A 41,147-nucleotide genomic window follows, 5' to 3' on the forward strand; every position below is an offset into this window, starting at 1 on the left:
AATCTGTTTTTCAGCGAAGCGGTGTTTTTTGGTTTTGCGAGCAAGCAATCCCGCAGGGTGATGATTGTTGCGGGATTGGGCGTTGAGAACTTGTTCTCATAAGGCCAAGGCCGCAACAAGCATCAGTGGCTCGTAGAGACACATTGCTCGCAAAACGGTTTTTCTTGTTTTTTTTAGCTCCTTTCCTATAAAAAACACAGAGAGGAAAAAAATAATTTCTTTTAATTCTGGATAATTTCTTTCAGTAAAAGGAACAATCTCTGTGTCCTGTGGGAGATGTGGGGAAATGGCGGGAGATGAGGTAGATGGAAACAAAGTGGTGAGAAATGTTTCGTTTTTCGTCAAATTATTACTAACTTTGCAGTCAAGTATGGACGTAAAGCAAAAGATGAAAGAAATACTGGAGGCCGAGAGCAAGGCTATCCTCAATATTCCTGTGACCGACGACTATGAGCGTGCGGTGGAACTCATTGTGGAACAGGTGCATCGCCGCGGTGGCAAGCTTGTGACTTCGGGCATGGGCAAGTGTGGCCAGATTGCCGACAACATCGCCACCACGTTCTCATCGACGGGCATCCCCGCGATTTTCCTTCACCCCAGCGAGGCGCAGCATGGCGACTTGGGCGTGTTGCAGGGTAATGACGTGATGCTGCTGCTCTCCAACTCGGGCCGCACGCGTGAGATCATCTCGCTGCTGGCGCTGGCACGCGACCTCTACAAGCAGGTCAAGTTTATCGTGATCACGGGCAACAAAGATAGCGAGCTGGCAAGTCAGGCCGACGTGTGCCTGTGGACCGGCGGAGCTCCCGAGGTGTGCCCGCTGGGGCTCACTCCCACCACATCGACCACGATGATGACCGTGATGGGCGACGTGCTCGTGGTGAACACGATGCTTGCCACCAGGTTTACCAGGGAGCAGTATGCGCTGCGCCACCACGGCGGCTATCTGGGCGTGAAAGCCAAGGAGGTGTAAGGCTGCCGGGCAGATTGACAGAAGATTAGATATAAAAACATCAAACTATACATGCGCAAGATTATTACAATAGCCGAGAGCGTTCTCGACACCGAATACACACACGGACAGCCGCAGCGCACCTTTGTGGGCGGCCGCATACCGTGTGCAGCAGCCTCGCTGGCACAGGCCGGAGCGGCAACGTTCATGGTGAGCGAGTGCACGGCCGACTGCGTGGGCGACATCATCATCGATTACCTGTCGAGGCACAACGTGGACACCACCAGCATTGACCGTTATCCCGACGGGGCAACGGCTTTCTCGGCCATCTTCAGGCAAGACGACGGCACAAGCCGCATCGTCAACTACGGCCAGTATCCCGAGGACCGCTTCAACGTGATATGGCCCCGCATCGACAAGGACGACATCGTGATCATCGGCTCGCTCTACTCGGTGGATTTGCCGCAGCGCGAGCGCCTGTTCGAACTGGTGTCTTATGCCGCCGAGCGCAAGGCGATAATCATCTATCTGCCAGGCTTCCAGCATGGCATCAACTTCAGGATTACCCGTGTGATGCCCAATATCCTCGAGAACCTTGAGGTTGCCGACATCGTGATTGCCCAGCAGCAAGACATCGATGCCATCTTCCCCGACGAGAACGACGGCGAGGCCTATCGCAACCACATCGAGTTCTATTGCGACAACTACCTGCACATCACCCCCGGCCTTGACGTGAAGCGCTACGGTGCCCGCCAGTGCCGCCAGCACAGCGGCCCGGGCGCCCGCGACAACATGCTGGGTTGGCAGGCAGGATTCACCGCCGGCATTGTCTATGGGCTGATTGCCCGGGGCGTGACACACGAGACGCTGCCCGCGCTGGACGGCGGCACCTGGGACGCAATGATAGCCGAAGCCATGCAATGGGCCGAGGCTTCTACGGGACCCGACAACTGCGTGGATGCAGAATTTGCCAGCAGTCGCACCGCTGCATTGCTTGCCGCGCTTGAAAACTACGACAAAACGCAAGAAAACAAACTGTAAAACACTATATTTTAGCACTTAAAGTCGATGAAACAGCTGCAACTCAACTACGTGTTCCCCCACTTGGCCAACGATATGACCATCGCTCAGGCACAGATATCGCGCACAGGCGCCATGCCCCCCGTGGGCGGTCTGTCGAGCGACGTCGTTCTCGACATGCGCATGACCTATGCCCTGCATCTCATCACCGACCACCGCACGGCTCAGGCAGCCCAACTCATCGACGACCTTATCTACGGCGACGAGGCACTGCCCACCACGCCCGCCATCTACAACACCTGGCTGTGGGTGGCACGCATGACGCTGCTCATTGCCGACAGCTCGTGGGCACTGGCACTGGGCAGCGCCGAGAATGCGTTGCAGCAGCTGTCGTCCATCAAGGGCAAGAAAAGCGAGGACTACATGGCCCTGCTGGCGGCTATTCTCTACAACCTGGCCGTGGTGCACAACGGCACCGGCGACAACAGCCGCGCCGCAAAGGAACTCACCAAGGCACAGCAGTTGCTCGAACGCCTGGTCAAGAAAAACGAAATGCGGTTCTCGGTGCTGCTGCTGAATGCGGTGGAAGCATCGACCGACATCATCACCTCGCGCACCAAGCAGATGAACGTGCTGGCGCATTACCAGACCATCATCGATGCCAACACCCTCATGCTGGGCACCGGCAACGAGGGCGACACACGCAAGGCCCTCAACGAGCTGGTGGACACGCTGCGCAAGGAAGGCGAGATAATGCTCGAGATGGGCAACGGGCGTAATGCCGTGAAGTATTACACCAAGGCGTTGCGTTACCAGAAGAAACTCAACGAGCCGCTGGGTTATCGCGACCTCGTGCTCAGCATAGGTCTGGCACGTGCGCTCATGCGCCTGATCAACCGCCGTGCCGCAGCCGAGCAGCTGCTCACGTCGCTCTTGCCCCTGGCACGCAAACTAGGCGCTACCAACGAAGCCGCCGAGATCGAAAACCTCCTCAACAGCAAGACCAAGAATTTCAACATAATGACACTCCTCAAGGGGATCTTCTGACACACTCTCCCACGGAGACGATTGTTTTAAGACACAAGGACATAAGAACACAAGGGAAACTACCGATTACGCTGATTTATGGAGGTGAAAATCTGCGTAATCGGTAGTTTTTTGTTTAACCCGGGGGGGCGGTTACTGGCCCCAGTGGAGTTTTTGTTGCAGGGTTGAGGCGAAGTTGTGGCCGCGGCGCTGCACCACTATCACGTTTACCGGCGACTTGGTGATGGTGAGTGTGCTGCCTGTGGGGCACGGGTGGCTCTCGCCGTCGAGGCTCACAAGATAGTGGTCTGACCGAGAGTGAGTTGTGATGGACACCTCGGCATCATCGGGCACCACGATGGGTCGCATGGTGAGCGAGTGGGCACTCACCGGAGTGAGCACTAGGCATGGAGCCGAGGGCGCCATGATGGGTCCGCCAGCGCTCAAATTATAGGCAGTAGAGCCAGTAGGGGTGCTAATCACCAGTCCGTCACCCTTGTAGGTGGTGAGAGGCAAGCCCCGCAGCGAGGTTTCCATCTCTATCATCGACGACGTGTCGTGACGCAGCACCGCCACTTCGTTGAGAGCATAGGGGTGGGCAATGCGGAGCGCGTCGCACTGCACCTGCACCATGGTGCGGCGCTCGGTGGTGTAGTTGCCGTCGATGAAGTCGTCAACCATGTCGCAGGCGTTAGCCAGGTTGCAGGCGGTGAGGTATCCCAGGTGGCCGGTGTTCACGCCCAGTATGGGTATGTGGTGTGGCGACACCCACATCACCGTGGTGAGAAACGTGCCGTCGCCACCCAGGCTGATGGCAAGGTGGGCATCGGGGATGCTGTCGCTGTCGAGAACATGGACTCCGTCGCACGAACCTAGCGACTGCACCAGGTAGTCATGGAACTCCCGTTCCACGCAGCATTCAATGCCGCGGCTCACGATGTGGCCGATGAGAGACTTGATGCCGTCGAGCGACTGGCGCTGGTAACTGTTGCCGAATAGTAGTATTTTCATCTTCATTTTATGCTTTAACTGCCGCAATACGGGCCTGCAAATGCAAAAAAAACCTATTATAGCATTTTTAAGTGCAAAATTGTTTTCATTTCTCGCTAATAACGAGTATTTTTGCATTAACTTTGGTGTATTGTTTCAATACCGAGGTGCAAATATACAAATTATTTTGTCTACCACTATACCGTACACTGTAAAAAATGACAAATTTAAGTGTAAACATTAACAAGATAGCGACACTGCGCAATGCCCGCGGCGGCAACACTCCGTGCGTGGAGCAGGTGGCCGTGGATTGCGAGGCATTCGGTGCCGACGGCATCACGATCCACCCCCGTCCCGACGAGCGCCACATACGCCGCAGCGACGTGATGACCCTGCGTCCGCTCGTGAAGACGGAGTTCAACATCGAGGGTTATCCCAGCGAGGATTTCATCAACATGGTTCTGCTGGTTAAGCCCACGCAGGTGACGCTCGTGCCCGACGGCCCGGGTCAGCTCACCTCCAACCACGGATGGGACGTGGAGCCCAACATGGAGTTCCTCACCCAGGTCGTTGACCGCTTCAAGGAGGCAGGCATACGCACCAGCATCTTCGTGGGCACCGATGTGGAAAACGTGAAGCGGGCAGCTCTCACGGGCACCGACCGCATCGAGCTCTACACCGGCCCCTATGCCGAGGGCTACAAGCATGACCCCGAGGCCAGCATCGCCCCCTACGTGGCAGCGGCCCAGGCGGCACGCAACGCTGGCATGGGAGTGAACGCCGGGCACGACCTGAGCCTCGAGAACCTCAAGTTCTTCAAGGAGCGCATCCCGTTCCTCATGGAGGTGTCGATAGGGCACCAGCTGGTGTGCGACGCACTCTACATGGGACTTGAGGCCACTATCAAGGCCTACAAGGATTGTATCAAATAACGAAAATTAAACAAAAACAATAACATTTCTAGAAATCAACAACATGAATGTATTAAACTTAATACTTGCCCAGGCTGCCAATGCAGGCGCAGCGCAAGTAGCCGAAAACAGCGCAGCAGCAACCGATGCACAGAACGCAATCAACTGGTTTGACCTCACCATGGCCGGCGGATGGCTCATGGTGCCACTGGCACTGCTGGCCGTTGTGAGCATCTACATCTTCTTTGAACGCACATTTGCCATCAACGCTGCTTCACGCGACAATGGCGACTTCATGGAAAAAGTGAAAAACCTCATCAAGCGCGGCGACATGGAAAGCGCGCTCAAAGTGTGCAAGGAGACCAACACCCCCGCTGCCCGCATGATCGAGAAAGGTGTGAGCCGCATAGGCCGCCCCATGAACGACGTGCTCGTGGCTATCGAGAACGTGGGCAACATGGAAATCGCTAAACTCGAGAAGGGATTCTCATGGCTCGCAACCACCGCTGCCGGAGCTCCCATGATAGGCTTCCTGGGCACTGTGACTGGTATGGTGCAGGCATTCTTCCAGCTCGCAAGCGCAGGCGCGCAGAGCAATGTCACCATCCTCGCCGGTGGCATCTACCAGGCCCTCATGACCACCGTGGGCGGTCTCATCGTGGGCATCCTTGCCCTCTTTGCCTACAACTTCCTCACCTCTCGCGTGAACAAGGTGATGAACAAGCTCGAAGGCAAGACAATGGAATTCATGGACATCCTCAACGAACCCGCAAAATAACAACTCGTCATGGCATTAAAGAGACAGCACAACACCCAAGCGATGTTCAGCATGGCATCGATGACCGATGTCATCTTCCTGCTGCTCATCTTCTTCATGGTGACATCTACGTTTGTGTTCCCCTCGGCAATGGAGGTCAACCTGCCGCAGTCTAGCCAGCAGACCGCCATCAAGCCCACCAGCCGCATCTATGTGGACAAGGACATGAACATGTTTGCCACCGTGGGCGACAGCATCCAGGAGGGTAAGCTCACCCCCCTCGCTCCCGAGCAGCTCGACGGATTCATGAAGAGCCTCGTGGCTGGCAATCCCCAGGACTTTGTGGCCCTGTATGCCGACGAGGAAGTGCCTTACGGCAAAATCGTTGATATCCTCGACAAGGGCTCGAAGAACGGACTCAAAGTGGTTCTCGCCACCCAGCCCGCGTCCAAGAACTATGGCGTGCAGGACGAAGAGCCCGCACAGCAGCCCCAAGAGCAGCAGGAGCAAGCACAGCCCCAGGCTCAAGGAGAACAATAAACGTCAACAAGTAACACTACACACCACGACTTGCAGCAACAATGAACGATAATCGCAAGAATGAATTACTGGCACTGCTTCTCACCTTGATCGTTTGCTTGATCACGGGAGTCATTCTTGTCTGCAGCTACATGCGCTATGAGCCCATGAGCAACACCGAGCTCAAGCAAGACACCATCATGTTCGGCGGCGAGTATGTCATGCTCGGCGACATGATAGAGGAATCGGCAAGCGACGAGATGGCAAGCGAAGCGTCGGAGGCCGACGAGCAGGACAACTCCCAGCCCGACGTGGAAGGCGACGACGTCAAGGACAACGGCGAGCCCACCAAGCAACCCGCGCCCGTGGTCACCGCACCCAAGGAGTCGCCCATGAAGGTCAAGGAAAAGCCCAAGGAAGAACCCAAGAAACCTGGGCCTGCAGTAAGCAATGCTAAGGAAGAAAAGAAAGAACAAGTGAAACAGACGCCCAACAAGGCCACCGACAGCCGCGTGAAGAACGCATTTGGCTCGGGTGGAGGCACGGGAGCCGGCAAGCAAGGGTCGCCCGACGGCAACTCGACCACTGGCCTCACCATGGGCAAGCCCGGACTGGGCGGACTCGTGGGCTACACTCTCGACCACTGGGCTAAACCCAACCCCAACAGCAAGTGGAGCGGCACAGTGCAGGTGAGAGTGCGCGTCAACACACGCGGCAAGGTCATCGAGGCACGTTGCGTGGGCGGCACTGGCGAGGTTTACTCGCACCGCGAGATACGCACCGCTTGTGAACAAGCGGCTCTCAAGAGCCAGTTCTCTGTACCCAACAACACGACCACCGAGGGCGTGGGTACAATCACTTATAAATGGAACTAAAACAATTGTGACTGAACTAGAACGAATTAGGGAATTGCTCAGGGGCGACATCGATCGCCTCAACAGCATCATCAAGGAGTCGCTGGTGAGCAACAGCGACCTCCTTAATGCTGCCATCACCGCACATCTCAAGACCAAGGGCAAGCAGCTGCGCCCGTTGCTGGTGATGCTCAGCGGAAGACTATTTGGCGGCATCAACGACTGTGTGCTCAATGCCGGCGCTGCCGTTGAGCTGCTGCACAATGCGTCGCTCATTCACGACGACGTCATCGACCAGTCGGCCGAGCGACGTGGCATCGCCACCATCAACAGCATCTTCCAGAACCATGTGGCAGTGCTCACCGGTGACTTCTTCATCACCACCGCGCTGCGCAGGGCCGTGCTCACCCGCCAGTCGCGCATCCTCGACGAACTCGCTCTTCTGGGCGGTGCTCTGTCGATGGGCGAGATAGACCAGATATGCAACGCGCAGGAGCGCAACATCACCGAGGAAATCTATATGGACATCATCGGCAAGAAGACTGCCACGCTCTTCGAAAGCTGCGCTGCCATGGGCGGATATGCCAACAACCAGGAGGAGGGCTACATGAAGCCCCTGCGCAAGTATGCCTATCTGCTGGGCCTGTGCTTCCAGATGAAGGACGACACGTTTGACTACTATCACGACCCCGCAGTGGGAAAGCCCACGGGCAACGACCTGCGCGAGGGCAAGATCACGCTGCCGCTCATCTACGCATTGTCGCTCACCGAGCACCCCAGGCACAACGAGATGGTGCAGCTCGTGCACAAACCCGAGCTCACCACCGAGGAGATTGATACTCTGGTAGAGTTTGCCAAGGAAGCCGGCGGCATCGACTACACCTACTGCAAGATGGAGCAACTGCGCGAGCAGGCATGCGCGCAACTCGATGCCTACCCGCCCAGCGACACCGTAGAGGCGCTGAAACAACTGTTCCAGTACATAATCGAGCGCAAGCACTAACATGCCGTTACCCTAATGCTACAACAATATCTCATAGAAGGCCGCATTGAAGCTGGGTGCGACGAGGCTGGGCGAGGCTGCCTGGCAGGTCCTGTGACCGCGGCTGCAGTGATTCTGCCCGCTGGATGGAGCCATGAGCTCATCAACGACAGCAAGCAACTCACCGAGCGACAGCGCGAGGCGCTCAGACCCATCATCGAACGCGAGGCGCTGGCATGGGCCGTGGCAATGGTGTCACCGCAAGAGATAGACCGCATCAACATCCTCAAGGCGTCTATCACAGCCATGCACCGGGCCATCGACCAGCTCACAGTGCGTCCCGAGGCGCTGCTCATCGACGGCAATCGCTTCTATAAGTACCAAGACATCCCCCACACCACCATCGTCAAGGGCGACGGCAAGATGCTCAGCATCGCCGCCGCAAGCATCCTGGCCAAGACCCACCGCGACGAGTACATGCGGCGCATAGCACAGGACTACCCGCAGTATGGATGGGACGGCAACAAGGGATATCCCACGCCTGCGCACAGGGCCGCCATCGCTGCACACGGCACCACGCCGCACCACCGCATGACATTCCAACTGCTGCCACAACCCACGCTGTTTGATGGGATTGATTAGAGATTAAAGATTAGAGATTAGAGATTAAAGATTAGAGATAAGAGGGGAGGATTCTCCGAGCAATTTAAACTTTTAAACTTTTAAACTTTTAAACTTTTAAACTTTTACAAAGAACAATGAACCTACGCAACATTTACGACTCCCGGCGCATCTGGAAGATGGGACTCATCGCAGTCTCGCTTGTGATGGTTGCGTGCTTCATCTACATCTCTAACAACCTCGTCAAGGACCTCGCCCAGCAGGAACGCGACCGCATGGAGATATGGGCCAACGCCACCAAGGAGCTGGCGTCAATGGCCGACTCGCCCGTCGATAGCCTGGGCAATCCGCTGCCCGTGATGCAACCCGACGTGGACTTCCTGTTGAGCATCATCGAGGGCAACCACACCATCCCGGTCATGCTTGTCGATAACGACGACAACATCTTGCAACACCGCAACTTCCATCTGCCCGAGCCCGAAGATAATCCGCTGGAGATCTCTCCCGCCAACATGGCCTACTTGCAAGACAAGCTCAACTCGCTCAAGGGGTCTAAAAACATCATCGATATCAGTATCGACGACCACACCACGCAGCACCTCTACTATGAGGACTCCACGCTGCTGCGACGCCTTGCCTACTACCCCTACATCCAGCTCGCCGTGATGCTGCTGTTCATCGCTGTGGCCTATTTTGCCCTGATCAGCGTCAAAAAAGCCGAGCAGAACAAGGTGTGGGTGGGTCTCAGCAAGGAAACCGCCCACCAGCTGGGCACTCCCATCTCGTCGCTCATGGCGTGGACACAGATACTGCCCAGCATGGGACTCGACCAGGACGTCGTGGGCGAGATGGACAAGGACGTGCACCGTCTCTCGGTCATCGCCGACCGTTTCTCTAAAATCGGCTCAATGCCCGACAAGGAACTCGCCTTCATCAACGAGGCCGTGGAAATGAGCCTCGAGTACATGAGCAAGCGCATACCCAAGCGCGTGGACCTCAATATCCACACCAGCGACAGCGACAACTGCGGCATCATGCTGTGCCAGTCGCTCTTTGAGTGGGTGATGGAAAACCTCACCAAGAACGCCGTCGATGCCATGAGCGGTGAGGGAAGGCTCGACATCACCGTCACCAGCGACGACGACCATGCGCTCATCTACGTCAAGGACACAGGCAAGGGCATCGCACGCAAGAACTTCAAGAATGTGTTCACCCCAGGTTTCACTACCAAGAAACGCGGCTGGGGTCTGGGACTCACTCTCGTGAAGCGCATCATCGAGGAATATCACGGCGGACGCATCTACGTCAAGGAGAGCGAGCCTGGCAAGGGAACAACCTTTGCCATAGAACTGCCCAAAGTCAAATCATAATCACCTATTGAGAAAAAAACAGAACGACGATATGACAAAGATTACAATGCTCGGCACAGGCAACGCAATGTGCACACGCTGCTACAACACCTGCTTTTATCTCCACACTCCCGGCGGAGGGCTCATGGTTGACGCGGGCGGCGGCAACGGCATTTTCAGGCAGCTTTTCCGCGCCGACATTCCCTTTGAGCAGATACACAACATCTTTGTCACCCACGTGCACACCGACCACATCATGGGCATCATCTGGATGATACGCAAGATCTCTCCCATGATGTACCGCGGCAAGTACTCGGGCTCTCTCACCATCTACTGCCACGACGAGGTGAAGCACGCCATCGAGCAGATGTGCTATCTCATGATTCCTGCCAAGATATGCCGCGCCATAGGCGACACCATCATCTTGCAGGAGGTGAAAGACGGCGAGACTGTCAAGATCGACGACATGGACGTCACGTTCTTCGACGTGGGCAGCGACAAGACCAAGCAATATGGGTTCCGTGCCGTCATGCCCGACGGCAAGAGCATCGTGTGCCACGGCGACGAACCCTATAACGAGCGCAACGACAAGTATGTGCGCGGCTGCGACCTCTTCATGTGCGAGGCTTTCTGCCTCTACAAGGACCGCGAGCAGTTCCGCCCCTACGAGAAGCACCACAGCACCGCCATCGACGCCGGACGCACAGCGCAAGACCTAGGCGCCAAGAGCCTGCTCTTGTACCACACCGAGGACACCCACCTCACCACACGACGCCTTACCTATACCGCCGAAGCCGCACAACACTACACTGGAAACATCTATGTCCCCGACGATATCGAGTCGGTAATAATCTGACCCATATAAACAAGCAATTCACCTATAAACAAACATGAAACGAAATAATACTAATCCGCAACGCCTCGCCATCGCAGTATGCATGATTGTGCTGTGCTTGCTCATGGTGTCGTGCGCCCCTGCCGAGGCCGGCGAGCATGAATTTGGTTTCCTCGGAGGCTTGTGGCACGGCATGATACTTCCCTTCTCATTCTCTGCCAAGCTTCTCGGCGCAATCCTGCATCTCGTAAGCGAAGACTGGGGCAACTGGGACATCTCTATCTGGGCCGACAACACCACAGGATTCACCTACTGGTTGGGTTTCGTCCTAGGCTTCTTCGGCTTGAGCAAACTCATCTCACTCCACGACGACTAAATTAAGACTAAATTAAGGTCGGTTGCTACGCAACCTTTAAGAACAGGCTTGCTTGCAAAACGGTTTTTGACGTTTTTTTGTTGGTATTGCTATGTAATTACATTTCAGTATATTACAAAATACCACACAAAATACCACACGTCAAAATCTCGTTATTTCCAGTAATTTTATTTTCTTTGTAAATTAGACATTTTATATCGCAAAAAATACAATTAAAAAAATATCATTTATGAAGAAATTATTAACCCTTTTCTGCTCTGTTGCATTAGCAACAACTGCCTGGGCCGACGGAACCATCACCATGCCCAACGGCCTGAGAATTTATGTCGATGACACTTTCAGGACAGGCTATATCCTGTCGTCAGACGTTTCGGGCGACCTCGTGATTCCCGCAACTGTTACCGACGGCGGCAAAGAGTACAAGATTACCGACATCGACAACAACGCATTCCGCTACAAGACTGCACTCACCTCGGTAAAGATTGAAGGCAACAACATGGTCAACATTAAGGGCGAGGCATTCAATGGTTGTTCGAGCCTCACAAGCGTGACCCTGCCCTCGTCGCTCGAGGAACTGGGCACACGAGCATTCATGGCTTGCACCAAGTTGCAGTCGATTTCAATCCCCCGGTCGATAAAAAAACTAGGCGAGAATGTATTTGCTGGTTGCACAAGCCTCGCATCGGCTTCTCTGCCCGAAGGCATTACCGAACTTCCCGTGGGACTCTTCTACAAGTGCTCGGCTCTCTCCCAGGTCAATGTCCCCTCGACCGTCGAGACTATCGGCGCATCGGTGTTCTACCAGTGTGCAGCACTGCCCAGCCTCACATTGCCTGCTGGCGTGACACAGATAGGCAACAATGCATTCAACAGCTGTACAAGTCTAGCAAGTATCAATATCCCTAATGGGGTGTCTGCAATCGAGGATTACACATTCACCAACTCCGGTCTTGTCAACATCACTCTCCCCAACAGCGTCACCACCGTAGGCCGTGACGTCTTCAAGGGCTGTGTTAACCTCACCGAAATCACCCTATCAAGCAGCATGACCGAGATACCCGAAAACCTGTGCAACGGCGACAAGGTGCTCGCTAAGGTTGTTATCCCCAGCGGCATCGCTGCCATTGGCCGACAGGCTTTCTACAACTGCGCTGCGCTGCCCTCTATCGAGATCCCCAATTCAGTAACTACCATGGACGTGCAAGTGTTCCAGGGTTGTGCTGCTCTTGAAACTATAAAACTGTCAACCGCCCTTACCACAATTCCCGAAAACACATTCAACGGCTGCAAGGCATTGAAGAGCGTAGAGATTCCCGCATCTGTTACCGCTCTTGCTAAGCAGGCATTCTACAACTGCTCGGCACTGGCTGCCATTAAGCTCAACAAGGGTCTCACCTCCCTGGGCGAGAACGCGCTGCGCGGCACTGTTATCACCGAGCTTGACATACCCGAGGGCGTGACAACCGTGGGCAAGGCTTTGCTTTACGGCGACAAGGTTCTCACCAAGGTGACTCTTCCCAGCACTGTCACTACTCTCGATGCCCAAGCCTTCTACAACTGCACAACGCTTGCCGAGGTGCACAACCGCATGGCGGCGCCTCTCACTATCGTGGCCAACACATTCTACAAGGCGCAGACAGGCACGCTCTACGTTCCCAAGGGCACCCTTGCAGCCTATCAGGCAGCCGACGTGTGGAAGTCGTTCAAGGACATCGTTGAGGAAGAAAACGAGGAACCTGGCATTCCTGGCGACGTGAACGGCGACGGCAACGTCGATATCACCGATGCCAACATCCTCATCAATCTCATCCTGGGCAAGGATAACGCCAGCAGCTATGGCAACCGTGCCGACGCCGACGGCAACGGCACAGTTGACGTGAGCGACGCCAACGCCGTGATCAACAAGATCCTGGGCAAGTAAGGTTAAGTGGATTTATAGACATCGTTAATAACGTGGTTTTCGTGATTTGCGTTAATCACGTTATTATCGTTATTGTCGTAACGATAATCTCTGTGCCCTTCTGTGGTACTCCCCGCGCGGATCTCACTGAACTCACTGATTTTTTCATTGAAAATATATTAACAATTAGAGGCTGAAAGCCGACATGAGGGTGTGTCAAAATCCGAAATTAGGTTGAGGTAGGGACGACACTCCCGTGTCGTCCGCACGCTCGGAACGAGCGTAATACATTACACAATTATTTGAATATAAGCGTTCTAAGAATGCTTCGGACGATACAGGAGTATCGTCCCTACCTGCTCTTGTTTTTGCATTGTACTCTACCAAAGCGCATTTTGACACACCCTCCATTGCATCGTAACCGATGGCCGCAGTTGCGGTGCAATTTTGATGCGTTTGCCATGTAATCTGTCGTTAATGTCGCCCGGATAGCGTCTTGACGACAGAGTCGTCACATTGCATCGTAACCGATGGCCGCAGGCCGTCGGAAAGGAATACGCCCCCCAAAAACCGACCTCGAAGGGGTCGCACTGTGCGAATCTTGCACGTATCGAGGTAGCGGTCTTCAACCGCAGTATAGTGTATCGCGTTTACCCTGCCCTCTGCGTCCTTCTATAGAATAAAATTTTAAGTGGCTAAAAATCAGAATTCAATGTGAGAAATAGACTAAAAAAACCGCTTCGCTGAAAACAGATTTTTATATTTTCAGTTAATTTTCAGTGTATTTCAAGCGCAGCGCCACCACCTAAATACAGTCACATAGAAAAAGGCGCTTCGCTTGAAATACACTGAAAATTAACATAAAATTTATTCTTTCTCAACATTCTCTTGTTACACAAAAGTATTGGCAGTTATATTCCTAATGATGTTCTACCTTTCATTTTAGGCATAAAACCCTAATCCAATGCTCTGTGGGAGACCGAGTGAGATAGGTGCAAAATATGGACTATTTCACGATCATCTCGTTGTGGTTCATGCGGTACATGTATTGCTGGATGATGCTTTTCATGCGTTTTTCGGCTTGTGCCGGGTGCTTGCCGCACAGGTCGTGCTGTTGCAGGGTGTCTTCCTTGAACCTGTAGGCATGCACGACTTTCTCGCCGTCGAACTGCAGCATCCAGTCGCCCGCGAGATACTGGTAGTAGTCGCTAGAAGGGAGGTAGTTGATGGCGTGGGTGGCGTCGGGCTGTGAGTTGAGGGCATCCTGGCCGAAGGCGATGAAGGGCTTGTCGTACCCGAGCAGCCCAAGCACTGTGGGCATGATGTCGATCTGGCTCACGATGCGGGTACTATCCACACCGCAAAGTTCGGGCATCGACGGCACGTAAAAGATGACAGGAACCTTGTAGTGTCCCAGGTCGGTGATGTATTCGGGATCATCGGCAGCAGTAGCGTGATCGGCGGTGATGACGAAGATTGTGTTGCTGAACCAGGGTTGCTTGCTTGCCTTTTCAAAGAAGCACTGCACTGCATGGTCGGAGTAGCTGATGCAAGCATAGAGTGGGGTGGGTCCTTCCTTATACTTTCCCTTGTAGCGGTCGGGCATGCGGAAAGGCGAGTGTGATGATGCCGTGAACACCGATGTGATGAAGGGCTGCTGCATCTCGCTCATCTTGTCGCAATAGAATTGCAGGAATTCCTCGTCCCAAATCGCCCATGTCCCGTCGAAGTCGTCATCGCCGTGATAGCGAGCGTCTTGGTTATACTCGGTGCGTCCGTAGTATTGCTGGAAGCCTGTTGAGCGGGCAAAAGCCTGGAATCCCATCGAACCATTTTCGGCACCATGGAAAAATGCGCTGTGGTAGCCCTTGTTCTTTGAGAGTTCGCCCGCTAGACCCGAGAGGTCGTTGAGCGATGCCGGGGTGAGGAAGAACGGCTCGACAAACGATGGTATCGACGACAGGACCGACGGCATGCCGTCGATGCTCTTGCGGCCGTTGGCATAGCTGTATTCAAACGAGCGCCCTTTGACAGCCAGGGAGTCAACGAAGGGCATGAATCCTCGCGCCGATGCTTGCTTGCCGAAACTCTCAAGGATGAGCACCACCACATTCATGGGGCGGAACTGGACGCTGTCGGCAGGGATGTGGACGGGAGTGTAGATCGCCGTGGCTTCTTCTATGGGCATATAGTCACGCTCGACAAACGGCTTGTCGCCCAGGGTGCGCATGATGCAGAAAGGCGTGTTGAGCACGATGCTGGCATCCACGGCATGCTTGACATACTGGTTGGCATTGGAAATGGTGATGGGACGCACTGCCGTAGTGAATCCGCCACGCATGCCCCCTATGGTGAGTGCTGCCGCTGCCAGCAGTAACACCACCTGCGAGATGTAATAGCGCCACAGGCTTTTCTTCTTCGGGCTCGTCATCTCTGCTGGGCTGGAGAACCCTTTCCACAGGATGAACGCTAATGCAGCCGCGGCAACGAACAGGTACCAATAGGGGAGTGCCTCGTTGAGCAGGATGGTGACGATGTTGCTCTCACCGCCAAACTCTTGCAGCACGCTCCATGTGGTGCGTCGCCCTGTGAAAGGGAAATAGGCGCAGTCGCACAGGTTAGCGCTGATGCCTATAAAGTTGACTATGACAAACATCCATCGCATGACCGAGTAGAAACCCTTGCGTTCCTTGACGTGCAACGGCAGCAAGAAGCAAAGAAGCATCCAGCAGTTGAGGTAAAGCAGGGCAGTGGTGTCGAAACGCAAGCCGGCTACTAGCATGTCAAGGAAATATCCCGCCGTGAGATGATCCTTGAACAAGGCGTAGTTGCAGCACACAAAGATGATGCGCGTGACTGTGAACAACACATATATTAATAATAGGTTGCATGTGGCCGAGCCCACTGTGGTCTCTCGGAATGTTCGGAATAACTTTTTAATGGACTTCATTAGTCATTTACTTGTAACGGTCGCTGATGTTGTATATAGACTCGAAGATGTCGCGGTCAACCTGGGTCAGTTCCAGGCCGCGGCGTGCCATCACTCGCTCGGCAATGCTGTAGAAGGTCTTGAGCGGCACGTCCTTGAAGCCGGCGTTGCTGCTGCCCTCCTGGAATGACGCGACAAATGGGCGCGGGAAGCCGCTGCCGTGGATGTTGACACCCACGCCGAGCACTGTGGCTGTGTTGATCATGCAGTTCACTCCCGTCTTGCTGTGGTCGCCCATGATGAGACCACAGAACTGCAGGCCGGTGCGCACAAATCGACGCTCCACATAGTCCCACAGCTTGATTTCGCTGTAGTCGTTTTTGAGGTTGGACGCTGTGGTGCCGCCGCCCAGGTTGCACCATTCGCCTATCACCGCATCGCCCAGGAAACCGTCATGGGCTTTGTTGCTGTAGCCTATCATGACTGTGCTCTCGATTTCGCCGCCCACCTTGCAGTGCGGACCCAGGGTGGTTGCGCCATACACCTTTGCACCCATGCGCACCTTGGCATCGTGACATGCTGCAAACGGACCCCGCACGCAGGCTCCCTCCATCACTTCCACGTCGCGGCCCACGTAGATGCATCCGCCGCGAGTGTTGAGGAACGCACCATCGACGGTGGCGCCCTCCTCAAGGAAGATGCGTGACGCGTCGCCTATCACGGTGCATGTGGCAGGAAGCGGCTGTGACTCCCGCCCCGCAGTGAGGCGAGAGAAATCTTGCTCTATAACCTTCGCGTTGATCATGAAGATGTCGTAAGGCATGACAAGTTTCATCACTTCGCATTGCGACTCGATGCACGACGTGTAACGCTTGTCGTCAAAATCCTGTGCCGTGCCATTGAAGGCGATGAGCGTGCCATTGTGCATGAGTGCTTGCCCCGGATCTAACGCTAGGGCTTCGGCTGCCAGGCTAGGGGTGGGGATGACGTGGCCGGCAATCATGAGATTGGTCTTGTCCACTCGTGCAGGGAACTTGACTTTCAGGTGTGCCGCCGTGAGATAACTGCAGGTATGGTCAGTGCCCAGCATTGACTTCCACTTTTCCTCAATGGTGGTGATGCCCACTCTCAGCAAAGCCGTGGGACGTGTGTAGGTGAGTGGCAGCAAGTGGCGTCGCACCTCGTTGTCGTCGAAGAATATGATGTTCATGATCGGTATATTTCGAGTTTTACACTGCAAAGTTAGGATTTATTGGCCGAATATTATAGACAAATGAACAAAAATTATTAACTTTGCACTAATGCTATTATATAATATAAGGTGTAATGAAATTTATTGAGCAAAGGATAAAGGGCGTTTGGGTCATTGAGCCCATTCGCTATGGTGACGCGAGAGGCTACTTCAGCGAGGTGTTCAAGCTGGAGGAATTTCAGTCGCATGTGGGTGAAGTGAAGTTCATCCAGGACAACGAGTCGTTCTCGAGCCGTGGCGTGCTGCGTGGGCTTCATTTCCAGAAAGGGGAGTTCAGCCAGGCCAAGCTGGTGCGCGTGAGCCGCGGCCAGGTTCTTGACGTTGCCGTTGACCTGCGTGGCGGCAGTCCCACCTATGGGCAGCATGTGGCGGTAGAATTGAGTGCCGACAACGGTCGCCAGTTGTTTATACCCCGCGGTTTTGCCCACGGATTTGTGGTGTTGAGCGATTTTGCCCAGTTCCAGTATAAGGTTGACAACATCTATGCCCCGCACAGTGAGGCTACATTGCAGTTCGACGACGAGTCGCTTGGCATCGACTGGCGCATTCCGCGCGAGGAGATGCTCTTGAGCGAGAAAGACAAGGCTGGAATGTGTTTAAAAGATGTTAAACCTTTTTAATGAAGTGTAAATCAGGTGCAATAATTTCTCATCTCCCGAGTCATTAAGTCATGAACCGTTCAGGGGCATCACGGAGTAAGTGTCTAAAAAAGTGATGCCTAGAACTAGAAAAAAGACTTAAAACATTTGGTAGTTAGGAAATTAGTTTGTATCTTTGCACTGTTTTTGTGGCTTAATGCGATGCTGTCGTTCGTTAATCGGTTGATTGAATGAATGATAGCGTTGTGTGAGGCCTTGAAATGTGATAACAATTTTATCAATTAATTTATAATTAAAAACTAAAGTAAAACAGAACTAAGATGCCAACAATTCAGCAATTAGTAAGAAAAGGTCGTACTGCGCTTGAGAGCGCAAGCAAATCGCCCGCGTTGGATTCTTGCCCGCAACGTCGCGGTGTGTGCGTTCGTGTTTACACAACCACTCCCAAGAAACCTAATTCAGCGATGCGTAAAGTAGCCCGTGTTAGATTGACTAACGGTAAGGAAGTCAACAGTTACATCCCCGGTGAGGGTCACAACCTGCAGGAGCACTCAATCGTTATGGTGCGCGGCGGTCGTGTTAAGGACCTCCCTGGTGTACGCTACCACATCGTTCGCGGTACTCTCGATACTGCTGGTGTAGCAGGCCGCACACAGCGCCGCTCTAAGTACGGTGCTAAGCGCCCCAAAGCCGCTAAGAAGTAATCGCTAAACGCAATTAACGACTTTTCAAATTACTAAAAAAGAGATTTAAAACTTATTTTAAACTTAGTTTTTGATTTTATTGGATTGGAAATAGGTTGAGTAAATGGCCGCTACTATGGCCGTTGAAGAACAAAGATGCAAACAACCAAGCGGACAAAAACTACAATTTAATGTAACAATGAGAAAGGCTAAGCCAAAAAAGAGGATCATCCTTCCCGATCCCGTGTTCGGTGACGTGCGAGTTTCTAAGTTCGTGAATCACCTTATGTATGATGGTAAGAAGAATACATCATACCGTATCTTCTACAGCGCACTTGAGTTAGTGGGCAAGAAGATGGCTAATGAAGAAAAAGCTCCCCTTGAGATCTGGAAAGAGGCTCTCGCTAAGGTCACTCCCCAGGTTGAGGTTAAGTCACGCCGCATCGGTGGTGCCACTTTCCAGGTGCCCACTGAGATCCGTGCTGACCGCAAGGAGTCTATATCAATGAAGAATCTCATCATTTTCGCTCGCAAGCGTGGCGGCAAGACTATGGCCGACAAACTGTGTGCAGAGATTATCGATGCTTATAATGAGCAGGGTGGCGCTTTCAAGCGCAAGGAGGACATGCACCGCATGGCCGAGGCTAACCGTGCATTCGCTCATTTCAGATTTTAACATTGACAAGGGAAATAGATTATAATGGCAACTAACGGACAACAATTAAAGTACACTCGCAACCTGGGCATCATGGCTCACATCGATGCCGGGAAAACGACTACATCGGAGCGTATCCTTTTCTATACAGGTCTCACCCATAAAATCGGTGAGGTTCATGATGGCGCTGCCACTATGGACTGGATGGTTCAGGAGCAAGAACGTGGTATCACTATCACCTCGGCTGCTACTACCGCCTTCTGGAAGTACAGGGATAACAAGTATAAAATCAACCTTATCGACACTCCGGGTCACGTTGACTTCACTGTGGAGGTTGAGCGTTCTCTTCGCGTGCTTGACGGCGCTATCGCTACTTTCTGCGCGGTGGGCGGTGTTGAACCTCAGAGCGAAACAGTGTGGCGTCAGGCCGACAAGTATAATGTGCCTCGCATTGCCTATGTGAACAAGATGGACCGCTCGGGAGCCAACTTCCTTGAAGTTGCTCGACAGATGAAGGATATCCTGGGTGCAAATCCTTGCCCCATACAACTTCCCATCGGTTCGGAAGACACCTTCAAGGGTGTCATCAACTTGATCACTATGAAGGCTCTCGTGTGGAACGATGAGACTATGGGCGCTTCTTACGACGTGGAAGAAATTCCCGCCGATCTCCTTGACGAGGCTGTTGAGTATCGCGACAAGATGCTCGAGAGTATCGTTGAGTGTGACGATGAGCTCATGAACAAGTACTTTGACGACCCCGAGACCATCACCGAGGAGGAAATCCACCGTGCTCTGCGCGTGGCAACCCTCAAGATGGAAATCGTACCTATGTTGTGCGGTAGTTCGTTCAAGAATAAAGGTGTTCAACCTCTGCTCGACGCTGTGTGCGCCTACCTTCCCAGCCCTGAAGACAGTGATGAGATCGTGGGACATGCAATGGACGACAGCGAGAAGGTTGAGCGTCGCAAACCTGAAGCAAGTGAGCCCTTGTGCGCTCTCGTGTTCAAGATTGCAACCGACCCCTATATGGGACGCCTCGTGTTCTTCCGCGTTTACTCTGGCCAGATCGAAGCCGGCTCTTATGTATTTAACAGCCGTTCGGGCAAGAAAGAGCGCATCTCTCGCTTGTTCCAGATGCACAGTAACAACCAGAACCCCATGGAGGTGATCGGTTGCGGTGACATCGGCGCTGGCGTTGGTTTCAAGGATGTACGCACTGGCGACACTCTGTGCAGCGAGGATCATCCTATGGTACTCGAAGCAATGGACTTCCCCGATCCCGTTCTTGGTATCGCTGTTGAGCCCAAGACTCAAAGCGACCTTGATCGTCTGGGCGTAGGTCTCCAGAAACTCGCAGAGGAGGATCCCACATTCCAGGTTGAGAGCAATGAGGAAACTGGACAAACAATCATTCGCGGTATGGGTGAGCTACACCTTGACATCATCATTGACCGTCTGCGTCGTGAGTTCAAGGTTGAATGTAACCAGGGCCGTCCGCAGGTTACCTACAAGGAGACCATCAGCCAGGCTGTTGAGCTTCGCGAGGTATTCAAGAAACAAAGCGGTGGCCGTGGTAAGTTTGCCGACATCATTTGCCGCGTTGAGCCTGTTGATCCCGACTTTGAGGGCAGCTTGCAGTTTGTCAACGAGGTTACTGGCGGTGACATCCCCAAGGAATTCATCCCTGCAATCCAGAAGGGTTTCCAGAATGCAATGAAGAGCGGTGTGCTCGCAGGCTTCCCTGTTGAACAACTCAAAGTTACCGTGCTCAGCGGTTCGTTCCACCCCGTGGATAGTGACCAGCTTTCATTCGAGCTCTGCGCTATGCAGGCATTCCGCAGCGCATGCGTCAAGGCACGCCCAGTGCTGCTGGAGCCCATGATGAAGGTTGAGATCGTTACTCCCGAGGAGAGCATGGGTGACGTGATCGGCGATATGAACAAGCGCCGTGGTCAGGTCGAGGGTATGGAGTCAAGCCGCAGCGGCGCTCGCGTGGTTAAGGCAAAGGCACCCCTCGCCGAGATGTTCGGTTATGTGACCGCACTTCGCACCATCACTTCAGGTCGTGCAACTAGCACGATGTCGTTCTCTCACTACTCAGAGGTGAGCAAGTCTATTGCAGAGAAAGTGCTCGCTGAGTGCCAGGGACGAGTTGACTTACTGAAATAAAATTTAAACAAAATAATAATATGAGCCAGAAAATTAGAATTAAACTGAAATCTTACGACCACAGCCTGGTTGACAAGTCGGCTGAGAAAATCGTAAGTACAGTTAAGAGCACCGGTGCTGCTGTGCGTGGTCCAATTCCACTGCCTACACACAAACGTATCTTCACTGTTAACCGTTCGACTTTCGTTAACAAGAAGTCTCGTGAACAATTCCAACTCTCATCTTACAAGCGTCTCATCGACATCTACGAGTCTTCGGCTCGCACAGTTGATGCGCTGATGAAGCTCGAACTCCCCAGCGGTGTTGAGGTTGAGATCAAGGTGTAGTACACTGTTCACACAACTACAAAGATTATTTATTTAAATAAGAGTTTATAAAATTATTAAAAAAATTTCAGAGAAATGCCAGGATTATTAGGAAAGAAAATCGGAATGACATCCGTTTTCAGTGCCGACGGTAAGAATGTACCGTGCACTGTTATCGAAGTTGGTCCTTGTGTGGTAACTCAGGTTAAGACTGTTGAGACCGATGGTTACGAGGCATTGCAGTTGGGCTTCGTCGAGAAGAAAGACAAGCACACTACAAAGCCCGAAGCTGGTCACTTCAAGAAAGCCGGTGTGGCTCCGCAAAGACACTTGGCCGAGTTCAAAGGATTTGAAGGCGAGCACAAAGCTGGTGACACTTTCACCGTAGAGCTGTTCAACGACGTTGAGTTTGTTGACGTAGTTGGTACCTCAAAGGGTAAAGGTTTCCAGGGTGTTGTTAAACGTCACGGTTTCGGTGGTGTTGGTCAAGCAACCCACGGTCAGGATGACCGCCTCCGTGCACCCGGTTCAATCGGTGCCTGCTCTTATCCCGCTAAGGTGTTCAAAGGAATGCGCATGGCTGGACAAATGGGTAACAAGCGTTGCACCGTTCAAAATCTTCAAGTTATTAAAATACTGCCCGAGAGCAATGTTCTCGTGGTTAAGGGTTCAATCCCCGGCAGTAAAGGTTCAATCGTTTTAATTGAGAAATAATGGAACTCGCAGTATATAACATTAAGGGTGAAGACACCGGGAAGAAAGTAACTCTCAACGATGCAGTATTTGCTGTTGCAGAGCCTAGCGAACACCTCGTTTATCTCGATGTTAAGCAGCACTTGGCAAACATGCGCCAGGGCACCCACAAATCTAAAGAAAGAAGTGAAATTGCTGGTTCAACTAAGAAGTTAGGTCGCCAGAAGGGCGGCGGTGGCGCTCGCCATGGTGATATCAACTCACCCCTGTTGCGTGGTGGTGGTCGCGTGTTCGGTCCCCGTCCCCGTAACTATAGCTTCAAGTTGAACAAGAAGATGAAGGCTCTCGCTCGTCGTTCTGCCCTCACTTTCAAGGCTCAGCAAAATCAGATCATGGTAGTTGAGAACTTCACTTTTGATGCTCCTAAAACTAAAGATTTCGTAAATATTACTAAAAATCTTAAAATTGAGGGCCAAAAGATCCTTCTCGTTTTGCCAGGTCAGGATAAAAACGTATATTTGTCAACCCGAAACTTGCAGACTGCAAGTGTCGTGACTGCTTCGGACATCAACACTTATCGTATTTTGAACAATAAGATGATGGTTGTGTGCGAGGGCAGTGTTGATGTGCTTAACAATTTAAAGTAATTAAAGGAGGTAAAAAACAATGAGTATTCAGATTCAACCTATCGTTTCGGAGAAGGCTAACGCTATCAGCGAGAGCACTAATCGCTATTCATTCAAGGTATCTCCCGACGCTAACAAGTTCCAGATCAAGGACGCAGTTGAAAAACTGTATGACGTGAAGGTCGTTGGCGTGAGCACAATGAACTATGACGGCAAGAAGAAACAGCGTTACACTAAGAGCGGTATCCTTCGTGGTAAGGTGGCTGCTTTCAAGAAAGCTGTTGTAACTGTTGCCGAAGGTCAAACTATTGATTTCTATAGCAATATTTAATAAAGAGAAATGGCAGTAAGAAAATTTAAGCCCACAACACCGGGGCAAAGACACAAAGTTATTGGTGTATTTGATGAAATCACAAAGAGTACACCAGAGAAATCTCTTACAGTCGGTAAACGTAGTACTGGTGGCCGCAACAATGAAGGCCACCTTACTATGCGTTACTTGGGCGGTGGCCACAAGCGTCGCTACCGTTTCATCGACTTCAAGAGAAATAAAGACGGTGTGCCAGCTCGTGTAAAGAGCATCGAGTACGACCCTAACCGCTCGGCTCGCATTGCGCTCCTTTACTACGCAGATGGTTATAAAGCTTATATAATTGCACCCAACGGCTTGCAAGTTGGCGCTACAGTTGAAAGCGGTGAGAACGTAGCCCCTGAATTGGGAAACGCGCTTCCACTCAGTTCTATTCCTGTTGGTACTTTAATTCACAACATTGAGCTCCGTCCCGGACAGGGCGCTTGCATGGCTCGTTCAGCAGGCACTTTCGCTCAATTGACTTCTCGTGAAGGCACCTATGCAATCATCAAATTACCTTCGGGCGAAACTCGCAAAGTCCTCGCTGCTTGCCGCGCTACTATCGGTGTAGTTGGTAACAGTGATCACGCTCTTGAGCAGTCAGGTAAGGCTGGTCGCTCTCGCTGGCTCGGACGTCGTCCGCACAACCGTGGTGTTGTTATGAACCCTGTTGATCACCCCATGGGTGGTGGTGAAGGCCGCCAGAGTGGTGGACATCCCCGTTCTCGCAACGGTCTTTACGCAAAGGGCTTGAAGACCCGCGCACCGAAGAAGCAGTCTTCGAAGTACATCATTGAAAGAAGAAAGAAGTAATTTGTTGATTTAATTAAACGCCGAATATGAGTCGTTCATTAAAAAAAGGCCCCTTTATCAGTGTTAAGCTCGTGAAGAAGGTGGAAGCTGTGAATGCTAGCGGTAAGAGCTCTGTGATCAAGACTTGGTCTCGTGCTTCTATGATTTCTCCTGATTTCGTAGGTCTTACTTTCGCTGTTCACAACGGAAACAAGTTCATCCCTGTTTACGTAACTGAGAACATGGTAGGCCACAAGCTGGGTGAGTTTGCACCCACTCGCACTTTCCGTGGTCACAGCGGTAATAACAAGAAGTGATCATCGGGTCAATAAGTTTATAGATAAAAAAAAGAATTAAAAATACAATGGGTAAAAGAAAAAGAGAATCAGCTAACTTGAAGAAGGAAGCTCGCAAGAACGAAGCCTTTGCTAAGCTGCGCAACGTCCCCAGCTCACCCCGCAAGATGCGCCTGGTGGTTGATATGGTACGTGGCGTCGAGGTTTTCAAAGCTCTCGGTTTGCTCCACTTCTCAAACAAAGCAGCTGCTGCCAATGTAGAGAAACTTCTGAAATCAGCCATTGCTAACTGGGAGCAGAAGAACGGTGCTAAGGCCGAAAGCGGCCAACTCTACATCAAGTCAATCAATGTTGACTGTGCACCTATGTTGAAGCGCCTCCGTCCGGCTCCTCAAGGACGTGGCTACAGAATTCGCAAGCGTTCGAACCATGTTACATTGTTCGTCGATACTATTAACTCTAACGAAAAAGACGCATAAGATATGGGACAGAAAGTTAATCCAATTGCAAATCGTTTAGGTATCATCCGCGGTTGGGATTCCAACTGGTACGGTGGTAGTAATTATGGAGATACTCTGCTCGAGGATAACAAAATCCGCAAGTATCTTAAAGAGCGTCTGGCTAAGGCCAGCATTTCACGCATCGTTATCGAGCGCACTCTCAAGCTGGTGACAATCACCATCTGCACTTCTCGCCCCGGCACTATCATCGGTAAGGGTGGTGAAGAAGTTGACAAGCTGAAGAAGGAACTCGAGAACCTCACAGGCAAGGATGTTCAGCTCAACATCTTCGAGGTTAAGCGCCCCGAACTTGACGCTGAACTCGTGGCTAGCAACATCGCTCGCCAGGTTGAAGGTAAGATCGCTTACCGCCGTGCCGTGAAGATGGCTGTGGCTTCTACAATGCGCGCTGGTGCTGAGGGCATCAAGGTCCTCGTGAGCGGTCGCCTCAATGGCGCCGAGATGGCTCGCAATGAAATGTTTAAGGAAGGACGTACCCCGCTGCACACTCTGCGTGCCGACATCGACTACGCACTCGTGCCCGCTCTTACTAAGGTAGGTCTCATCGGTATCAAGGTTTGGATCTGCCGTGGTGAAGTTTACGGCAAGCGTGATCTCGCTCCTAACTTTGCTAACAACAATGAGCGCCGTTCTGGTGGCGAGCGTCGCCGCGGTGGCTTCCGTAAGCAAAAGAACAACAATCGTTAAGTATTTTTATTAACTGAAGAACAATGTTACAACCTAAAAGATTAAGATACAGAAGACCTTCTGACGGACATCCTCGTCAGTACAGCAAGCGTGGCAACCAGCTCGCTTTTGGTTCTTTCGGAATCAAGACTCTCCAGAGCAAGTGGATCACTGCTCGCCAGATTGAAGCTGCTCGTATTGCTGTGACACGTTACATGCAACGTGAAGGTCAAGTTTGGCTTCGCATTTTCCCCGACAAACCTTACACTCGCAAGCCCGCCGACGTGCGTATGGGTAAAGGTAAAGGTGATGTTGCCGGTTATGTTGCACCTGTTCACCCCGGTCGCATTCTCATCGAGATCGACGGTGTGAGCTTCGAGACTGCTAAGGAAGCATTGCGCCTCGCTGCTCAAAAGCTTCCCGTGATAACTAAGTTTGTGGTTCGTCGTGACTATGATCCGACACAAAATGTGTAATTTAAGAGACTATGAAGAAAGAAAACATTAAGGAACTGAGCGATAAGGAATTGCTCGACCGCCTCGACGCGGCTCAAAAGGAGTACATGCAGGAGAAAGTCCAGCACACAATCACTCCTCTTGATAATCCCGCAAAGATTACACTTGACCGCAAAATGATTGCACGCCTCAAGACCGAGGTGCGTGCTCGTCAACTCAACATTAAATAATCCCAAGTAAAATGGAAAGTAGAAATTTAAGAAAAGAAAGAATTGGGGTTGTTTCTAGCAACAAGGGTGACAAGACAATCACTGTAACCATCAAGTGGAAAGAGAAACACCCAATCTATGGTAAGTTTGTCAACAAGACAAAGAAGTACCATGCTCATGATGAGAAAAACGAGTGCAACGTGGGCGATACCGTTCGCCTGATGGAGACTCGTCCCTTGAGCAAAACCAAGAGATGGAGATTAGTTGAAATAATCGAAAAAGCGAAGTAATTTAAATTATGATACAGACTGAAAGTAGACTGACAGTAGCTGACAACAGTGGCGCACGCGAGGTGTTGTGCATCCGTGTCCTTGGTGGCACCGGACGCCGTTATGCTTCGGTAGGCGACATCATTGTTGTTACCGTTAAGAACGCAATCCCTGCAAGCGACGTTAAGAAGGGTACCGTATCACGCGCAGTCGTAGTACGCACTAAGAAGGAGATTCGTCGTGCCGACGGTTCTTACATCCGTTTTGATGACAATGCTTGCGTGTTGTTGACTAACGCTGGCGAGTTGCGTGGAACTCGTATCTTTGGCCCCGTGGCTCGTGAACTCCGTGCCACCAACATGAAGATTGTTTCACTCGCTCCCGAAGTTCTTTAATCACACTTTTAAAGCAATTAATTAAGTAATGGCAAAGTTACATATTAAGAAAGACGATACCGTTTTTGTATTGGCGGGTGAAGACAAGGGTAAGACCGGTCGCGTTCTTAGCATCGATGCAAAGAAGAACCGTGCAATCGTTGAAGGTATCAACATGGTATCAAAGAGTACCAAGCCTAATGCTAAGAATCCTCAGGGCGGCATCGTGAAGATGGAGGCTCCCATCCACATGAGTAACCTCAACGTGGTTGACCCCAAGACCAAGAAAGCTACCCGCGTAGGCTTCAAATTTAACGAGAAGGGCGAAAAAATCCGTTATTCTAAAAAATCAGGAGAGGAGATCAAGTAATGAGTACAACGCTGAAAAAACAATATGACGAGGTAATTGCTCCCGCTTTGATGAAGCAATTCAACTACAGTTCGTCAATGCAGATTCCCCGTCTCACTAAGATCGTCCTCAATGAAGGTCTTGGTGACGCAACACAGGACAAGAAGATTATCGACACTGCAATCAACGAGCTTACAACTATCACTGGCCAGAAGGCTGTGATGACACTTTCGAAGAAGGATATCTCTAACTTCAAGGTGCGTAAGAAAATGCCTATCGGTGCTCGCGTGACATTGCGTCGTGATCGCATGTATGAGTTCATGGAGCGTTTCATCCGCATCGCTCTTCCCCGTATTCGTGACTTCAAGGGTATTCCTGGCAAGCTCGATGGTCGTGGTAACTACACAGTGGGTGTGACTGAGCAAATCATCTTCCCCGAAATCAACATTGACAGCGTTAACAAGATGACTGGTATGAACATCACCTTCGTTACTACTGCCAAGACCGATGAGGAGGGTTATGCACTGCTCAAGGCGTTCGGACTTCCGTTTAATAACAAATAAAAATAGTTAGTTTATGGCAAAAGAATCAATGAAGGCCCGTGAGGTTAAGCGCGCTAAGCTTGTTGCTCGTTTTGCTGAAAAGCGTGCGGCTCTCAAGAAGATTGTCAACACTTCTGACGATCCCGAACAGGCTTTTGAAGCAGCTTGCAAGCTTCAGGCTCTGCCCAAGAACGCTTCTCCCGTGCGTCTGCACAACCGTTGCAAGCTCTCAGGCCGCCCCAAGGGTTACATGCGTCAGTTCGGTATTTCTCGTATCGATTTCCGTGAGATGGCTTCAGCCGGTCTCATCCCTGGCGTTAAAAAGGCTAGCTGGTAATCTGGCTGCTTTACATTAAAGAGAAATAATTTTTTTCTAGTATTAAATATTGTTCGGACTCTGCTCCGATTAGTGTCCAGAGTTCCGAATCAATTTAAAACAATTAAAAATAATGACTGATCCTATTGCAGATTATTTGACAAGATTGAGGAATGCGATCAAGGCACAGCATCGTGTCGTTGAAATCCCTTCTTCGAAATTGAAGAAAGAGATCACTAAGATTCTCTTTGACCAAGGTTACATCTTGAACTATAAGTTCGTTGAAGATGAAACTCCCGCAGGTACCATCAAGATTGCGTTGAAGTATGACGCAGTTGACAAGGTAAATGCTATTAAGTGCCTCACACGTGTGTCTCGTCCCGGTTTGCGCCAGTACACTGGTTACAAGGAGATGCCCCGCGTGCTCAACGGTTTAGGTATTGCCATCATCTCTACTTCTAAGGGTGTTATGACCAACAAGGAAGCTAAGGCACAGAAGATTGGTGGTGAAGTTTTGTGTTACGTTTATTAATAAAGGAGGGAACAAGATATGTCAAGAATTGGTAAATTGCCCATCGTGTTACCCGCTGGCGTAACAATTGAACAGAAAGACAATGTGATTACTGTTAAGGGTCCCAAGGGTGAACTCAAGCAGTCTATCAACCCCAACATCACTGTTGAGGTTGAGGGTAACGAGATCAAGGTGTCTCGTCCCAACGACGAGCGTGAGTCTCGTGCACAGCACGGCCTGTATCGTGCCCTTATCAACAACATGGTTGTAGGCGTTAGCCAGGGTTTCAAGAAAGACCTCGAGATCGTTGGTGTCGGTTATCGTGCCACTAGCAACGGTCAGGTGCTTGAGCTTGCCCTCGGTTTCTCACACGCTATCTACTTGAAGATGCCTGCTGAGGTTAAGGTTGATGCTAAGACTGAACGTAACAAGAACCCGCTCATCACTCTGGAGTCTTGCGACAAGCAGCTCCTGGGTCAGATTTGCGCTAAGATTCGTTCATTCCGCAAGCCTGAACCTTACAAGGGCAAGGGTGTTAAGTTCGTTGGCGAAGTTATTCGTCGTAAGTCTGGTAAAACGGCTGCTGCCAAATAATAAGTAGAACATCATGATATCTAAATTAGAAAGACGTAATAAAATCAAAGCACGCATTCGCGGTCGCATCAGCGGTACTCCCGAGCGTCCCCGCTTGTGTGTCTTTAGAAGCAATAAGCAAATTTATGCCCAGGTCATTGATGACCTCGCCGGCAACACACTCGTATCAGCCTCTTCAAAGGGCATCGACGAGGGAACTAAGAGTGAAATCGCTGCTAAGGTTGGTGAACTCATCGCTAAAAAGGCGATTGAGGCTGGCATCAGCACTGTAGTGTTTGACCGCAACGGTTTCTTGTTCCATGGTAGAATTAAATCATTGGCTGACGGCGCTCGCAAAGGCGGACTTAAATTTTAATAAATCATGGTTAAGAAAAATAATAGAGTTAAAATATCAAGCGACATTGAGTTGAAGGAACGCCTCGTTGCTATCAACCGCACTACTAAGGTTACCAAGGGTGGTCGCACATTCACCTTTGCTGCTATCGTCGTTGTAGGTGATGGCAATGGTGTTATTGGTTACGGTCTGGGTAAGGCTAATGAGGTTACTACCGCTATCTCAAAAGGTGTTGAGAACGCAAAGAAGAACCTCGTTAAGGTTCCCGTACACAATGGTACAATTCCTCACGAGCAAATCGCTAAGTTCGGTGGTTCTCGCGTCATCATGATGCCCGCAACCCCTGGTACCGGTGTTAAGGCCGGTGGTGCGATGCGTGCCGTATTTGAGAGCATTGGTGTTACCGACGTGATCTGTAAGTCTAAGGGTTCATCTAACCCCCACAACCTTGTAAAAGCCACTATCGCTGGCTTGCAGGAGATGAGAAGTCCCCTCGAGGTTGCTCACTATCGCGGTGTAACTCTTGATAAGGTGTTTAACGGTTAATAGATTATTATTATGGCTAAGATACAAATCAAGCAAGTTAAGAGTCGCATCAATCGTCCCGAGCGTCAGAAGAGAACTCTCGATGCTCTCGGACTGCACAAAATGAATCAAGTGGTTGAGCATGACGACACTCCCGAAATTCTCGGTATGGTTAACGCTGTTCGTCACCTGGTTGTAGTAACTAAGGTAGGTGAATAATTAAATTTTAATAGAAGATATGGAATTACATAATTTACAACCCGCTGTTGGTTCTAACAAGAAGAAACGTCGCATTGGTCGTGGTCCTGGCTCAGGCAAGGGTGGTACTTCAACTCGTGGTCACAAGGGTGCTAAGTCACGCTCAGGCTACAAGAACAAGGTTGGTTTCGAAGGTGGTCAGATGCCTTTGCAGCGTCGTCTGCCCAAGACAGGTTTCAAGAATATCAACCGTGTTGAGTACAAGGCTATCAATGTAAATGTTCTTGAGGCACTTGCAAGTCAGAACAACCTTGAGAAGATCACTGTTGCTGACCTCATGCAGGCTGGTCTCGTTCGTAAGGGTCAACTCGTTAAGATCCTTGGCGTGGGTTCTCTCTCTCATAAGCTTGAAGTAGAGGCTAACGCATTCTCGAAGACAGCCGAGGCTACTATCACTGCGGCTGGTGGTTCAATTGCTAAAGTTTAATTCTGATGAAGTTTATTCAAACAATACTGAACATCTTTAAAATTGAAGATTTGCGCAACCGTCTCGGTGTGACATTCCTTCTGGTGCTTGTTTACCGTTTAGGTTGTCACATCGTGCTCCCCGGCATCAGTCCTGCTGACCTCGAGGCAATGCGTAATTTTACTGATAAAGGACTCATGCAGCTTCTTGACATGTTCTCGGGCGGTGCGTTCTCTCAGGCTTCAATTTTTGCACTGGGTATCATGCCCTATATCACTGCATCTATCGTTATCCAGCTTGCTGGTATGGTGCTTCCTTCTTTCCAGAAGATGCAGCGCGAGGGTGAGAGTGGTCGCATGAAACTCAATCAGTACACTCGCTATCTCACTGTGGCTATCCTCTTCGTTCAGGCTCCTGCTTATCTGGTGAACCTCCAGTATCAGGTGACTGCAGCTGGTGGTCATGCACAGCTCAGCATGTGGGTGATGATTTATTTGTCAGTAGTTCTGACTGCCGGCTCTATGTTCATCATGTGGCTTGGTGAGAAGATCACTGATAAGGGTGTGGGCAATGGTATCTCAATGATTATCCTTGTGGGTATCATCGCTCGTTTCCTTGGTGCTATTTTCCAGGAGTTCACCGGTCGTTTGAACACGGCACAAGGTGGTCTCGTGATGTTCCTTGTAGAGATTATCATTCTGTTTGCTGTTATCGCAGGCGGTATCATGCTGGTTCAGGGTACACGCAAAGTGCCCGTGCAGTATGCTAAGCGTATCATCGGTAACAGACAATACGGTGGTGCACGCCAGTACATTCCCTTGAAGGTGAATGCAGCTAACGTGATGCCCATCATCTTTGCCCAGGCACTTATGTTCATCCCCATCACACTTGCGGGATTCGGTGCTCATAGCAATGCTGACGGCATCCTCGGCACTATCTCTCGTGTATTTGGTGACATGAATGGTGTGTGGTACAATGTAGTTTACTTTGTGATGATCGTATTGTTCACTTATTTCTACACTGCTATCACAGTTCGCCCCAATGACATTGCAGAGAATCTGAAGAAGAACAGTGGTTTCATCCCTGGTGTTAAGCCTGGCAAGAAGACTGCTGAATATCTCGATTCAATCATGTCGCGCATCACTTTGCCCGGATCATTGTTCCTCGGCATCGTGGCTATTATGCCTGCGTTTGCACGCTACTTCGGCGTCAACCAGTCATTCGCGCAGTTCTTTGGTGGCACATCATTGCTCATCCTTGTAGGTGTTGTTCTCGACACCCTGCAACAGATAGAGACTCACCTCATGATGCATCATTATGATGGTCTCATGAAGTCTGGTAAAATCAAGGGTCGTACCAATTAATTCTTACTTGACAATTTGTAAGATTTAAGAATGATTTACCTAAAGACAGATGAAGAAATAGAGCTTCTGCGTGAAGCTAACCTAGTAGTGGCCCGCACACTTGGCGAAGTCGCCAAGTGGGTGGCCCCTGGGGTTACTACTCGCAAGCTTGACCAGATAGCTGAAGACTACATTCGCTCGCAAGAGTGCGTGCCAGGATTCAAGGGTCTGTATGGTTTTCCGGCAACATTGTGCATCTCGGTTAACGAGGTCGTTGTGCACGGTTTCCCCTCAAATTATGCACTGCGCGAGGGTGACATTGTTTCGTGTGACTGCGGAGCTGTTACAAAAGCTGGTTTCAATGGCGATTCTACCTACACGTTCTGTGTGGGTGAGGTAAGCGAAGAGGTGGAGGCCTTGCTGCGCACTACAAAGGAATCGCTCTATGTGGGAATCGAGAAAGCCGTTCCTGGGAACAGAATCGGTGATATCGGTAACGCAATCCAGCAATATTGCGAGAAACGTGGTTATAGCGTGGTTCGCGAGATGTGTGGACATGGTGTGGGGAAGAAACTTCATGAAGATCCTGAAGTCCCTAACTACGGACGCCGCGGAACTGGTGCCTTGATTAAAAACGGCATGTGCATTGCAATCGAGCCTATGATCAACATGGGAAGCAAGAACATCGTTACTGAAAGCGATGGCTGGACAACCCGCACACGTGACCGCAAGCCCAGTGCTCACTTCGAGCATAGCATAGCAGTTCATCATGGTAAGCCTGACATCCTTTCTTCGTTTGATTATATAAAAGAAGTATTAGGTGATCGCTTCATTTGACAACAGGTAAAACATTATTAATATTAAGCAAGTATGGCAAAACAGACCGCAATAGAATTAGACGGTACAATCGTAGAGTCATTGTCTAACGCAATGTTCCGCGTTGAGCTGGAGAATGGTCATCAGATCATTGCTCATATCTCAGGAAAGATGCGCATGCATTACATCAAGATACTTCCTGGAGATAAGGTTCGTGTGGAGATGAGTCCCTATGATTTGACCAAAGGTAGAATTTCATTTAGATATAAATAAAAAATCACATAGAATTATGAAAGTAAGAGCCTCTATCAAGAAGCGCACTCCTGATTGCAAGATCGTACGTCGCAAAGGTCGTTTGTACGTAATCAACAAAAAGAACCCTAAGTTCAAGGTACGTCAGGGCTAAAAAGTCGCAATTTTCAGGATTGCTATAGGTTGAGAAGCATTTTTTTGCTGCAACCTTACTTAAAATTCAATTAATTTGATTAATTTTGCACAAAAATTTAAAAAAATAATATGGCAGTACGTATTGTCGGAGTAGATTTACCCCAAAACAAGCGCGGTGTTGTTGCATTGACCTACATTTACGGTATTGGTCGTAGCAGCGCTGCTACAATCCTGTTGAAGGCTGGTGTAAGCGAAGACACTAAGGTTAAGGATTGGACCGATGCCGAGGCAGCTAAGGTGCGCGAGGTAATCGGTAACGAGTACAAGGTTGAAGGTGACCTTCGTACAGAGATTCAGATGAATATCAAGCGACTTATGGACATCGGTTGCTATCGTGGTGTCCGTCATCGTAACGGTCTTCCCGTTCGTGGTCAGAGTACAAAGAACAACGCTCGCACACGTAAGGGTCGCAAGAAAACAGTTGCAAACAAGAAGAAAGCTACTAAATAATAATTAAGTATGGCAAAAAAGACAGTCGCAGCAAAGAAGAGAGTTGTTAAGGTTGACGGCGTAGGTCAACTTCACGTGCATTCTTCTTTCAACAACATCATTGTGTGCCTCGCTAATGGTGAGGGACAAGTTATTTCATGGTCTTCAGCCGGTAAGATGGGCTTCCGTGGTTCTAAAAAGAACACACCTTATGCAGCTCAGATGGCCGCTCAAGATTGTGCAAAGGTTGCTTACGACCTGGGCCTGCGCAAGGTCAAGGCGTATGTTAAGGGCCCCGGCAATGGCCGTGAGTCAGCAATTCGCACCATCCACGGTGCAGGTATCGCAGTAACAGAGATCATCGACGTTACTCCGCTTCCTCACAATGGATGTCGTCCTCCCAAGAGAAGAAGAGTTTAATATTTTTGGCTGTATTAGATTTGTAAATCTCTTGAATTAATTACATTTTTATTTTTCGCGAATCTCCTTACAGTGATTGGATTGCAATCTACAACAACCTCTCTGCAATCGCGGCTGCACTGTGGTGATTCACACTACACAACTTTAATTATTTAGAAAACAAAATGGCTAGATATACCGGTCCAAAATCTAAAATCGCTCGCAAGCTTGGTGAACCCATCTTTGGTGAAGATAAGGCTTACGCTAAAAGACCTTATGCTCCTGGTCAGCATGGCGCCAACAAGAGAAGAAAACTCTCTGAGTACGGTACACAGCTTCGCGAAAAACAAAAGGCTAAATACACTTATGGTGTGCTCGAGCGTCAGTTCCGCAACCTTTTCAAGAAGGCATCGGCTGCTAAGGGTGTAACTGGTGAGAACCTGTTGCAACTTCTTGAACAACGTCTCGACAATGTGGTTTATCGCTTGGGTATTGCTCCCAGCCGCGCTGCTGCACGTCAGCTCGTGCTTCACCGCCACATCACCGTAGATGGTGGCATCGTTAACATCGCTTCTTATAGTGTCGCTCCCGGTCAGGTAGTAGCTGTACGTGAGAAATCAAAGTCTCTTGAGGTAATTCAAGATGCACTTGCTGGTTTCAACCACAGCAAGTATCCCTGGATCGAATGGGACGAGAGCGTAAAGGGTGGTAAGTTGTTACACCTGCCCCAGCGTGAAGACATTCCTGAAAATATCAAGGAGCAGTTGATCGTCGAGTTGTATTCTAAACAGTAAAATTTCTACAGTCCATGGCTATTTTAGCATTTCAGAAACCCGACAAGGTGCTCATGCTCGAAGCCGACAGCACCTTTGGCAAGTTCGAGTTCCGTCCTTTGGAGCCCGGTTATGGTGTTACCATTGGTAACGCTTTACGCCGCATTCTCCTCTCTGGTCTCGAGGGCTATGCTATTTGCGACATCCGCATTGAGGGTGTTCTGCATGAGTTTGCAACTATCCCCGGTGTAAAGGAAGACGTTACTAACGTTATCCTGAATCTCAAGAAAGTTCGTTTGAAACGAATTGTTGAAGACACTGACTCAGAGAAGGCAACTGTCAAGGTTTCAGGCCAGGATGTGTTTAAAGCTGGTGACATAGGTAAGGTTCTTAGCGGATTTGAAGTTCTTAATCCTGAACTTGAGATTTGCCACATTGATCCTTCAACTGGTTTCCAGATTGAACTGTCTATTAATAAGGGTAGAGGTTACGTCCCTGCTGAGGAGAACGCTAATCCCAACAATCCTATTGATGTGATTGCAATCGACTCAATATACACTCCCATTATTAATGTAAAGACATCGGTAGAAAACTACCGTGTGGAACAGAAGACCGACTACGAGAAACTTATACTTGAAATTACAAGCGACGGTTCTATTCATCCCAAAGATGCATTGAAGGAAGCTGCAAAGATTCTTATCCAGCACTTCATGCTTTTCAGTGACGAGAAGATTGCCATCGATGTTGAACAGGGTAGTGGCGTAGAGGAATTTGACGAGGAAGTACTGCACATGCGTCAACTCCTCAAGACCAAGCTCGTTGAGATGGACCTCTCGGTTCGCGCTCTCAATTGCTTGAAGTCAGCAGAGGTTGAAACCCTCGGTGAACTTGTTGTCTTCAACAAGAACGACTTGCTCAAGTTCCGCAACTTTGGTAAGAAGTCGCTTTCAGAGCTGGAAGAGTTACTCGCAACTCTGGGTCTCTCATTCGGCATGGATATTTCAAAGTATAAATTAGATAAAGAGTAATTAACGATGAGACATAATAAGAAATTCAATCACTTAAGCCGCAAGAAAGCTCACCGCGACGCCATGTTGTCAAACATGACAACTTCGCTGATTCTCCACAAGAGAATTTTCACTACTCTTGCTAAGGCTAAGGCTCTCCGCGTTTACGCTGAGCCCATTATCAACCGCGCAAAGGACAACACTACTGCTTCTCGCCGTGTTGTTTTCAGCTATCTCCAGAGCAAAGAGGCTGTTACTGAGTTGTTCACAAACATAGCTGCAAAGATTGCTGACCGCCCCGGTGGTTACACTCGTATCTTGAAGCTTGGCAACCGTCTCGGTGACAACGCTAAGACTTGCTTCATTGAGCTCGTTGACTACAATGAGGCTATGCTCGCAGCTAAGGCTGAAGAGAATAACGCTAAGAAGAAGACTACTCGCCGCAGCCGCCGTTCTACAAAGAAGGCCGAAGCTCCCGTTGAGGAGGTAAAGGAAACCGCTGCTGAGTAAAGTTTTCCATTAAGTCGCGATATCAGAGAGAATCTGGTAAACACATTATATGAATCACCTCTGGGATACTCTCGGGGGTGATTCTGCTTTTAAAATAACCTTTTTTCGTATCCATTAGTTTGAATCTCCTTTGATGAAACTTTTACCCAGACTGATTTTCTCATGTGTGATTGCTGTCCTTTCTTGTGGATTGGCAATGGCTTCGCATTGCGATGTTGACTTAAATGGTGCTGTTGATGTGATGGACGTTAATGCTGTCATTAATGTTATTGCAGGCAAAACTGATGCGCTTGTCTATAATGGCCGTAGCGATGTGAACAGTGATGGAATGACCGACATCGCTGACTTAAATCTAGTTATTAACGAGATACTTAACCCTACCGACGTCAATGGTCGCATCTGCCTTGCTTATGCACCCTATTACAGGGCAAGGTTGCCTCGTCCGGATCTGGTCACTCACATTTGTTTCTCTGCTGCAGAGGTTTATGTGAGAAACAATGTGTACATGGGTTTCAAGTTACAGGGTGACAACAACCTCACTGCTTTCAAGAAAGTGCTTGAACTGAAAAATATTAACCCTGATATAAAAATATTATTATCGTTTACCCACACCGTGGTTAACAGCGATAACCGCCAAGATGGTGGATTCAGCGCTATAGCTGCAAGTAGTGCAAACCGGCAGCAGTTTGCTGCTGATTGCGTTGCATTCATGAAAAAATGGCAAATCGACGGCATCGATCTAGACTGGGAGATGCCTGGTCTGTCGTGGAGCGGTGCTGCTTGCGATCCGCTCAATGATACTGACAATTTCACTATGCTGGTTAAGGACATGCGTTCAGTTTTCGGCAGCGACTATCTGCTCACTATTGCTGGTTATGTGATGGACAAACGCAGGCAGAGCTCTGGCGCTGGTTGGAAGTACTTCGACCTTAAAGCGATAAAACCTTATGTGGATTGGGTCAATGTCATGACCTATGACCTTGACGACGCCAGCGGCGGACACCGGGGGTTCAACTCGGCGGTGCAGAGTTCAAGTTCTTATTGGGACATGGAGCGCACCTTGGCCGAGTATGAAAATGCCGGGTATGATGCCTCGCAAGTGGTGCTTGGCATACCGTTTTATGTTCGTCACAGTTTTGAGACGTCACCCTCGGTGATAGATTATAAGGATTTCTACCTCTATCCCCAGTCGGTGGGATATAATTTCAATAATTGGGACGAAAATGCTATGTGCCCCTATGTCACTTACAATGGTGAGTTCTGGGGCTCTTATGACAACGTCGTGAGCATCGCTGCCAAGGGCGAGCGCTATATTGGCACTAATCGAGCCCGCGGGCTGATGTACTGGGATGCTGGCGCCGACGACATCGACTACACGCTGGCTACTGCATGCTGGCAGGCTGTGACAAAAGTTTATGAATAATATATTGTTATGAAACGTGTATTTATATTTTCACTTGTTTTGGCTTTCTGCTGCGTGGTGGCAAAAGCTGAAGCCTGGGTGCGTATCAATCAACTTGGATACTTGCCCCGAGCAACGAAAGTGGCTGTGCTCATGAGTGAGCAGCAAGTCAATGTGACCGAGTTCCAGCTAGTTGACGACGCCACCGGCGAGGTCGTTTATAAGTCAGCGATGGCGCAGCCTACTGGCCCATTGCAGCACATGGCGGTGACTTACAGATTGAATTTCAGTGACTTCGTGAAGCCTGGAAAATATCACATCGAGGTCAAGGGCATTGCCCACTCGCCGTCGTTTGTTATCGATGGCAGCGTGTATGACGGTACTGCCGACTTCGTGCTCAACTATATGCGTCAGCAGCGATGCGGGTACAATCCATATCAGCGCGACAGCTGCCATCAGAAGGACGGGTATATAAAGTATCACCCCACCAAGGAGGGCCAGCGCATCGACGTGCGTGGCGGATGGCATGATGCCGCCGATTTGTTGCAGTACACCACAACTTCGGCCAACGCTATTTACCAGATGATGTTTGCCTATCAGCAAAATCCCTCGGTGTTCACCGACAAGTACATGGCCAACGGCCATGAGGGTGCCAATGGCATTCCCGACATCATCGACGAAATCTACTGGGGGCTCGATTGGCTCGACCGCATGAATCCCGAGAAAGGCGAACTATATAACCAGATAGCCGACGACCGCGACCATATAGGCACCAAGATGCCAAAGGACGACCCCGCCGACTATGGCTGGGGACCCAATAATGGTCGTCCTGTGTATTACGTTAACGGAAAGCCCCAGCAACGAGGCAAATTCATGAATGCCACTATGGGCGGAGCCAGCACAGCGGGCAAGTTTGCCAGCGACTTCGCTATGGGATCCAGCATTCTTCGTCCGTTTTACCCCGATTTTGCCTCTAAAATTGGTGCAAAAGCTGTTGATGCCTACCAGGTGGGGATCGACATGCCTGGCAATGCCCAGACGGTGTCGGTGGTTTCTCCTTATATATATGAAGAAGACAACTGGGTCGATGACATGGAACTGGGTGCAGCCGAACTCTATTGGATGACACGCGACAAGAAGTACATTGACCAGGCAATGGAATATGGTCGCCGCGAGCCCATCACTCCCTGGATGGGCGCCGACAGCGCTCGCCACTATCAGTGGTATCCTTTCCTCAACATGGGACATTACCAGCTTGCCAAGATGGGCCGAGAAGTAGGCAACAACCGTCTTGCCAATGAGTTCATCTCCAACCTGCGCACCGGCATACAGCGTGTCCACGACCGTGCCAAGGCCAACTCAAATCCCTTCATGTGGGGAATACCCGGAATATGGTGCAGCAATAACCTCACCACTGCCATGCTCACCCAGTGCATACTCTATCGCACGCTCACTGGCGATCGCACCTACGAGGAGATGGAAGGCTCGTTGCGCGACTGGCTGTTTGGGTGCAATCCGTGGGGCACAAGCATGGTGGTAGAACTGCCTGCCTCGGGCGTTTACCCGCATGCGCCTCACAGCAACTGGGTGTTTGAAAACGTGGGAATCCCCACGGGCGGACTCGTTGATGGTCCCGTTTATGAGACCATCTTCAGTAGTCTCAAGGGCGTAAACCTCACCGACGATATGCCGCACGTGGTTTCAAATGCCTACGAGCAGTTTCAGCCTGGCGACGTCGTTTATCACGATGTGACACACGACTACAGCACCAACGAACCCACAATGGACGGCACAGCATCGCTCACTTTTCCGTTGTCGTTCTATCAGGCAGAGGGAGCCGCCCAGCGATAATATTTGTGTAGTCAACGTTTTTTTATTAACTTTGTTGGGAAAAATAAGATAATTATGAAGAAAACATTATCATTGATAATAGCATTCGCTTGTGTGCTGTGTGCACAGGCAGTGTCGTTGCAGCAGATGCGATTTCATTGCGACAAGGACACGGCTGAAATAAACCTCTTGCTCGAGAAAGGGCAAAACGCCTCGCTCAAAACCCCCAACCAGCTTGTAGCATTCTACGCGCAAGAACTGCTCGACCGCCCCTACGTGGCCCACACGCTTGAGGGTGAAACCGAATTGCTGACAATCAATATCGACCAACTCGACTGCACAACGTTTGTCGAGACTCTCTATGCACTCACCCGCGCCACGCTCAACGGACGCACATCTTGGCGCGACTATGCATCGGCCCTTGAGGACCTGCGCTATCGCAACGGCCAGATGGGCGATTACTCCACCCGTCTGCACTACATCAGCGAGTGGATTGTGAATAACCGCAGCCGTGGCAACCTCATAGAAGTGACTCCCGATGTGCCCACTTGTGCTTACCTGGTAAAAAACATCGACTTCATGTCGCGTCACAAGGACAGTTACGTCTCGCTCAAGGACGACGAAACCATGGTCGAGAAGATACGCAAGTGCGAAATGGGTTATCGAAACCATCGCATGCCTTATATCAAGAAACAATGGCTGGCACGCAAAGACGTGAAAGCTGCGCTCAAGACAGGCGATTTCGTGGGGCTGGTGACAAAGATCGACGGCCTTGATATCTCGCATCTGGGAATCGTTTACAAGGACGAGAGGGGAGAGGTTTACCTGCTAGATGCATCTATGACGGGAGGCAAAGTTCAGATTGAGAAAGAAAACATGTACGACATGCTCCTGCACAGCAAGAACAACATAGGTCTGCGAGTGTTCCGCATCATGCAATAGCACATATATATAATATAGCCGCAATCCACGGTCGTGCACCAGCCGGTAAAAGCCGTCGATACCTCCCCGGCAGTAGAATTCCATGACGACGGAGTCGTCACATTGCATCGTAACCGATGGCCGCAGGCCGTCGGAAACAGCAACCGTGGCGTCCAAGCCCTCCGCATCCCGCCTCCGCGGCGGAAAAACCACAAGAGTCACCAGCCGGTAAAAGCCGTCGATACCTCCCCGTCGGGAGAATCTCATGACGACGGAGTCGTCACATTGCATCGTAACCGATGGCCGCAGGCCGTCGGAACGCCGGGATCCGGCCGGAATCCGGCCGGAAACCCCGGCAAATCCGGGCAAATCCGGAAAAAAGCGCATTTTTCCGAAAAAAAACCGCTGAAAATTTTGCCGGTTCGGAAAATTGTTGTAATTTTGCATCGTTTTCGCGCTGAAACATGCGCGGAGGCGCAAAATGAGAGATCATTG

52 protein-coding genes and 2 pseudogenes are annotated in these 41,147 nt (G+C 50.6%); 50 read left to right on the top strand and 4 right to left on the bottom strand.

Annotated elements, in window-relative coordinates; genetic code table 11:
- Window positions 1-388: 388 nt before the first annotated feature.
- Genes ACKI3C_RS11005 through ACKI3C_RS11015 form a run of 3 tightly spaced genes read left to right on the top strand, consistent with a single transcriptional unit; the run spans window position 389 to window position 3,019 of the window.
- A complete protein-coding gene (locus ACKI3C_RS11005) occupies window positions 389-973 on the top strand; it encodes an SIS domain-containing protein (protein WP_407405081.1) in 585 nt (194 codons plus the stop codon).
- 51 nt (window positions 974-1,024) lie between these two features.
- Window positions 1,025-1,993 carry a PfkB family carbohydrate kinase gene (locus ACKI3C_RS11010; RefSeq protein ID WP_407404980.1) on the top strand — a complete coding sequence of 323 codons (969 nt, stop codon included), beginning with the start codon at window positions 1,025-1,027 and terminating at the stop codon, window positions 1,991-1,993.
- Between the two features lie 27 nt (window positions 1,994-2,020).
- Window positions 2,021-3,019: a hypothetical protein gene (locus ACKI3C_RS11015; RefSeq protein WP_407404982.1), complete on the top strand. Its 999-nt coding sequence runs from the start codon at window positions 2,021-2,023 to the stop codon at window positions 3,017-3,019.
- A gap of 132 nt (window positions 3,020-3,151) precedes the next feature.
- On the opposite strand, the gene ACKI3C_RS11020 is transcribed toward ACKI3C_RS11015, so the two are convergent.
- Complete coding sequence (locus tag ACKI3C_RS11020) at window positions 3,152-4,009, bottom strand: NAD(+)/NADH kinase (RefSeq protein ID WP_407404984.1); 858 nt, start codon at window positions 4,007-4,009, stop codon at window positions 3,152-3,154.
- A 197-nt stretch (window positions 4,010-4,206) separates the two neighbouring features.
- On the opposite strand from ACKI3C_RS11020, the gene ACKI3C_RS11025 reads away from it, so the two are divergent.
- From ACKI3C_RS11025 to ACKI3C_RS11070, 10 genes and pseudogenes are all read left to right on the top strand, one after another.
- Window positions 4,207-4,920 (top strand): pyridoxine 5'-phosphate synthase, encoded by a 714-nt coding sequence (locus tag ACKI3C_RS11025; protein ID WP_407404986.1) that lies wholly within the window; start codon window positions 4,207-4,209, stop codon window positions 4,918-4,920.
- 43 nt (window positions 4,921-4,963) lie between these two features.
- Window positions 4,964-5,677 carry a MotA/TolQ/ExbB proton channel family protein gene (locus ACKI3C_RS11030; RefSeq protein WP_407404988.1) on the top strand — a complete coding sequence of 238 codons (714 nt, stop codon included), beginning with the start codon at window positions 4,964-4,966 and terminating at the stop codon, window positions 5,675-5,677.
- Between the two features lie 9 nt (window positions 5,678-5,686).
- A pseudogene (locus tag ACKI3C_RS11035) lies at window positions 5,687-6,100 on the top strand (ExbD/TolR family protein); the annotation flags it as partial.
- A gap of 137 nt (window positions 6,101-6,237) precedes the next feature.
- The gene (locus ACKI3C_RS11040; protein ID WP_407404990.1) at window positions 6,238-7,050 is read left to right on the top strand and encodes a hypothetical protein; all 813 of its coding nucleotides are present in this window, start codon (window positions 6,238-6,240) and stop codon (window positions 7,048-7,050) included.
- 7 nt (window positions 7,051-7,057) lie between these two features.
- The gene (locus ACKI3C_RS11045) at window positions 7,058-8,032 is read left to right on the top strand and encodes a polyprenyl synthetase family protein (protein WP_407404993.1); all 975 of its coding nucleotides are present in this window, start codon (window positions 7,058-7,060) and stop codon (window positions 8,030-8,032) included.
- A gap of 15 nt (window positions 8,033-8,047) precedes the next feature.
- Window positions 8,048-8,653, top strand: a complete 606-nt coding sequence (locus tag ACKI3C_RS11050) for a ribonuclease HII (RefSeq protein WP_407404995.1) — start codon at window positions 8,048-8,050, stop codon at window positions 8,651-8,653.
- A 116-nt stretch (window positions 8,654-8,769) separates the two neighbouring features.
- Window positions 8,770-10,002 carry a sensor histidine kinase gene (locus ACKI3C_RS11055; RefSeq protein WP_407404997.1) on the top strand — a complete coding sequence of 411 codons (1,233 nt, stop codon included), beginning with the start codon at window positions 8,770-8,772 and terminating at the stop codon, window positions 10,000-10,002.
- A gap of 31 nt (window positions 10,003-10,033) precedes the next feature.
- Entirely contained in the window at window positions 10,034-10,837 is an 804-nt protein-coding gene (locus tag ACKI3C_RS11060) for an MBL fold metallo-hydrolase (RefSeq protein WP_407405000.1), read from the top strand.
- Window positions 10,838-10,871: 34 nt separating this feature from the next.
- A complete protein-coding gene (locus tag ACKI3C_RS11065) occupies window positions 10,872-11,192 on the top strand; it encodes a hypothetical protein (protein ID WP_407405002.1) in 321 nt (106 codons plus the stop codon).
- Window positions 11,193-11,421: 229 nt separating this feature from the next.
- On the top strand, window positions 11,422-13,113 hold the full coding sequence (locus ACKI3C_RS11070; RefSeq protein ID WP_407405004.1) for a leucine-rich repeat protein: 1,692 nt from the start codon (window positions 11,422-11,424) through the stop codon (window positions 13,111-13,113).
- Between the two features lie 985 nt (window positions 13,114-14,098).
- Here ACKI3C_RS11070 and ACKI3C_RS11075 read toward each other — a convergent pair.
- Window positions 14,099-16,042, bottom strand: coding sequence for an LTA synthase family protein (locus tag ACKI3C_RS11075; protein WP_407405006.1), 1,944 nt, complete (start codon window positions 16,040-16,042; stop codon window positions 14,099-14,101).
- A gap of 7 nt (window positions 16,043-16,049) precedes the next feature.
- Window positions 16,050-17,231, bottom strand: coding sequence for a putative sugar nucleotidyl transferase (locus ACKI3C_RS11080; RefSeq protein WP_407405008.1), 1,182 nt, complete (start codon window positions 17,229-17,231; stop codon window positions 16,050-16,052).
- A gap of 116 nt (window positions 17,232-17,347) precedes the next feature.
- Between ACKI3C_RS11080 and rfbC the strand changes: the two genes are divergently transcribed.
- From rfbC to ACKI3C_RS11265, 37 genes and pseudogenes are all read left to right on the top strand, one after another.
- The gene (gene rfbC / locus ACKI3C_RS11085) at window positions 17,348-17,893 is read left to right on the top strand and encodes a dTDP-4-dehydrorhamnose 3,5-epimerase (protein ID WP_407405010.1); all 546 of its coding nucleotides are present in this window, start codon (window positions 17,348-17,350) and stop codon (window positions 17,891-17,893) included.
- Between the two features lie 299 nt (window positions 17,894-18,192).
- Window positions 18,193-18,576, top strand: a complete 384-nt coding sequence (gene rpsL, locus ACKI3C_RS11090; protein ID WP_407405012.1) for a 30S ribosomal protein S12 — start codon at window positions 18,193-18,195, stop codon at window positions 18,574-18,576.
- Window positions 18,577-18,754: 178 nt separating this feature from the next.
- Entirely contained in the window at window positions 18,755-19,231 is a 477-nt protein-coding gene (gene rpsG, locus ACKI3C_RS11095) for a 30S ribosomal protein S7 (protein ID WP_407405014.1), read from the top strand.
- A gap of 24 nt (window positions 19,232-19,255) precedes the next feature.
- Complete coding sequence (gene fusA / locus ACKI3C_RS11100; protein WP_407405016.1) at window positions 19,256-21,382, top strand: elongation factor G; 2,127 nt, start codon at window positions 19,256-19,258, stop codon at window positions 21,380-21,382.
- Between the two features lie 20 nt (window positions 21,383-21,402).
- Window positions 21,403-21,708 (top strand): 30S ribosomal protein S10, encoded by a 306-nt coding sequence (rpsJ, locus tag ACKI3C_RS11105; protein WP_407405018.1) that lies wholly within the window; start codon window positions 21,403-21,405, stop codon window positions 21,706-21,708.
- Window positions 21,709-21,783: 75 nt separating this feature from the next.
- The gene (gene rplC / locus ACKI3C_RS11110; RefSeq protein ID WP_407405020.1) at window positions 21,784-22,401 is read left to right on the top strand and encodes a 50S ribosomal protein L3; all 618 of its coding nucleotides are present in this window, start codon (window positions 21,784-21,786) and stop codon (window positions 22,399-22,401) included.
- Window positions 22,401-23,027 (top strand): 50S ribosomal protein L4, encoded by a 627-nt coding sequence (rplD, locus tag ACKI3C_RS11115; protein ID WP_407405022.1) that lies wholly within the window; start codon window positions 22,401-22,403, stop codon window positions 23,025-23,027. Before rplC ends, rplD begins: the two co-directional genes overlap by 1 nt.
- A gap of 19 nt (window positions 23,028-23,046) precedes the next feature.
- Window positions 23,047-23,337, top strand: a complete 291-nt coding sequence (gene rplW / locus ACKI3C_RS11120; RefSeq protein ID WP_407405024.1) for a 50S ribosomal protein L23 — start codon at window positions 23,047-23,049, stop codon at window positions 23,335-23,337.
- 9 nt (window positions 23,338-23,346) lie between these two features.
- Window positions 23,347-24,171, top strand: coding sequence for a 50S ribosomal protein L2 (gene rplB / locus ACKI3C_RS11125; protein WP_407405026.1), 825 nt, complete (start codon window positions 23,347-23,349; stop codon window positions 24,169-24,171).
- A 26-nt stretch (window positions 24,172-24,197) separates the two neighbouring features.
- Entirely contained in the window at window positions 24,198-24,467 is a 270-nt protein-coding gene (gene rpsS / locus ACKI3C_RS11130) for a 30S ribosomal protein S19 (RefSeq protein ID WP_407405028.1), read from the top strand.
- A gap of 47 nt (window positions 24,468-24,514) precedes the next feature.
- Window positions 24,515-24,925 (top strand): 50S ribosomal protein L22, encoded by a 411-nt coding sequence (gene rplV / locus ACKI3C_RS11135; RefSeq protein WP_407405030.1) that lies wholly within the window; start codon window positions 24,515-24,517, stop codon window positions 24,923-24,925.
- A 3-nt stretch (window positions 24,926-24,928) separates the two neighbouring features.
- Entirely contained in the window at window positions 24,929-25,654 is a 726-nt protein-coding gene (gene rpsC / locus ACKI3C_RS11140; protein WP_407405032.1) for a 30S ribosomal protein S3, read from the top strand.
- A 23-nt stretch (window positions 25,655-25,677) separates the two neighbouring features.
- Window positions 25,678-26,109: a 50S ribosomal protein L16 gene (gene rplP, locus ACKI3C_RS11145; protein ID WP_407405034.1), complete on the top strand. Its 432-nt coding sequence runs from the start codon at window positions 25,678-25,680 to the stop codon at window positions 26,107-26,109.
- 11 nt (window positions 26,110-26,120) lie between these two features.
- Window positions 26,121-26,318, top strand: a complete 198-nt coding sequence (gene rpmC / locus ACKI3C_RS11150; protein ID WP_407405036.1) for a 50S ribosomal protein L29 — start codon at window positions 26,121-26,123, stop codon at window positions 26,316-26,318.
- Window positions 26,318-26,587, top strand: a complete 270-nt coding sequence (gene rpsQ, locus ACKI3C_RS11155) for a 30S ribosomal protein S17 (protein ID WP_407405083.1) — start codon at window positions 26,318-26,320, stop codon at window positions 26,585-26,587. Before rpmC ends, rpsQ begins: the two co-directional genes overlap by 1 nt.
- 8 nt (window positions 26,588-26,595) lie before the next feature.
- Window positions 26,596-26,961 (top strand): 50S ribosomal protein L14, encoded by a 366-nt coding sequence (gene rplN, locus ACKI3C_RS11160; RefSeq protein WP_407405038.1) that lies wholly within the window; start codon window positions 26,596-26,598, stop codon window positions 26,959-26,961.
- Window positions 26,962-26,989: 28 nt separating this feature from the next.
- Window positions 26,990-27,310 (top strand): 50S ribosomal protein L24, encoded by a 321-nt coding sequence (rplX, locus tag ACKI3C_RS11165; RefSeq protein WP_407405040.1) that lies wholly within the window; start codon window positions 26,990-26,992, stop codon window positions 27,308-27,310.
- Window positions 27,310-27,852, top strand: a complete 543-nt coding sequence (gene rplE / locus ACKI3C_RS11170; RefSeq protein WP_407405042.1) for a 50S ribosomal protein L5 — start codon at window positions 27,310-27,312, stop codon at window positions 27,850-27,852. Before rplX ends, rplE begins: the two co-directional genes overlap by 1 nt.
- A 13-nt stretch (window positions 27,853-27,865) precedes the next feature.
- On the top strand, window positions 27,866-28,168 hold the full coding sequence (gene rpsN / locus ACKI3C_RS11175) for a 30S ribosomal protein S14 (RefSeq protein ID WP_407405044.1): 303 nt from the start codon (window positions 27,866-27,868) through the stop codon (window positions 28,166-28,168).
- 112 nt (window positions 28,169-28,280) lie between these two features.
- Window positions 28,281-28,679, top strand: coding sequence for a 30S ribosomal protein S8 (rpsH, locus tag ACKI3C_RS11180; RefSeq protein ID WP_407405046.1), 399 nt, complete (start codon window positions 28,281-28,283; stop codon window positions 28,677-28,679).
- An 18-nt stretch (window positions 28,680-28,697) separates the two neighbouring features.
- Window positions 28,698-29,252: a 50S ribosomal protein L6 gene (rplF, locus tag ACKI3C_RS11185; protein ID WP_407405048.1), complete on the top strand. Its 555-nt coding sequence runs from the start codon at window positions 28,698-28,700 to the stop codon at window positions 29,250-29,252.
- Window positions 29,253-29,265: 13 nt separating this feature from the next.
- Window positions 29,266-29,607: a 50S ribosomal protein L18 gene (gene rplR, locus ACKI3C_RS11190; RefSeq protein WP_407405050.1), complete on the top strand. Its 342-nt coding sequence runs from the start codon at window positions 29,266-29,268 to the stop codon at window positions 29,605-29,607.
- A gap of 6 nt (window positions 29,608-29,613) precedes the next feature.
- Window positions 29,614-30,132 carry a 30S ribosomal protein S5 gene (gene rpsE / locus ACKI3C_RS11195; RefSeq protein WP_407405052.1) on the top strand — a complete coding sequence of 173 codons (519 nt, stop codon included), beginning with the start codon at window positions 29,614-29,616 and terminating at the stop codon, window positions 30,130-30,132.
- Between the two features lie 12 nt (window positions 30,133-30,144).
- Window positions 30,145-30,330, top strand: a complete 186-nt coding sequence (gene rpmD, locus ACKI3C_RS11200) for a 50S ribosomal protein L30 (protein WP_407405054.1) — start codon at window positions 30,145-30,147, stop codon at window positions 30,328-30,330.
- A 19-nt stretch (window positions 30,331-30,349) separates the two neighbouring features.
- Window positions 30,350-30,796: a 50S ribosomal protein L15 gene (gene rplO / locus ACKI3C_RS11205; protein ID WP_407405056.1), complete on the top strand. Its 447-nt coding sequence runs from the start codon at window positions 30,350-30,352 to the stop codon at window positions 30,794-30,796.
- Between the two features lie 2 nt (window positions 30,797-30,798).
- Window positions 30,799-32,139 (top strand): preprotein translocase subunit SecY, encoded by a 1,341-nt coding sequence (gene secY, locus ACKI3C_RS11210; RefSeq protein ID WP_407405085.1) that lies wholly within the window; start codon window positions 30,799-30,801, stop codon window positions 32,137-32,139.
- 30 nt (window positions 32,140-32,169) lie between these two features.
- On the top strand, window positions 32,170-32,955 hold the full coding sequence (map, locus tag ACKI3C_RS11215; protein WP_407405059.1) for a type I methionyl aminopeptidase: 786 nt from the start codon (window positions 32,170-32,172) through the stop codon (window positions 32,953-32,955).
- Between the two features lie 33 nt (window positions 32,956-32,988).
- Window positions 32,989-33,207 (top strand): translation initiation factor IF-1, encoded by a 219-nt coding sequence (infA, locus tag ACKI3C_RS11220; protein ID WP_407405061.1) that lies wholly within the window; start codon window positions 32,989-32,991, stop codon window positions 33,205-33,207.
- 16 nt (window positions 33,208-33,223) lie between these two features.
- Window positions 33,224-33,340, top strand: a complete 117-nt coding sequence (ykgO, locus tag ACKI3C_RS11225; RefSeq protein WP_407405063.1) for a type B 50S ribosomal protein L36 — start codon at window positions 33,224-33,226, stop codon at window positions 33,338-33,340.
- A gap of 110 nt (window positions 33,341-33,450) precedes the next feature.
- Entirely contained in the window at window positions 33,451-33,831 is a 381-nt protein-coding gene (rpsM, locus tag ACKI3C_RS11230; RefSeq protein ID WP_407405065.1) for a 30S ribosomal protein S13, read from the top strand.
- Window positions 33,832-33,840: 9 nt separating this feature from the next.
- Complete coding sequence (rpsK, locus tag ACKI3C_RS11235) at window positions 33,841-34,230, top strand: 30S ribosomal protein S11 (RefSeq protein ID WP_407405067.1); 390 nt, start codon at window positions 33,841-33,843, stop codon at window positions 34,228-34,230.
- Window positions 34,231-34,394: 164 nt separating this feature from the next.
- A complete protein-coding gene (gene rpsD, locus ACKI3C_RS11240; RefSeq protein WP_407405069.1) occupies window positions 34,395-35,003 on the top strand; it encodes a 30S ribosomal protein S4 in 609 nt (202 codons plus the stop codon).
- 14 nt (window positions 35,004-35,017) lie between these two features.
- On the top strand, window positions 35,018-36,010 hold the full coding sequence (locus tag ACKI3C_RS11245) for a DNA-directed RNA polymerase subunit alpha (protein WP_407405071.1): 993 nt from the start codon (window positions 35,018-35,020) through the stop codon (window positions 36,008-36,010).
- Between the two features lie 6 nt (window positions 36,011-36,016).
- On the top strand, window positions 36,017-36,499 hold the full coding sequence (rplQ, locus tag ACKI3C_RS11250) for a 50S ribosomal protein L17 (protein ID WP_407405073.1): 483 nt from the start codon (window positions 36,017-36,019) through the stop codon (window positions 36,497-36,499).
- Window positions 36,500-36,632: 133 nt separating this feature from the next.
- Window positions 36,633-37,922: a glycosyl hydrolase family 18 protein gene (locus tag ACKI3C_RS11255; protein ID WP_407405075.1), complete on the top strand. Its 1,290-nt coding sequence runs from the start codon at window positions 36,633-36,635 to the stop codon at window positions 37,920-37,922.
- A 9-nt stretch (window positions 37,923-37,931) separates the two neighbouring features.
- Window positions 37,932-39,746: pseudogene (locus tag ACKI3C_RS11260) on the top strand (glycoside hydrolase family 9 protein); the annotation flags it as partial.
- A 60-nt stretch (window positions 39,747-39,806) separates the two neighbouring features.
- Complete coding sequence (locus tag ACKI3C_RS11265; protein ID WP_407405077.1) at window positions 39,807-40,673, top strand: N-acetylmuramoyl-L-alanine amidase-like domain-containing protein; 867 nt, start codon at window positions 39,807-39,809, stop codon at window positions 40,671-40,673.
- Window positions 40,674-40,932: 259 nt separating this feature from the next.
- Here ACKI3C_RS11265 and ACKI3C_RS11270 read toward each other — a convergent pair.
- Window positions 40,933-41,147, bottom strand: a 215-nt coding sequence (locus tag ACKI3C_RS11270) for a hypothetical protein (protein ID WP_407405079.1), incomplete at its 5' end; no start/stop codon positions are given.

The sequence above is a fragment of the Sodaliphilus sp. genome, assembly GCF_045598405.1.
GTDB lineage: Bacteria > Bacteroidota > Bacteroidia > Bacteroidales > Muribaculaceae > Sodaliphilus > Sodaliphilus limicaballi.

Excerpts from the sequence above, each read along its gene's own strand:
- ACKI3C_RS11005 (WP_407405081.1), top strand. The coding sequence starts at position 389 with ATGAAAGAAATACTGGAGGCCGAGAGCAAGGCTATCCTCAATATTCCT.
- ACKI3C_RS11010 (WP_407404980.1), top strand. The coding sequence starts at position 1,025 with ATGCGCAAGATTATTACAATAGCCGAGAGCGTTCTCGACACCGAATAC.
- ACKI3C_RS11015 (WP_407404982.1), top strand. The coding sequence starts at position 2,021 with ATGAAACAGCTGCAACTCAACTACGTGTTCCCCCACTTGGCCAACGAT.
- ACKI3C_RS11020 (WP_407404984.1), bottom strand. The coding sequence starts at position 4,009 with ATGAAAATACTACTATTCGGCAACAGTTACCAGCGCCAGTCGCTCGAC.
- ACKI3C_RS11025 (WP_407404986.1), top strand. The coding sequence starts at position 4,207 with ATGACAAATTTAAGTGTAAACATTAACAAGATAGCGACACTGCGCAAT.
- ACKI3C_RS11030 (WP_407404988.1), top strand. The coding sequence starts at position 4,964 with ATGAATGTATTAAACTTAATACTTGCCCAGGCTGCCAATGCAGGCGCA.
- ACKI3C_RS11040 (WP_407404990.1), top strand. The coding sequence starts at position 6,238 with ATGAACGATAATCGCAAGAATGAATTACTGGCACTGCTTCTCACCTTG.
- ACKI3C_RS11050 (WP_407404995.1), top strand. The coding sequence starts at position 8,048 with ATGCTACAACAATATCTCATAGAAGGCCGCATTGAAGCTGGGTGCGAC.
- ACKI3C_RS11055 (WP_407404997.1), top strand. The coding sequence starts at position 8,770 with ATGAACCTACGCAACATTTACGACTCCCGGCGCATCTGGAAGATGGGA.
- ACKI3C_RS11060 (WP_407405000.1), top strand. The coding sequence starts at position 10,034 with ATGACAAAGATTACAATGCTCGGCACAGGCAACGCAATGTGCACACGC.
- ACKI3C_RS11065 (WP_407405002.1), top strand. The coding sequence starts at position 10,872 with ATGAAACGAAATAATACTAATCCGCAACGCCTCGCCATCGCAGTATGC.
- ACKI3C_RS11070 (WP_407405004.1), top strand. The coding sequence starts at position 11,422 with ATGAAGAAATTATTAACCCTTTTCTGCTCTGTTGCATTAGCAACAACT.
- ACKI3C_RS11075 (WP_407405006.1), bottom strand. The coding sequence starts at position 16,042 with ATGAAGTCCATTAAAAAGTTATTCCGAACATTCCGAGAGACCACAGTG.
- ACKI3C_RS11080 (WP_407405008.1), bottom strand. The coding sequence starts at position 17,231 with ATGAACATCATATTCTTCGACGACAACGAGGTGCGACGCCACTTGCTG.
- rfbC (WP_407405010.1), top strand. The coding sequence starts at position 17,348 with ATGAAATTTATTGAGCAAAGGATAAAGGGCGTTTGGGTCATTGAGCCC.
- rpsL (WP_407405012.1), top strand. The coding sequence starts at position 18,193 with ATGCCAACAATTCAGCAATTAGTAAGAAAAGGTCGTACTGCGCTTGAG.
- rpsG (WP_407405014.1), top strand. The coding sequence starts at position 18,755 with ATGAGAAAGGCTAAGCCAAAAAAGAGGATCATCCTTCCCGATCCCGTG.
- fusA (WP_407405016.1), top strand. The coding sequence starts at position 19,256 with ATGGCAACTAACGGACAACAATTAAAGTACACTCGCAACCTGGGCATC.
- rpsJ (WP_407405018.1), top strand. The coding sequence starts at position 21,403 with ATGAGCCAGAAAATTAGAATTAAACTGAAATCTTACGACCACAGCCTG.
- rplC (WP_407405020.1), top strand. The coding sequence starts at position 21,784 with ATGCCAGGATTATTAGGAAAGAAAATCGGAATGACATCCGTTTTCAGT.
- rplD (WP_407405022.1), top strand. The coding sequence starts at position 22,401 with ATGGAACTCGCAGTATATAACATTAAGGGTGAAGACACCGGGAAGAAA.
- rplW (WP_407405024.1), top strand. The coding sequence starts at position 23,047 with ATGAGTATTCAGATTCAACCTATCGTTTCGGAGAAGGCTAACGCTATC.
- rplB (WP_407405026.1), top strand. The coding sequence starts at position 23,347 with ATGGCAGTAAGAAAATTTAAGCCCACAACACCGGGGCAAAGACACAAA.
- rpsS (WP_407405028.1), top strand. The coding sequence starts at position 24,198 with ATGAGTCGTTCATTAAAAAAAGGCCCCTTTATCAGTGTTAAGCTCGTG.
- rplV (WP_407405030.1), top strand. The coding sequence starts at position 24,515 with ATGGGTAAAAGAAAAAGAGAATCAGCTAACTTGAAGAAGGAAGCTCGC.
- rpsC (WP_407405032.1), top strand. The coding sequence starts at position 24,929 with ATGGGACAGAAAGTTAATCCAATTGCAAATCGTTTAGGTATCATCCGC.
- rplP (WP_407405034.1), top strand. The coding sequence starts at position 25,678 with ATGTTACAACCTAAAAGATTAAGATACAGAAGACCTTCTGACGGACAT.
- rpmC (WP_407405036.1), top strand. The coding sequence starts at position 26,121 with ATGAAGAAAGAAAACATTAAGGAACTGAGCGATAAGGAATTGCTCGAC.
- rplN (WP_407405038.1), top strand. The coding sequence starts at position 26,596 with ATGATACAGACTGAAAGTAGACTGACAGTAGCTGACAACAGTGGCGCA.
- rplX (WP_407405040.1), top strand. The coding sequence starts at position 26,990 with ATGGCAAAGTTACATATTAAGAAAGACGATACCGTTTTTGTATTGGCG.
- rplE (WP_407405042.1), top strand. The coding sequence starts at position 27,310 with ATGAGTACAACGCTGAAAAAACAATATGACGAGGTAATTGCTCCCGCT.
- rpsN (WP_407405044.1), top strand. The coding sequence starts at position 27,866 with ATGGCAAAAGAATCAATGAAGGCCCGTGAGGTTAAGCGCGCTAAGCTT.
- rpsH (WP_407405046.1), top strand. The coding sequence starts at position 28,281 with ATGACTGATCCTATTGCAGATTATTTGACAAGATTGAGGAATGCGATC.
- rplF (WP_407405048.1), top strand. The coding sequence starts at position 28,698 with ATGTCAAGAATTGGTAAATTGCCCATCGTGTTACCCGCTGGCGTAACA.
- rplR (WP_407405050.1), top strand. The coding sequence starts at position 29,266 with ATGATATCTAAATTAGAAAGACGTAATAAAATCAAAGCACGCATTCGC.
- rpsE (WP_407405052.1), top strand. The coding sequence starts at position 29,614 with ATGGTTAAGAAAAATAATAGAGTTAAAATATCAAGCGACATTGAGTTG.
- rpmD (WP_407405054.1), top strand. The coding sequence starts at position 30,145 with ATGGCTAAGATACAAATCAAGCAAGTTAAGAGTCGCATCAATCGTCCC.
- rplO (WP_407405056.1), top strand. The coding sequence starts at position 30,350 with ATGGAATTACATAATTTACAACCCGCTGTTGGTTCTAACAAGAAGAAA.
- map (WP_407405059.1), top strand. The coding sequence starts at position 32,170 with ATGATTTACCTAAAGACAGATGAAGAAATAGAGCTTCTGCGTGAAGCT.
- infA (WP_407405061.1), top strand. The coding sequence starts at position 32,989 with ATGGCAAAACAGACCGCAATAGAATTAGACGGTACAATCGTAGAGTCA.
- ykgO (WP_407405063.1), top strand. The coding sequence starts at position 33,224 with ATGAAAGTAAGAGCCTCTATCAAGAAGCGCACTCCTGATTGCAAGATC.
- rpsM (WP_407405065.1), top strand. The coding sequence starts at position 33,451 with ATGGCAGTACGTATTGTCGGAGTAGATTTACCCCAAAACAAGCGCGGT.
- rpsK (WP_407405067.1), top strand. The coding sequence starts at position 33,841 with ATGGCAAAAAAGACAGTCGCAGCAAAGAAGAGAGTTGTTAAGGTTGAC.
- rpsD (WP_407405069.1), top strand. The coding sequence starts at position 34,395 with ATGGCTAGATATACCGGTCCAAAATCTAAAATCGCTCGCAAGCTTGGT.
- ACKI3C_RS11245 (WP_407405071.1), top strand. The coding sequence starts at position 35,018 with ATGGCTATTTTAGCATTTCAGAAACCCGACAAGGTGCTCATGCTCGAA.
- rplQ (WP_407405073.1), top strand. The coding sequence starts at position 36,017 with ATGAGACATAATAAGAAATTCAATCACTTAAGCCGCAAGAAAGCTCAC.
- ACKI3C_RS11255 (WP_407405075.1), top strand. The coding sequence starts at position 36,633 with ATGAAACTTTTACCCAGACTGATTTTCTCATGTGTGATTGCTGTCCTT.
- ACKI3C_RS11265 (WP_407405077.1), top strand. The coding sequence starts at position 39,807 with ATGAAGAAAACATTATCATTGATAATAGCATTCGCTTGTGTGCTGTGT.